General features: G+C 66.0%; 52 protein-coding genes (2 of these 52 only partly in view). 30 read left to right on the forward strand and 22 right to left on the reverse strand.

What is annotated here, in order from left to right:
• The 3 genes in view from ACT2BZ_RS20390 to ACT2BZ_RS20400 are tightly spaced (at most 43 nt apart) and all read right to left on the reverse strand, a layout consistent with a single transcriptional unit that may run on beyond the window.
• A protein-coding gene (locus tag ACT2BZ_RS20390) for a uracil-DNA glycosylase family protein (protein ID WP_457937287.1) crosses the window boundary here: on the reverse strand, positions 1-483 show its 5' portion. Its footprint begins 138 nt before the window's first position; 483 of the gene's 621 nt are visible here — the first part of the coding sequence; its start codon is at positions 481-483; its stop codon lies beyond the left edge, outside the window.
• Position 484: 1 nt separating this feature from the next.
• Entirely contained in the window at positions 485-1096 is a 612-nt protein-coding gene (locus tag ACT2BZ_RS20395) for a glutathione S-transferase (RefSeq protein WP_457937288.1), read from the reverse strand.
• A gap of 43 nt (positions 1097-1139) precedes the next feature.
• Positions 1140-1757, reverse strand: a complete 618-nt coding sequence (locus tag ACT2BZ_RS20400) for a thermonuclease family protein (RefSeq protein WP_457937289.1) — start codon at positions 1755-1757, stop codon at positions 1140-1142.
• Between the two features lie 75 nt (positions 1758-1832).
• On the opposite strand from ACT2BZ_RS20400, the gene ACT2BZ_RS20405 reads away from it, so the two are divergent.
• Positions 1833-3353, forward strand: a complete 1521-nt coding sequence (locus ACT2BZ_RS20405) for a sensor histidine kinase (protein WP_457937290.1) — start codon at positions 1833-1835, stop codon at positions 3351-3353.
• Here the strand turns inward: ACT2BZ_RS20405 and ACT2BZ_RS20410 are convergent.
• Positions 3350-4351 carry a nicotinate-nucleotide--dimethylbenzimidazole phosphoribosyltransferase gene (locus ACT2BZ_RS20410; RefSeq protein WP_457937291.1) on the reverse strand — a complete coding sequence of 334 codons (1002 nt, stop codon included), beginning with the start codon at positions 4349-4351 and terminating at the stop codon, positions 3350-3352. The two genes, ACT2BZ_RS20405 and ACT2BZ_RS20410, sit on opposite strands and share 4 nt — an antisense overlap.
• Before the next feature lie 119 nt (positions 4352-4470).
• Here ACT2BZ_RS20410 and ACT2BZ_RS20415 point away from each other — a divergent pair, with 119 nt between their 5' ends.
• Together ACT2BZ_RS20415 and ACT2BZ_RS20420 are read left to right on the forward strand one after the other, a co-directional pair.
• Positions 4471-4704, forward strand: a complete 234-nt coding sequence (locus ACT2BZ_RS20415; RefSeq protein WP_457937292.1) for a DUF1289 domain-containing protein — start codon at positions 4471-4473, stop codon at positions 4702-4704.
• Positions 4705-4709: 5 nt separating this feature from the next.
• Positions 4710-5414 carry a TIGR02281 family clan AA aspartic protease gene (locus ACT2BZ_RS20420; RefSeq protein ID WP_457937294.1) on the forward strand — a complete coding sequence of 235 codons (705 nt, stop codon included), beginning with the start codon at positions 4710-4712 and terminating at the stop codon, positions 5412-5414.
• Here ACT2BZ_RS20420 and ACT2BZ_RS20425 read toward each other — a convergent pair whose 3' ends face one another.
• From ACT2BZ_RS20425 to ACT2BZ_RS20435, 3 genes are all read right to left on the reverse strand, one after another.
• Positions 5415-6242, reverse strand: a complete 828-nt coding sequence (locus ACT2BZ_RS20425) for a sulfite exporter TauE/SafE family protein (protein WP_457937295.1) — start codon at positions 6240-6242, stop codon at positions 5415-5417.
• Positions 6243-6273: 31 nt separating this feature from the next.
• Positions 6274-7290, reverse strand: a complete 1017-nt coding sequence (dusA, locus tag ACT2BZ_RS20430) for a tRNA dihydrouridine(20/20a) synthase DusA (RefSeq protein ID WP_457937297.1) — start codon at positions 7288-7290, stop codon at positions 6274-6276.
• Between the two features lie 90 nt (positions 7291-7380).
• Entirely contained in the window at positions 7381-7674 is a 294-nt protein-coding gene (locus ACT2BZ_RS20435; RefSeq protein ID WP_457937299.1) for an ArsR/SmtB family transcription factor, read from the reverse strand.
• A gap of 216 nt (positions 7675-7890) precedes the next feature.
• Between ACT2BZ_RS20435 and ACT2BZ_RS20440 the strand changes: the two genes are divergently transcribed.
• The 4 genes from ACT2BZ_RS20440 (at position 7891) to ACT2BZ_RS20455 (ending at position 13658) form a co-directional block, all read left to right on the forward strand.
• Positions 7891-9195: an NAD(P)/FAD-dependent oxidoreductase gene (locus ACT2BZ_RS20440; protein WP_457937301.1), complete on the forward strand. Its 1305-nt coding sequence runs from the start codon at positions 7891-7893 to the stop codon at positions 9193-9195.
• 85 nt (positions 9196-9280) lie between these two features.
• Positions 9281-9490, forward strand: coding sequence for a YgaP family membrane protein (locus tag ACT2BZ_RS20445; RefSeq protein WP_457937303.1), 210 nt, complete (start codon positions 9281-9283; stop codon positions 9488-9490).
• Positions 9491-9498: 8 nt separating this feature from the next.
• Positions 9499-10461 (forward strand): efflux RND transporter periplasmic adaptor subunit, encoded by a 963-nt coding sequence (locus tag ACT2BZ_RS20450; RefSeq protein WP_457937305.1) that lies wholly within the window; start codon positions 9499-9501, stop codon positions 10459-10461.
• The gene (locus ACT2BZ_RS20455; protein ID WP_457937306.1) at positions 10458-13658 is read left to right on the forward strand and encodes an efflux RND transporter permease subunit; all 3201 of its coding nucleotides are present in this window, start codon (positions 10458-10460) and stop codon (positions 13656-13658) included. The genes ACT2BZ_RS20450 and ACT2BZ_RS20455 overlap by 4 nt, the downstream gene beginning before the upstream one ends.
• A 54-nt stretch (positions 13659-13712) precedes the next feature.
• Here ACT2BZ_RS20455 and ACT2BZ_RS20460 read toward each other — a convergent pair whose 3' ends face one another.
• Both ACT2BZ_RS20460 and ACT2BZ_RS20465 read right to left on the reverse strand, forming a co-directional pair.
• A complete protein-coding gene (locus ACT2BZ_RS20460; protein WP_457937308.1) occupies positions 13713-16439 on the reverse strand; it encodes a cation-transporting P-type ATPase in 2727 nt (908 codons plus the stop codon).
• A gap of 96 nt (positions 16440-16535) precedes the next feature.
• Positions 16536-17372: a universal stress protein gene (locus tag ACT2BZ_RS20465; RefSeq protein ID WP_457937309.1), complete on the reverse strand. Its 837-nt coding sequence runs from the start codon at positions 17370-17372 to the stop codon at positions 16536-16538.
• Positions 17373-17716: 344 nt separating this feature from the next.
• On the opposite strand from ACT2BZ_RS20465, the gene ACT2BZ_RS20470 reads away from it, so the two are divergent.
• From ACT2BZ_RS20470 to ACT2BZ_RS20520, 11 genes are all read left to right on the forward strand, one after another.
• Complete coding sequence (locus ACT2BZ_RS20470) at positions 17717-18538, forward strand: universal stress protein (protein WP_457937311.1); 822 nt, start codon at positions 17717-17719, stop codon at positions 18536-18538.
• A gap of 209 nt (positions 18539-18747) precedes the next feature.
• The gene (locus ACT2BZ_RS20475; protein ID WP_457937312.1) at positions 18748-20316 is read left to right on the forward strand and encodes a PAS domain S-box protein; all 1569 of its coding nucleotides are present in this window, start codon (positions 18748-18750) and stop codon (positions 20314-20316) included.
• The gene (gene fixJ, locus ACT2BZ_RS20480; RefSeq protein WP_457937313.1) at positions 20303-20923 is read left to right on the forward strand and encodes a response regulator FixJ; all 621 of its coding nucleotides are present in this window, start codon (positions 20303-20305) and stop codon (positions 20921-20923) included. The genes ACT2BZ_RS20475 and fixJ overlap by 14 nt, the downstream gene beginning before the upstream one ends.
• Positions 20924-21018: 95 nt before the next feature.
• Positions 21019-21369: a hypothetical protein gene (locus ACT2BZ_RS20485; protein ID WP_457937315.1), complete on the forward strand. Its 351-nt coding sequence runs from the start codon at positions 21019-21021 to the stop codon at positions 21367-21369.
• Between the two features lie 95 nt (positions 21370-21464).
• Entirely contained in the window at positions 21465-22118 is a 654-nt protein-coding gene (locus ACT2BZ_RS20490) for a helix-turn-helix domain-containing protein (protein WP_457937317.1), read from the forward strand.
• A gap of 180 nt (positions 22119-22298) precedes the next feature.
• Positions 22299-22892, forward strand: a complete 594-nt coding sequence (locus ACT2BZ_RS20495; protein WP_457937319.1) for an NAD(P)H-dependent oxidoreductase — start codon at positions 22299-22301, stop codon at positions 22890-22892.
• A gap of 147 nt (positions 22893-23039) precedes the next feature.
• Positions 23040-23468: a DUF2267 domain-containing protein gene (locus ACT2BZ_RS20500; protein WP_457937321.1), complete on the forward strand. Its 429-nt coding sequence runs from the start codon at positions 23040-23042 to the stop codon at positions 23466-23468.
• 2 nt (positions 23469-23470) lie between these two features.
• Positions 23471-24172 carry a phosphoribosyltransferase gene (locus ACT2BZ_RS20505; RefSeq protein ID WP_457937322.1) on the forward strand — a complete coding sequence of 234 codons (702 nt, stop codon included), beginning with the start codon at positions 23471-23473 and terminating at the stop codon, positions 24170-24172.
• A 110-nt stretch (positions 24173-24282) separates the two neighbouring features.
• Positions 24283-24960 (forward strand): ABC transporter ATP-binding protein, encoded by a 678-nt coding sequence (locus ACT2BZ_RS20510; RefSeq protein WP_457937324.1) that lies wholly within the window; start codon positions 24283-24285, stop codon positions 24958-24960.
• 4 nt (positions 24961-24964) lie between these two features.
• Complete coding sequence (locus tag ACT2BZ_RS20515; RefSeq protein ID WP_457937326.1) at positions 24965-27328, forward strand: ABC transporter permease; 2364 nt, start codon at positions 24965-24967, stop codon at positions 27326-27328.
• Positions 27325-28530, forward strand: a complete 1206-nt coding sequence (locus ACT2BZ_RS20520) for an efflux RND transporter periplasmic adaptor subunit (protein ID WP_457937328.1) — start codon at positions 27325-27327, stop codon at positions 28528-28530. Before ACT2BZ_RS20515 ends, ACT2BZ_RS20520 begins: the two co-directional genes overlap by 4 nt.
• Before the next feature lie 85 nt (positions 28531-28615).
• On the opposite strand, the gene ACT2BZ_RS20525 is transcribed toward ACT2BZ_RS20520, so the two are convergent.
• The 3 genes from ACT2BZ_RS20525 to ACT2BZ_RS20535 all read right to left on the reverse strand — a co-directional run bounded on the left by ACT2BZ_RS20525 (position 28616) and on the right by ACT2BZ_RS20535 (position 32157).
• Positions 28616-29452, reverse strand: a complete 837-nt coding sequence (locus tag ACT2BZ_RS20525; protein ID WP_457937330.1) for a universal stress protein — start codon at positions 29450-29452, stop codon at positions 28616-28618.
• Between the two features lie 78 nt (positions 29453-29530).
• Positions 29531-29662, reverse strand: coding sequence for a hypothetical protein (locus ACT2BZ_RS20530; RefSeq protein ID WP_457937331.1), 132 nt, complete (start codon positions 29660-29662; stop codon positions 29531-29533).
• Positions 29663-29766: 104 nt separating this feature from the next.
• Complete coding sequence (locus ACT2BZ_RS20535) at positions 29767-32157, reverse strand: phosphoketolase family protein (RefSeq protein WP_457937332.1); 2391 nt, start codon at positions 32155-32157, stop codon at positions 29767-29769.
• Positions 32158-32327: 170 nt separating this feature from the next.
• Here ACT2BZ_RS20535 and ACT2BZ_RS20540 point away from each other — a divergent pair, with 170 nt between their 5' ends.
• The gene (locus ACT2BZ_RS20540; protein ID WP_457937334.1) at positions 32328-33530 is read left to right on the forward strand and encodes an acetate/propionate family kinase; all 1203 of its coding nucleotides are present in this window, start codon (positions 32328-32330) and stop codon (positions 33528-33530) included.
• Here the strand turns inward: ACT2BZ_RS20540 and ACT2BZ_RS20545 are convergent.
• Both ACT2BZ_RS20545 and ACT2BZ_RS20550 read right to left on the reverse strand, forming a co-directional pair.
• Entirely contained in the window at positions 33457-35154 is a 1698-nt protein-coding gene (locus tag ACT2BZ_RS20545; RefSeq protein ID WP_457937336.1) for an ATP-binding cassette domain-containing protein, read from the reverse strand. The two genes, ACT2BZ_RS20540 and ACT2BZ_RS20545, sit on opposite strands and share 74 nt — an antisense overlap.
• Complete coding sequence (locus tag ACT2BZ_RS20550; protein WP_457937337.1) at positions 35151-36728, reverse strand: ATP-binding cassette domain-containing protein; 1578 nt, start codon at positions 36726-36728, stop codon at positions 35151-35153. Before ACT2BZ_RS20550 ends, ACT2BZ_RS20545 begins: the two co-directional genes overlap by 4 nt.
• A gap of 145 nt (positions 36729-36873) precedes the next feature.
• Between ACT2BZ_RS20550 and ACT2BZ_RS20555 the strand changes: the two genes are divergently transcribed.
• The 4 genes from ACT2BZ_RS20555 to ACT2BZ_RS20570 are packed head-to-tail and all read left to right on the forward strand — an operon-like array spanning position 36874 to position 40214.
• Complete coding sequence (locus ACT2BZ_RS20555) at positions 36874-38433, forward strand: cytochrome ubiquinol oxidase subunit I (protein ID WP_457937339.1); 1560 nt, start codon at positions 36874-36876, stop codon at positions 38431-38433.
• A gap of 25 nt (positions 38434-38458) precedes the next feature.
• Positions 38459-39610: a cytochrome d ubiquinol oxidase subunit II gene (gene cydB / locus ACT2BZ_RS20560; RefSeq protein ID WP_457937340.1), complete on the forward strand. Its 1152-nt coding sequence runs from the start codon at positions 38459-38461 to the stop codon at positions 39608-39610.
• 18 nt (positions 39611-39628) lie between these two features.
• Complete coding sequence (gene cydX, locus ACT2BZ_RS20565; RefSeq protein ID WP_457937342.1) at positions 39629-39760, forward strand: cytochrome bd-I oxidase subunit CydX; 132 nt, start codon at positions 39629-39631, stop codon at positions 39758-39760.
• A 49-nt stretch (positions 39761-39809) separates the two neighbouring features.
• Positions 39810-40214: a c-type cytochrome gene (locus ACT2BZ_RS20570; RefSeq protein WP_457937344.1), complete on the forward strand. Its 405-nt coding sequence runs from the start codon at positions 39810-39812 to the stop codon at positions 40212-40214.
• Here ACT2BZ_RS20570 and ACT2BZ_RS20575 read toward each other — a convergent pair.
• A complete protein-coding gene (locus ACT2BZ_RS20575; RefSeq protein WP_457937346.1) occupies positions 40211-42904 on the reverse strand; it encodes a bifunctional acetate--CoA ligase family protein/GNAT family N-acetyltransferase in 2694 nt (897 codons plus the stop codon). The genes ACT2BZ_RS20570 and ACT2BZ_RS20575 overlap by 4 nt on opposite strands.
• 206 nt (positions 42905-43110) lie before the next feature.
• Here ACT2BZ_RS20575 and ACT2BZ_RS20580 point away from each other — a divergent pair, with 206 nt between their 5' ends.
• The 6 genes from ACT2BZ_RS20580 to ACT2BZ_RS20605 all read left to right on the forward strand — a co-directional run bounded on the left by ACT2BZ_RS20580 (position 43111) and on the right by ACT2BZ_RS20605 (position 49095).
• Complete coding sequence (locus ACT2BZ_RS20580; RefSeq protein ID WP_457937348.1) at positions 43111-45018, forward strand: heavy metal translocating P-type ATPase; 1908 nt, start codon at positions 43111-43113, stop codon at positions 45016-45018.
• 63 nt (positions 45019-45081) lie between these two features.
• Complete coding sequence (gene trxC / locus ACT2BZ_RS20585; protein ID WP_457937350.1) at positions 45082-45525, forward strand: thioredoxin TrxC; 444 nt, start codon at positions 45082-45084, stop codon at positions 45523-45525.
• A gap of 11 nt (positions 45526-45536) precedes the next feature.
• Positions 45537-46802 (forward strand): MgtC/SapB family protein, encoded by a 1266-nt coding sequence (locus tag ACT2BZ_RS20590; RefSeq protein WP_457937352.1) that lies wholly within the window; start codon positions 45537-45539, stop codon positions 46800-46802.
• Positions 46803-46860: 58 nt separating this feature from the next.
• Positions 46861-47247, forward strand: coding sequence for a hypothetical protein (locus ACT2BZ_RS20595; RefSeq protein WP_457937353.1), 387 nt, complete (start codon positions 46861-46863; stop codon positions 47245-47247).
• A 148-nt stretch (positions 47248-47395) separates the two neighbouring features.
• Positions 47396-48664: an MFS transporter gene (locus ACT2BZ_RS20600; RefSeq protein ID WP_457937354.1), complete on the forward strand. Its 1269-nt coding sequence runs from the start codon at positions 47396-47398 to the stop codon at positions 48662-48664.
• Positions 48665-48783: 119 nt separating this feature from the next.
• Complete coding sequence (locus ACT2BZ_RS20605; protein WP_457937356.1) at positions 48784-49095, forward strand: hypothetical protein; 312 nt, start codon at positions 48784-48786, stop codon at positions 49093-49095.
• A gap of 45 nt (positions 49096-49140) precedes the next feature.
• On the opposite strand, the gene ACT2BZ_RS20610 is transcribed toward ACT2BZ_RS20605, so the two are convergent.
• From ACT2BZ_RS20610 to ACT2BZ_RS20640, 7 genes are all read right to left on the reverse strand, one after another.
• Positions 49141-50874, reverse strand: coding sequence for an adenylate/guanylate cyclase domain-containing protein (locus tag ACT2BZ_RS20610; RefSeq protein WP_457937358.1), 1734 nt, complete (start codon positions 50872-50874; stop codon positions 49141-49143).
• Positions 50875-50937: 63 nt separating this feature from the next.
• On the reverse strand, positions 50938-51351 hold the full coding sequence (locus tag ACT2BZ_RS20615) for a GFA family protein (RefSeq protein WP_457937359.1): 414 nt from the start codon (positions 51349-51351) through the stop codon (positions 50938-50940).
• Between the two features lie 56 nt (positions 51352-51407).
• A complete protein-coding gene (locus ACT2BZ_RS20620) occupies positions 51408-51869 on the reverse strand; it encodes an SRPBCC family protein (protein ID WP_457937361.1) in 462 nt (153 codons plus the stop codon).
• Positions 51866-52195, reverse strand: coding sequence for an ArsR/SmtB family transcription factor (locus ACT2BZ_RS20625; RefSeq protein ID WP_457937362.1), 330 nt, complete (start codon positions 52193-52195; stop codon positions 51866-51868). The genes ACT2BZ_RS20620 and ACT2BZ_RS20625 overlap by 4 nt, the downstream gene beginning before the upstream one ends.
• Positions 52196-52648: 453 nt before the next feature.
• A complete protein-coding gene (locus ACT2BZ_RS20630) occupies positions 52649-53446 on the reverse strand; it encodes an FAD binding domain-containing protein (protein ID WP_457937364.1) in 798 nt (265 codons plus the stop codon).
• Between the two features lie 12 nt (positions 53447-53458).
• A complete protein-coding gene (locus ACT2BZ_RS20635; protein WP_457937366.1) occupies positions 53459-55807 on the reverse strand; it encodes a xanthine dehydrogenase family protein molybdopterin-binding subunit in 2349 nt (782 codons plus the stop codon).
• A 108-nt stretch (positions 55808-55915) separates the two neighbouring features.
• Positions 55916-56401 carry a (2Fe-2S)-binding protein gene (locus tag ACT2BZ_RS20640; RefSeq protein WP_457937368.1) on the reverse strand — a complete coding sequence of 162 codons (486 nt, stop codon included), beginning with the start codon at positions 56399-56401 and terminating at the stop codon, positions 55916-55918.
• Positions 56402-56684: 283 nt separating this feature from the next.
• Between ACT2BZ_RS20640 and ACT2BZ_RS20645 the strand changes: the two genes are divergently transcribed.
• A protein-coding gene (locus ACT2BZ_RS20645; protein ID WP_457941395.1) for an FIST N-terminal domain-containing protein crosses the window boundary here: on the forward strand, positions 56685-56790 show its start. 1031 nt of this gene lie beyond the right edge of the window; the window shows 106 of its 1137 coding nt (coding positions 1-106); it begins with the start codon at positions 56685-56687; the stop codon falls past the right edge of the window.

The raw sequence follows: 56790 nt of genomic DNA on the forward strand, positions 1-56790 counted from the left end.
CGCCCAGAGCACGCGCCAGTCCTTCACCGTTTCGGTTAGCGACGGACTGCGCAGTGCGCCAAGGTGCCAGGCTTGCGCGTAGAGTCCGATCGTCAGGACCAGATCGACCTGGGGCATCAGCGCCATCAGCGGCGCGCGCCAGGCCGGCGCGCATTCGCGGCGCGGCGGCAGATCGCCGCCCTTGGCGTCGAGACCGGGGAAGCAGAAGCCCATCGGCAGGATGGCGAAGCGCTCTGGGTCGTAAAAAGTCTCCGCATCGACGCCGAGCCAGTCCCGCAGCCGGTCGCCCGAAGGATCGGTGAACGGAACGCCCGAGGCATACACGCGCGTTCCGGGCGCCTGGCCGGCGATCAGGATCCTGGCCGACGAGGACGGCACCAGCACCGGCCGCGGCTCATGCGGCAGCGGGCGGCCAAGCGGCGACTCGACGCAGACCCGGCAGCCGCGAACCCGCGCCGTCAGCGTCGAGAGATCGTCGTTCATCTCAAGCGGCGGCGCTCGGACGCGCCGCTAAGGCCCGGTACCAACGCAGCACGTTGGTCAGCTCTTCCGGCACGGCGATGCGCGCCGGTTTCATGAAGTCGAGCGCCACGAGCCCGGTGATGTCTGCGACCGAATAGTCGTCGCCGGCGATGAATTCCCGTTCCCTCAGTTCCTTATCGAGCAGGCGCAGGAACTCGATCGCCTTGGGTTTGTTGGCCTCGCCCCAGTCAGGGACCTGCGGCACCTCCCACTCCTTCATTGCCGGATGAATATGCCGGAAGGCCTGGGCGACAGGAAAGAGCAGGTTGAGCTCCATCCGGCGCTGCCACATCTCCACCAGCGCCTTGCCGACGGCGCCGCGCCCGAACAGGGCCGGTTCCGGCTGGATCTCCTCGAAATAACGGCAGATGGCGATCGATTCGCAAAGTACCGTACCATCATCGAGTTCGAGCACCGGCAGGCGCTGCAGCGGATTGCGCGACGAGACGTCGGGACCGCGATGTTCCATGGCGGCCATGTCTACAGGCGCGACCGGCACCTCGATGCCCTTTTCGGCCAGGAAGACGCGAACCCGGCGGGGATTGGGGGCCCTGCCCCCGTCGAACAGCTTCATGAAATCCTCCCTGCGTATCAGCACCGGTATAGGGGTGGCGCGGCTAAATGCGAAGCGCCTGGCGGAGCCAGTTGAGGATACGCCCGACGAGCAGGTGCTCGTCTTCGGCCATGCCGCCATGCTGTTTGCGCCAGCCCTGCGGCCGCTCGAAGGTTCCGGACCAGAGGCCCTTCCCCGCCTCGCGGGCCGAAGCCTCCTCGGCGGCGAAGTCGCCATAGGCAACCGCCCATCCCGACAGCACCAGCTGCCGGTTGAGTTCAACGCCGCCGGCCGAACAGGCGGCGAGCAGCCGGTCGTAGCGGTCCCGCTCCCATCCGATGCAGGTCACCGGCCTGCCTGACACCAGCGCGACCAGCGCCTCGCGCGCCTTGGTCCCGCAGGCATAGTCTGAACCGGCCTTCTCGCAGCGCTGCGCGAGTTCGGGCGCATCGATGCCGCGCAGCCGGATTCGCTCACCGTCGAGAGACAGCGAATCGCCGTCGGCGATGCGCGCCTTACCCGAGATGCGGCGCTCGGCGACACGGTCGAAACGGGCAACGACGACAAGCAGCGCGCCGAGGATCGCGGTGGCCAGCAGGATATCGAAAACGCGGCGCCGAAGGCTAGTCTTGCGAGCCCGCCGGCCACCGAGACGGCGGCTCGAAATGCCCGTTTTCAGCATATGGCAAACAATCTCTTAATCATTCGGCCATAGCCTGCGGTCTTTGGGAACCGTTGCGCGCGTAAGTTGAATTTCATGCCGTTGCTCAGATCAGATACGGCGGACAAAATCATTGTGGACCGCAGGAAACCGCATCGCAACAGCGATGTGGCGCGTGCCGTTCGCAAGACGCGGGACCGTCTTGCCCACCAGACCGGCAGCGTCAATTTCGACCGCGACCTGCTGAAGCTGCATGCCCGCGCGATGAGCCGCAGCGCCATCGCCATCCTGGTGATGGTGATCGTGATCGCGACAGCGGGCCTGTTCGCCGGCATGGGTCGATCGATCGTCATCTGGGCGCTTGTCACGCTGACCTGCTACGCGCCGCTCGCTGTAATCGCCAGGCGCACGACGCGCGCCGCTTCTTCTGAGCTCGATGTTTCGCGCACGACGCGCAACTTTCTCGTCGCGCATTTCGTCAGCGGCATCGGCTGGGCCTATTTCGCGCAGCTCTACTGCGCCGCCTGCCAGGCCGGCCAGTTTCCGCTCATCAAGGGCATCGTGCTCCTGCTGGCGATTGCCGCGACGGCGCTGGTCGGATCGTCGCTGCGAGGCGCACTGGCCGCGACATTTGCCCTGCCGCTCGCCACCTACACCCTGCTCGGCACCCGCATGCAGACGCCTGTAGAGGCGCTGATGGTCGGGCTGTTGATCGCCTCTCTGCCCTTCTTCGCCTACGTCGCCGACCAGTTGAACCGGTCCTCACTGTTGCTCCTTTCCTTCCGCTCCGAGAAGGATGCGCTGCTGGCCGAGGTCGAGACTGCCAAGGCGATGTCGGAGGAGGCCAGACGGCGCGCCGAGGACGCCAACCTCGCCAAGTCGCGTTTCCTGGCGACGATGAGCCATGAACTGAGAACGCCGCTCAATGCCATTCTCGGCTTCTCAGAGGTGATGGGCAAGGAAGTGCTCGGCCCAATGGAAAACCCGACCTACCGCGACTACGCCAAGGACATCCACGAATCCGGCCGCCACCTGCTCGACCTGATTAACGAGATTCTCGACCTGTCTCGTGTCGAGGCGGGCCGCTACCAGCTCAACGAGGAGCCGGTGGTGCTGGCAGACGTTGTGGAGGAATGCTGCCACCTGATGGAGCTGAGGGCGCGCAACAAGGGCATCAAGCTGGTGCAAAGGTTCGAGCCGTCGCTGCCGCGCCTCTTTGCCGACGAACGCGCCGTGCGCCAGATCACGCTGAACCTCCTCTCCAACGCGGTAAAGTTCGCGCCGAGTGGCAGCGAGGTCGTCGTGCGCGCCGGCTGGACGGCGGGGGGCGGACAATATGTCTCGATCAAGGACAGCGGTCCGGGTATTCCCGAGGAGGAAATCCCGGTTGCTCTGTCGGCCTTCGGCCAGGGATCGATCTCGATCAAGAGCGCCGAACAGGGCACGGGGCTCGGCCTTCCGATCGTCCAGGGCCTTCTGGCGCTGCACCAGGGCGGCTTCGAGCTGCGCTCGAAGCTGCGCGATGGCACGGAGGCGATCGCCAGCTTCCCGGCAACACGCGTCATGGAAGAGTTGCCGGCGCTGCCGACGGCGGCCGGAAGCGGAAAGCGCCGCTAGGCGTCCTGCCTGACGGCCGCGGCCATGCCTGAGCTCAGAAGCGCGGCCGCCCTGACGACGCCGGCGGCAATCGCGGCGCCCGTGGCCTCCCCATGCGACAGCTGAAGATCGAGAATCGGCTGCAGGCCGAGCGTTTCGGCAACTCGCGCATGACCTGGCTCGGTCGCGACCTGGGCAAGCATGCAATGCTCGACGGCAGTGGGGTTGGCGGCATGCAGCAGCGCTGCCGCAGCGGTCGCCGCCAGTCCGTCGAGGATGACCGGAAGCTTCTCGGCGCGCGCGGCAATGATCGCGCCGGCACAGGCGGCGAACTCGCGACCGCCGACGCGACGGAGTATCTCCAGCGGGTCCTTCTGGCGGCCGTGCAGCGCGATGGCGGCATCGACGACTTCGGCCTTGCGGCCAATCATCGCCTCGTCGGCACCGGAGCCCGGCCCGACCCAGTCCGCGCCCTTGCCGCCATACAGCATGCAGAAGATCGCCGCGGCGATGGTGGAATTGCCGACACCGACATCGCCAAGGCACAGGAGGTCCGTGCCGCCGGCGATAGCCTCCATGCCGAAGGCCATGGTCGCGACGCAGCCGAGTTCGTCGAGGGCGGCGTCGCGGGTGATGTCCTCGGTCGGCAGATGGAGCGCCAAGTCGAAGACTTTCAGACCGAGATCATGCGCCAGGCAAAGCTGGTTGATCGCGGCCCCGCCCGCCGCGGCGAGTTCCACCGCCTGCGCCGTCGCGGCGTGCGGGCGCGGCGAAACGCGCTGCGTGACGACGCCGTGATTGCCGGCAAATACGGCGACAAGCGGCCGGTTGATCTGCGGCGGCGCTCGACCCGACCATTTCGCCAGCCATGCCGCGATATCCTCCATGCGTCCGAGCGAACCTTCCGGCTTGTCGGCCCTGCCGAAAAGCATCGCCACGCGGTCGGCGGCGGCCTGATCGCCGGCCGGTAGCGATGCGAGCAGGGACCTGTAGTCGTCGAAGGGAAGCGCGCTGGTCATGTCAACCGTCCGGATTGTCTGCGCGTGCGGCATAGCCGCCGGACGGCGTCTAGACAATGGCCGCCCTTGCATTGGCCAGTCCTTTGTCCCATGTGAAAATGCTCAAACAGGGACGCCGCATGCCGTCTATAGAATCGCCCTGCATCCTCGTCTGCTCGATCGACATGAAGACCGGATACTGCTTCGGCTGCGGCCGCACGCGCGACGAGATTTCCGGCTGGCTCGACATGACGCCGCAGGAGCGCCGCGACGTCATGGCCGGGCTTCCGGCCCGCCTCGAGACCGTCGAACGCAAGCCTCGCCGCGAGACCCGCCGCACGCGCATGGCGCGCGAACGCGGCGAGTCGGCCTGAGCGCCATGGGACATCTCTTCTGGATAGCGACTGCCATTCTGGGCGGCGGACTGATCCTGCTGGTCATCAACGATTCCAGCGGCCAGGTGCTCGGCATGGGCACCGGCCAGTTCGGCAGCCTGATCTATCTTGGCGCGCTCGGAGCGCTCGTGGCGTCGGGCATCGTTGCCTCGAGCCAGCGGTTCGGCGACACGGCCCGAATGCTGGCGATCTGGCTGCTGGTGATCCTCGCTCTGATGGCCGGCTTCCAGTACCGCTATGAACTGCAGGATGTCGCAAACCGGGTCAGCGGCGGGCTGGTTCCCGGCAGCCCGCTGACCGCCTTCGACGATGAGGGCCGTGCGGTAGTAACGTTGCAAAAGCGCATGGACGGGCATTTCGAGGCCAGCCTGGCGGTCGACGGCACGCCGGTCAGCATGATTGTCGACACCGGCGCGACAAGCACCGTGCTGACCGCCGCCGACGCCGCGCGCGCCGGTTTCGACACGGCAGCCCTGAACTTCACCATTCCGGTATCGACGGCCAACGGCACGGCTAGGGCGGCGCGCGTCGTCGCCGCCACCGCCTCGGTAGGCGCCATCGAGCGACGCAACCTGCCGATCCTGGTGGCCGAGCCCGGTCAGCTCGACCAGAGCCTGCTCGGCATGAACTTCATCGGCACGCTCGCCGGCTTCGACGTGCGCGGCGACCGGCTGATCCTGCGCGACTGATTACCCTAGGCTGGCGAAGAAGCGGGCCGAGACGGTGAGGCAGAACAGGCCGAAGCCGACTTCCAGATGCCGCTTCGACAGCCAGTGCGCGATCGTGACGCCGTATGGCGCGACGATCAGCGTGACCGGGATGACCAGCGCCACCGCGAACCAGTTGATGTAGCCGGTCGAGCCGAAAGGCAGGAGCGGGTTGCCCCAGCCGGCCCAGATGTAGCCGATGGTACCGGGGATAGCGATCAGCACGCCGACGCCGGCCGACGTTGCCACCGCCTGGTGCAGCGGGCGGCCGTAGAGCGTCATGAAAGTGTTGTTCATGATGCCGCCGCCAATGCCCATCAGGGTGGAGAAGAAGCCGATCAAGAGGCCGATGAAGCTGCGCCACGGGTTGTCAGGGATTTGCGTGCCGAGACGCCAGCTCTCGCGATTGAACAGCAGGCGGGCGCCGAACAGCAGCGCCAGCACGGCGAAGATGATGCGCAGACCCTCGCTGGAAACCGACGCCGCGACCAGCGAAGCGAGTGCCACGCCGAGCGGTACGGGAATGGCGAGCGTCTTCAGCAGCTCCATGTCGACAGCGCCGCGGGTACGATGCGCCATGAAGGAGCGGATGGAAGTCGGGATGATGATGCCGAGCGAGGATCCGACAGCGAGATGCATGCGCACGCTCTCGTCGATGCCGAAGAGGCCGAAGACCTGGTAGAAGACCGGCACCAGCACTGCACCACCGCCGATGCCGAAGATGCCCGCGAGCAGGCCGGAGATCACGCCCGCGCCCATGATGGCGACCGCGAAGGGCGCGATCTCGGTCCATCCCATGTCGACAGGCATCAGGCGACTTTCCGAAGGTTGGTTGCGACTGTCAGGCGGCGGCGCGGCCGCTGTCGAGCTCGACCGCGGCAAAGGCCTGCCGCAGGATGTCGGGCCCGGCGCCGGGCCGGTTGACGTCGGTGGATAGAATCTGCCGGTAGCGCCGGGCGCCGGGCATTCCGTGGAACAGGCCGACCATGTGGCGGGTGACGTGCCCGAGCCGGCCGCCTTTGTCGATATGGCGCTGGCAATAGTCCGCCATCATCTCGATCAGGGAAGCCGGATCGAACTCTCTTGCCGGCCCACCGAAGATGCGGTGATCGACGTCGGCGAGGACTCCCGGCGTGTGGTAGGCGGCCCGGCCGAGCATGGCGCCGTCGACATGGACGAGATGCTCCAGCGCCTCGTCCAGGGTCAGAATGCCGCCATTGATGCCGATGAATTTATCCGGATATTTCCGCTTCAGCCGGAAGACGCGTCCGTAGTCGAGCGGCGGGATATCGCGGTTTTCCTTTGGCGACAGGCCCTCGAGCCAGGCCTTGCGCGCGTGAACCCACAGCGCGTCGGCACCAGCTTCGAAAACGCCTGACGCCAGCGTGTCCAGCGCTTCTTCTGGATCCTGGTCATCTATGCCGATCCGGCATTTCACGGTCACCGGGATTGAAACGGCGGCCTTCATCGCGGCGACGCCCTCGGCGACCAGCCCGGGCGTTTTCATCAGGCAGGCGCCGAAGGTGCCCGACTGCACGCGGTCGGACGGGCAACCGACATTGAGGTTGATCTCGCCATAGCCGAAGCTCTCGCCGATGCGCGCCGCCTCGGCGAGCTTTGCCGGGTCCGAGCCGCCGATCTGCAGCGCCAGCGGCTGCTCCTCGGCGTCGAATCCGAGCAGCCGGTCACGGTCGCCATGGATGACGGCGTCGGCCACTACCATCTCGGTATAGAGCAGCGCATGGCGCGTCAGCTGGCGATGGAAGTAGCGGCAATGCCGGTCAGTCCAGTCCATCATGGGGGCCACGGCGAGGACTGTGCGCCTGTCGCGGTAGGCCTTGGCAATGCTGGATGTCATCGGAGTCATGGGCGCCCTTTTACAAGGCAACGCAGCGAAATCAAAGCATGCCGCGCGCCAACGCCCAAACAGGCCAAGCGCCCTGCCCGCTCACTCGCAGTAGATGCCGTAGAGCGTTTCGAGCACGCGCTCGACGTTGGCGGAGGACAGCCGGTAGTAGATCTGCTGCGCCTCGCGCCGCGTATCGACAAGCTTCAGCGCCCTGAGCTTGGCGAGCTGCTGCGACAGCGCCGACTGGCTCATGCCAACCCGCTCGGCAAGGTCGTTGACCGCGATCTCGCCGTCGAGAAGCATGCACAGGATCATCAGCCGCTTTTCATTGGCCATGGCGTCGAGCAGTTCCGACGCCTCGCGCGCCATCGGCGCGATGTCAGCAGATTTCATATTGCGCATATTATCATCTTATCATATAAGAACACTCTAACCAGAGTCGTCGTTTCGCCTGCTTTTGTCAATCCTGCCGCTTCGCTCTTCACGCCCAGAACCGGATTGACGCACGTCAAGGAGACGCGACCGGCCCTCGACTAGGAACAGGCGACCATGCGAGCAGCCCGCAACGGGTCCGCCCTCGCAGGCGTCGAACCACGGGAGGTTCAGAAAATGGCAGATGTCGTCGTCCTCGGTGCCGGTTTGGGTGGCACCATCATGGCCTACGAGTTGCGTGAGAAGCTCGGCAGGCAGCACAGGGTTTCGGTGGTCAACAATGGCGACCGCTACTCCTTCGTCCCGTCCAATCCCTGGGTGGCGGTTGGCTGGCGCGAACGCGAGGCGATCGAGGTCGACCTGACCAAGGTCTTCGAAAAGCGCGGCATCGAGCTTCACGCGCAAGGCGCCAAGCGCGTCATGCCCAAGGAGCGCAGCATCGAGCTCAACGACGGCAAGACCATCGGCTACGACTACCTGGTCATCGCGACCGGGCCGGAACTCGCCTTCGACGAGATCGACGGTTTTGGCCCCGAGCACCACACGCATTCGGTCTGCCATGTCGACCATGCCGTCGACGCCAAGCAGGCCTTCGACAGGCTGGTTGCCAATCCGGGCCCGGTGGTGATCGGCGCCGTCCAGGGAGCTTCCTGCTTTGGCCCGGCCTATGAATTCGCCTTCATCCTCGACAAGGCACTGCGCGACGCGAAGGTTCGCGACAAGGTGCCGATGACCTTCGTCACCTCCGAGCCCTATGTCGGCCATCTCGGCCTCGACGGGGTCGGCGACACAAAGGGCCTGCTCGAGAGCGAGTTGCGCCAGCATCACATCAAGTGGATCTGCAATGCCCGCGTCGACGCCGTCGAGGCGGACAAGATGACGGTCTCCGAGATTGCGGAGGACGGCTCCGTCAAGACCGTACACGAGGTGCCGCAGGTCTTCTCGATGATGTTGCCGGCCTTCCGGGGCGTCGCCGCCGTGCACGGCATCGAGGGCTTGACCAATCCGCGCGGCTTCATCCTTGTCGACAAGCACCAGCGCAACCCGACCTTTCCGGAGGTCTTTGGCGTCGGCGTCTGCGTCGCCATTCCGCCAGTCGGCAAGACGCCGGTTCCGGTCGGGGTGCCGAAGACGGGCTTCATGATCGAATCCATGGTGACCGCCACGGCGCATAACATCGACAAGCTGATTTCCGGCGGCCAGCCGGATGCTGAAGGCACCTGGAACGCGGTCTGCCTTGCCGACTTCGGCGATTCCGGCATCGCCTTTGTGGCGCAGCCGCAGATTCCGCCGCGCAACGTCAACTGGTCGTCGTCGGGCAAATGGGTGCACGCCGCCAAGATCGGCTTCGAAAAGTATTTCCTGCACAAGATCCGTGCCGGCAAGTCGGAGCCCTTCTACGAGCGACTGGCCATGCAGGTGCTGGGCATCGACAAGCTGAAGGCCGTGCGCATCAGCGACAAGGCCGAGCCGGCGGAATGACGCTTGCGCCGGCGACTCCCGGGACTTGCGTTCATGCGTGAAGACCACTATATAAGAATATCATAATATTCAAATGGAGAGACAAATGACCCTCGACCGTTCCGTTCTCGCCTTCGCCGGCGTCATGATCCTTCTGTCAGTCGCACTGACGGCGTGGGTTTCGCCGCTGTTCGTCTGGTTCACCGTCTTCATCGGCGCGAACCTGCTGCAGTCGGCCTTCACCGGCTTCTGCCCCGCAGCTTCCGTGTTCAAGATGTTCGGCGTCAAGCCGGGCTGCGCCTTCGGGGCGCAGTGACCGGCTTCATGCGCGCACTGATCCTGGCAGCACTCGTCGGCGCTTCCTGGCCAGCCATGGCCGGGACGCTGACGCTCGAGCCGACGGCCATTACCGAGTGGAAAGCCGTCTACGGGCGCGTTGCCGCGCATGATCTCGTGCCGGCGCGTGCCCGAATCGGCGGCACGCTGGTCGAACTCAAGGTCGCCGCCGGCGACCTTGTGACGGCCGGCGAGAAGATCGGACTCGTGCGGGACGACAAGCTGGTGTTCCAGATCGCCGCTCTCAACGCGCAACTGCGCTCCCTCCAGGCGCAGCTCGATCGCGCCGAGATCGAGCTGAAGCGCGGCCAGACGCTGGTCGACAAGGGCGTCGTCACCAGCCAGCGCCTCGACCAGTTGCAGACCGACGTCGAAGTGGCGCGCAACCAGATCGGCGCCGTGGAGGCCGAGCGCGAGGTCGTCATCCAGCAGCAGTCCGAGGGCGAGGTCCTTGCCCCGGCCGACGGTCGCGTTTTGACCGTACCGCTGACGCGCGATGCCGTGATCATGCCCGGCGAGCCGGTTGCCAATATCGGCAGCGGCGGCTTTTTCCTGCGCCTTTCCATCCCGGAACGGCATGGCCAGATGCTGAAGGAAGGCGCCTCGATCCGCATCACCTCAGGCGGCAGCGAATCGACCGGCAAGCTGGTGAAGATTTATCCGCAGATCGAAAACGGCCGCGTCATCGCCGACGTAGAGGTTGTCGAACTCGACAGCGACTTCGTCGATGCGCGCATCCTGGTCGAGGTGCCGGTTGGCGAGCGCGAGGCGCTTATCGTGCCCGAGGGCGCGGTGTCGATCCGCTCGGGCATCGATTTCGTCACCGTCTCGGAGGCCGGCGCCGAAGTGCAGCGCGCAGTCGTGCTTGGAGAAGCCGTAGAGCGCGACGGCGCAACATTCGTCGAGGTTCTTACCGGGCTTTCGGCCGGCGACGTCGTGGTTACGCCGTGAAAACTGGATCCTCAGGCCTCGGCATCGCGGGCAACCTCACGCGCGCCTTCATCGCCTCGCCCCTCACCCCGCTGCTGCTGATCGCTGCTTTCGCTTTCGGGCTGATCGCGCTGATGACCCTGCCGCGCGAGGAAGAGCCGCAGATCTCGGTACCCATGGTCGACATCCGCGTCCGCGCCGACGGGCTGAAGGCCGAGGATGCCGTCAAGCTGATCACCGAACCGCTGGAAACCATCGTCAAGGGCATTGACGGCGTCGAGCACGTCTATTCGCAGACGCAGGACGACGGCGTTTTGGTCACCGCGCGTTTCCTCGTCGGCACATCGGCCGACTCAGCGGTTCTGCGCGTGCACGACAAGGTGCGCGCCAACATGGACGCGATCCCGGTCGGCGTGCCCGAGCCGATGATCGTGGCGCGCGGCATCGACGACGTCGCCATCGTCTCGTTGACGCTGTCGCCGACGCCGGAGGCAGCCAGCCGTATCAGCGCCAACGACCTTACCCGCATCGCCCGCGAACTCCGCTCGGAGATGACCAAGATCGACAATGTCGGCCTGACCTACCTGGTCGGCGAGACGACGGAGATGATCCGCATCGAGCCCGACCCGGCCAGGCTTGCGCTGTTTGGCGTGACGCTGCAGCAACTCGCCGGCAAGGTTCAGGGCGCCAACCGCGCCTTCCCGGCCGGCCGCGTCCGCGACCAGGGCGAGCAGGTCGTGCTCGTCGCCGGCGAAACGCTGCGCTCGCCGGCCGAGATCGGCAATCTCCTGCTCACCTCACGCGACGGCCGGCCGGTCTATGTGCGCGACGTCGCCACCGTAGACTTCGTGACCGACACCAGCGATGCGCTGGTCTCGAGCGTCAGGCGCGAGGGCGACACGATCGAGCGGGCACCTGCCGTGACGCTCGCCATCGCCAAGCGCGCCGGCTCCAATGCGGTCATGGTGGCGGAAGCGATCCTGCACCGCGTCGAGCAGCTCGAAGGCCCGCTGATCCCGCACGACATCACGGTCGAGGTGACGCGCGACTACGGTGAGACGGCCAACGAAAAGGCCAACGAGCTCCTCTACCACCTCGGTCTCGCCACCGTTTCCATCATCCTGCTGGTCTGGGTGGCGATCGGACGGCGCGAGGCGATGGTGGTCGCCGTGGTCATCCCGGTCACCATCCTGCTGACGCTGTTTGCCTCGCGCGTCATGGGCTACACGCTGAACCGCGTCTCGCTCTTTGCGCTGATCTTTTCCATCGGCATTCTTGTCGACGACGCCATCGTGGTGATCGAGAACATCGCCCGCCATTGGGGCATGAGCGACGGCCGCGACCGCAAGCAGGCGGCCATCGAGGCGGTGGCCGAGGTCGGCAACCCGACCATCGTCGCGACCCTGACGGTGGTGGCAGCCCTCCTGCCGATGCTCTTCGTGTCGGGCATGATGGGCCCCTACATGAGCCCGATCCCCGCCAATGCCTCGGCGGCGATGATCTTTTCCTTTTTCGTCGCCGTCATGGTGACGCCCTGGCTGATGCTGAAGATCGCCGGCAAGGCGCCGGTCCATGCGCATGACGGCCACAGCGAGGGCGGCGCGCTCGGTCGCGCCTACGCCGCCGTCGCGCGGCCGATCCTTGCGTCCAAGAAGGCGAGCTGGCTGTTCCTGATCGTCGTCGGCGTGCTGACGCTGGCCTCGCTGTCGCTGTTCTACACCAAGCATGTCACGGTGAAGCTGCTGCCCTTCGACAACAAGTCGGAGCTCTCGGTGACGATCGACCTGCCGGAAGGCTCGTCCGTCGAGGCGACGGACGCGGTGGCGCAGGACGTCGCACGCATGGTGCTCGGTCTGGAAGAGGTCCGCTCGGTGCAGACGCATGCAGGCGCGGCCGAACCCTTCAACTTCAACGGCCTGGTGCGCCACTCCTTCTACCGCACGGAGCCGCAACAGGGTGACGTCGCGATCAACCTCCTGTCGAAGGACGAGCGCGAGCGCTCGAGCCACGAGATCGCGCTGGACATTCGCGAGAAGGTCGCTGCCATCACAGTTCCGCCCGGCACCAGCCTCAAGGTCGTCGAGCCGCCGCCCGGCCCGCCGGTCATGGCGACGCTGCTCGCCGAGATCTATGGCCCCGACGGCGAGACCCGCCGCAAGGTGGCCGAGAAGGTCGAGGCGGCCTTCCGCTCGGTGCCCTTCATCGTCGACATCGACAATTCATACGGTGTGGCCGCGCGCAGGCTGCGCACGACGATCTCGACCGACGACCTGGAGTTCTTCCGCGTAGAGGAAGGCGACGTCTTCGACACCATCGCCATCCTGAGCGGCGGCACGACGGTCGGCTATTCGCACCGCGGCGAAGGCCGTCAACCGATCCCGATCCGCATCGAGCGGTCGAAGGGCCAGCGCACGCTCGACGAGCGTTTCCTGACGACGCCGATTCCCGCCAACGTGCTGCCGGGCGACCGCAGCGTCGTAGAACTTGGCGACGTGGTGAAGCTCGGCGAGGAGCAGAGTTCCTTCCCGGTGTTCCGCCACAACGGGCGCGCCGCCGAGATGGTCACCGCCGAACTCGCCGGCTCCTTCGAAGCCCCGCTTTACGGCATGCTCGCCGTTCAGGAGGCGATCGACGCGCAGGACTGGCCCGGACTGGAGAAGCCCGTCGTGTCGCTGCACGGCCAGCCGACCGACGAGAGTACGCCGACGCTGTTGTGGGACGGCGAGTGGGAAGTCACCTGGGTGACGTTCCGCGACATGGGCGCTGCCTTCATCGTCGCCCTGCTCGGCATCTACATCCTGGTTGTGGCGCAGTTTGGCTCGTTCAAGGTGCCGCTGGTCATCCTGACGCCGATCCCGCTGACCTTCATCGGCATACTGGGCGGCCACTGGCTGTTCGGCGCGCCGTTCTCGGCGACGTCGATGATCGGCTTCATCGCGCTTGCGGGCATCATCGTGCGCAACTCGATCCTGCTGGTCGACTTCATCCGCCATGCCGATTCGGAAGGCCGCACGCTGACCGAAATCCTCATCGAGGCGGGCTCGATCCGCTTCAAGCCGATCCTGCTGACGGCCCTGGCCGCGATGATCGGCGCGGCCGTCATCCTGACGGACCCGATCTTCCAGGGCTTGGCGATCTCGCTGCTCTTCGGTCTGGCGTCCTCGACGCTGCTGACCGTGCTGGTTATCCCGGCGATCTACCGGGTGCTCAGGACCTGACGCTGGCTCTCGCCGCCTCTCCCATCGCGGAGCGGCGTCCGGCGGCGCGGCAGTTCAGCTATGCTGTCGATAGCTGCCGATGGCCTTGCCGAGGCGGCGCATCAGCGACTTCTCCAGTTCCAGCACGACCATCAGGATGATGCCCGCCGCGACGATGAGCGCGCCATCCTGCAGCGAGATCGCGGCACTGCCGAACAGGCGGTGCATGAAGGGGGCATAGGTGAAGAGGACCTGTGCCGCGGCAACGATGGAAACGGTGATCAGGACGGCCCGCGTTCCCATAAGCCCGCGCAGACTGAACGACGTCATGTGCAGGTAGCGGACATTGAAGAGATAGAAGATCTCCATCACCACCAGCGTGTTGACCACGATGGTACGGGAAGCGGCCTCGCCAAGACCGCGCTGCAACGCGTATTCCAGCATGCCGAAGACCCCGATGGTAAACAGCACCGACACCAGGGCGACGCGCCAGACAAGGAAGCCCGGCAGGAGCGGCGCGACGCGGCTGCGCGGCGGCCGCTGCATGACGTTCGGCTCGGCCGGCTCGAAGGCGAGCGCCAGCCCGAGCGTCATGGCGGTAATCATGTTGATCCACAGGATCTGCACAGGCGTCATCGGCAGCGCGATGCCGAGAGCCAGGGCAACCACGATGCAGAGCGTCTCGCCGCCATTGGTCGGCATCGTCCAGCCGATTACCTTTCGGATGTTGTCGTAGACGGTACGCCCCTCGTGCACGGCCGCGACGATGGAGGCGAAATTGTCGTCGACCAGCACCATGCCGGCCGCTTCCTTGGCGGCCTCGGTTCCCTTGCGCCCCATGGCGATACCGATATCGGCCTGCTTGAGCGAGGGCGCGTCGTTGACGCCGTCGCCTGTCATGGCGACGACATGGCCGTTGGCCTGCAGTGCGCGCACGATGCGCAGCTTGTGCGCCGGGCTGGCGCGCGAAAACACGCTCGTCTTCTCGACGACGTCGCGCAATTGTGCGTCCGACAGGCCTTCCAGCTCGGCGCCGTCCATGGCATGGGGATCGTCGGCGATGGCAAGCTGCCGCGCGATCGCCACCGCCGTGCCGTTGTGGTCGCCGGTGATCATCTTGACCGCGATGCCGGCCGAGCGGCATTCAGCGATCGCCGCGACCGCCTCCTCGCGCGGCGGGTCGATGAAGCCAACGACGCCGAGGAATACCAGCCCCTCCTCCAGCGCGTCAAAGCTCAGGTCGGCAAGGTCCTCGCCGGCAGGCATTGCCGCGAAACCGAGCACGCGCTCGCCATTGGCTGCAGCCGCCGCGATGCGCTCGCGCCAATAGGTCTCGTCGACGGGCGATGCCGCCGCGGCGCCGGCCTGCGTCGAGCACATGGCCAGCACCTTCTCGGGTGCGCCCTTGACGAAGATGCGCCTTTGGTCGTCCGGGCCATGGTGGAGTGTCGCCATGAAGCGATGGAGCGCGTCGAAAGGGATCTCGTCTAGGCGCTGCCATAGCCGCCGCTCCTCTTCAGGGTCGAAACCGGCCTTCACGGCGAGCGTCACCAGCGCGCCCTCCATTGGGTCCCCTGTTGTGCGCCAGCGACCGTCATGCTCGGCAAGCTGGGCATCGTTGCAAAGCAGTGCCGCGCGGATCAGCGCCTCGCGAACCGGGTCGGGCTGTGTCGGCTCGCCCGATTCATCGCTGATGGCCCCGACCGGTTCATAGCCGCCGCCTGTGACCAAGACCGAAGCACCCGACGTCACGACCCGGCACGCCGTCATCTCGTTGCGGGTCAGCGTGCCCGTCTTGTCGGAGCAGATGACCGACGTGGCGCCGAGTGTCTCGACGGCGGGAAGCCGCCGAACCACCGCGTTGCGGGCGGCCATGCGCTGCACGCCGATCGCCAGCGTGATGGTGATGACGGCGGGCAGGCCCTCAGGAATGGCCCCGACGGCGAGAGCCACGACCACCATCAGCGCGTCGACCCAGTTATAGCCGCGCACCAGGATCGCAAAGGCGAAGAGCAGCACCGCGACCGCAAGCGCGAACCAGCTGAACATGCGGCCGAAGCGGTTGATCTGCTGCAGGAGTGGCGTCGCCATAGCCCGCACCTGCCCGATCATGGTCGAGATGGCGCCGATCTCGGTCGCGGCGCCCGTCGCAACCGCGACGCCGGCAGCCTGGCCGGTGGCGACCAACGTGCCGGAATAGAGCATACAGGCACGATCGCCGAGCAGCGAGGTCTCCAGGACGGGCTGTTCCCGCTTCTCGGCCGGCACGGATTCGCCGGTCAGGATGGCCTCGTCCACCAGCAGTCCGCGCGCCCGGATCAGCCGGATGTCGGCCGGCACCTTGTCGCCCGCCTCAAGCAGCACGATGTCGCCAGGCACGATATCGCGCGCGTTGACGACGTGTCGCCTGCCGCCGCGCATCACGGTGGCCATCGGCGCAATCATGTCGCGGATGGCGTCGAGGGCCGATTCTGCCTTGCCCTCCTGGATGAACCCGACGATCGCGTTGATGAGTACAACCGCGACGATCACTGCGCCGTCGACGAGATGCCCGAGCACTGCTGCTACGACGCCGGCCGCCAGGAGAAAATAGATCAGCGCGTTGTTGAACTGGGCGAGGAAGCGCAGCAGAGGATGGATGCGCGGGGCCGTCGGCAGGCGGTTCTGGCCGTATCGCTCGAGCCGCGACCTGACTTCCTCGTCCTTGAGGCCGCTGCCCCGCGTCGTCAGCGTGTCGCAGACCATCTCGACCGGCATTGCGTACCAGAGCGGCGCTTCGACGCTTTCCGTAGCCGGCTTCATCGAAGCATCATCCGATTTGTGCGTTGTCACTGTCCGGTCCCGATACTGGCGTTGATCCTCCCTCTCCCGAAGTCGCGTGGCAAGACAACCCGAACGTCAGTGCGACAGCATCACGGGCATCAGCAGGTCGCCCAGGATTCCCCGCGTGGCACCGCCAAGGACGAAATCGCGCATGCGGGAATGGCCGTAGCCGCCCATGACCAGCAACTTGGCGCCACGATCGATCGCGGTCTGCTGCAAGGTCTCCGCGATCGGGCTGTCCTGGCCGTGGATCGGCACGGTCAGTGCATTGAGACCGTGCCGCTTGAGCGAGGCGGCCAGCCGGTCGGCAGAGTTGTCTTCCCCGAGCGGCTTTTCATCCACCACGGTAAGGATCGATATCTCGACGGCGCGCGACAGAAACGGCCGGGCATCCGCCACGGCACGCGCCGCGACACGGCTGCCGTCCCAGGCAATGGCGACATGATCGAGCACGTCGACCTTCCAGAGTTCCGGCAGCAGCAAGGTCGGCCTGCCCGAACCAAAGACCATCGCCTCGGCAGTCATGGCGGAAGTCTCGTTTCCGGCCTCCCACCCAACCAGACCGATATCGAAATAGCGGGCGTGCATTGCAGCAGTTTCGCCAAGAAGGGCAAGCGGCGCCGCATATTCCTCCGTCGTCAGATCGACACCTGCCGCCTTCGACCATTTCGCGAGTTCCGACAACAGATGCTTGCCGCGCCGGCGGCTCTCGGCTTCCGCCTTGCGGATCATACCGGGCGTGTCCAGGAGCAGCGTTGAAAGCGCATTGGATACGTCGGGAATGTCCGCGTCGATGGCATGCGCGTGGAGATCCGCGCCGAGATGGCCGGCAACCCTGACCGCGTTTTCCGCAATGGCGTCGGAATTTGCCTGCGGGTAGGTGACGAACGGAACGAAGGCCTGGCGTTTCACAGCAATTCTCCTCTCGGGGGCGCGCGGCGCTGACCGCCGCCTCGCCACTTCGGCGAAGCCCTGTCCATCAATGGCGCGGATGCCGCCTGCCGGCCTTGATCCGCCTCAAACGGCGGGCAGAACCCGAGTCCAGCGCTCAGGGCCATAAGTTCCAGGTGCAGAGCAGTGGATTCATGCGACCCCTGCCCTGCCGGCGCGCCCGATGCAGGCGCCGGCCCTGAAAATATTCGGACGGCAACGGGACGCCGGACCGCGTCGATGCGACCCGCTTGATCCGCGTCAAGGCGCGCATGGCTGCAGGTTCTAGGGTCATTCCCAACTGACCGGCCAATGAGGGCAGACACATGAGCTACAAATCCATCATGGTGAACATCGGCATCGACGGGCCGATGGCCCCGATCGTCAAGCTGGCGCTAGACCTCGCCATCCGGCACGAAGCGCGGCTTGTCGGCCTGTGCGCCGCCGACGCTCCGCTGCCGCTGGCAGGCCCCGAGGCGGGCGCCATGGCAGTCGAGGTATGGCAGCAGATGAAGGACGCAATCGGCGAACGGCAGCGGAAGCTCCATGCCGAGTTCGACGAACTTGTGGCCGGTTCCGTGCCCTCCGGCTGGCGGGCTGTGCTCGACAATCCGACCCGGGCTCTTGCGAGGTCTGCCCGCTTGGCCGACCTCGTAGTCACTGCCGCCCCGCAGGGCGCAGCGAGCGGCAATGCCTTCCGCGTCGCCGATCCAGGCAGCGCTGTGCTGCAGGCCGGCCGGCCCATACTGGTCGCCGCCGAGGGCGTGGAGCACGTGCTCGGCAAGACGGTGGTGGTTGCCTGGAAGGACACGCGCGAGGCAAGGCGGGCCGTGGCCGACGCCATTCCGCTCATGAAACTCGCCAACGAGGTGAGCGTGGTCACCGTCGATGCGCAGCCCGATGACTGGATCCGCGCCGGCGTTGACGACGTCGCTGCCTATCTCTCGAGCCACGGCATCAAGGCCCGAAGCGAGATGATCAAGGCCAAGGACGAAGGCGAGAGCCTCACGCGCTTCGTGACGTCCTGCCGGGCCGATGTCGTGGTCTCGGGCGCCTACGGCCACAGCCGGCTGCGCGAATGGGTATTCGGCGGAGTGACCCGTTCTCTGCTCGACACGGCCGAACTGAATCGCTTCATGTCGAGCTGAGCCGAAAGAATCCCGCGATGACAAGGCTGGCTGTAGCCCCGCCAGCCACTCACCCGGCCGCGTGAGCGCGCGCTGGTGACGCATCGCCGCCGGCTTTCCTTCAACACTGCAGCGCTGTATCATCCTTGAGTCAGGGTTCTTGAATCCAGCCGCGGCGCGCATAAGGCGCGTGGCGGCTTGTGCATGTCGTGCGACAGGTCTTTCGTCGGATGAGCCGACACAACGCAGATTTGCTGGCAACGACGCCTGCGAGAGGAAATTCCGGCATCCGAGACCGCGACCTGCACACCGTCTATCCACGCCAGTTTGAGGGCTGGTCCCGCTATGCGCTGGCCGCTGTCGCCGTTGGCGCAGCTTTCGCCATCCTGTTGGCGCTGGACGGGCGGCTGCCGAACCATACGGGCATCATGCTGTTCGTGCCCGCGATCCTGCTCGTTGCCGTCGTCGGCGGCGCCGGACCCGGCCTGCTTGCGACCATTCTTGCCCTGCTCGGCGCCTACCATATCGGCGGGCTGGACGGCGACATGCCAGCGCAACTGCTGCTGCTCGCGATTGTCGGCACTGCAATTGCCTGGGTCGGCGAATTGCTGCACCGCGCCCGGGTCTCCATCGACAAGACCAAGTCGGCCCTGATGACCCGCGAAGCGCACCTGCGCTCGATTCTGGATACGGTGCTCGACGCAACCGTGGTGATCGAGCCAGACGGATCGATTGTTTCGTTCAATGCCGCAGCTGTCAGGCAGTTCGGCTATCTCGAAGCGGAAGTGATTGGCCGCAACGTCAAGATTCTCATGCCGGAGCCCTACCACACCGAACATGACGGCTATATCCACCGCTACCTGACGACCGGCGAGAAGCGCATCATCGGCATCGACCGTGTCGTCGTCGGCCGCCGCAAGGACGGCTCGACCTTTCCGATGAAGCTGGCGGTCGGCGAGATGAAATCCGGCGGGAAGACCTTTTTCACCGGCTTTATCCGCGACCTTACGGAGCGCGAGGAATCGGAAGCGCGACTACAGGAAATTCAGGGCGAACTGGCGCGCCTGGCGCGATTGAACGAACTCGGAGAGATGGCCTCGACGCTGGCGCACGAGCTCAACCAGCCGCTCGCCGCGATCGCCAACTACACGCAGGGCTGCGTTCGGCTGCTGCGTGACATGGACGAAGGGCTCGCCGGCCGCATGCGAGAGGCGCTCGAGGAGACGGCGAGCCAGTCGATTCGCGCCGGCGGCATCATCCGCCACCTTCGCGAATTCGTGACCCGCGGCGAGACCGAAAAGACACCGGTCGACATGCGCAGGCTGATCGAGGAAGCCGGCGCGCTGGCACTGGTCGGCTCGCGCGAACGCGGCGTGCGCACCGTGTTCGACTTCGCGCCGGGATCAGCCATCGTCATGGTTGACCAGGTGCAGATCCAGCAGGTGCTGATCAACCTCATCCGCAACGCCATCGAGGCCATGCGCGACAGCGAGCGGCGCGAGCTTGTCGTTCGCGCGGCGCCTGACGAGAACGCCACCGTCACGGTCGAGGTTTCCGACACCGGTCCTGGAATTCCCGAAGAAATCGGCGAGCGTCTTTTCAAGCCTTTCGTGACGACGAAATCGAGCGGCATGGGCATCGGACTGTCGATATCGCGGCGCATTGTCGAGGCGCATGGCGGCGAATTGTCCATGGTGCGCAACGGCCCCGACGGGGTAACATTCCGCTTCACTCTGCCGGCCCTCGAGCCCGGCGCACTTGCGCAACAAGCCAGCGAGGCGATGAATGCAAACCGGTGACTATGTCGTTCACATCGTCGACGACGAGGAGCCGGTGCGAAAGTCGCTGGCATTCCTGCTCACCATGGCGGGTTTTACCGCACGCGTGCACGACTCTGCGACGAGTTTCCTAGCCCTTGCGCCGGGTCTCACCCAGGGGCTGCTGGTCACCGACCTCAGGATGCCGGACATGAACGGCGTCGAACTGCTGACCAAGCTCGGAGATAACGGCGCCATGCTGCCGGCGATCGTGATTTCCGGCCATGGCGACGTGCCGATGGCGGTTGCGGCGATGAAGGCGGGAGCGCTCGACTTCATCGAAAAGCCCTTCGAGGACGAGGTGCTGATCGCCTCGATCAAGCGGGCCGCCGAATGCATCGGGGAATCGTCACCACAGACCGACGATGCCGCCAAGGTGCTGGAACGCATGGAGCACCTGTCGGAACGCGAGAAGCAGGTGCTGTCGGCGGTGGTCGCCGGCCTGCCCAACAAGACCATTGCCTACGACCTTGAGATCAGTCCGCGCACCGTCGAGGTTCACCGCGCCAACGTGATGGCAAAGATGCAAGCCAAGAGCCTCGCCGAACTGGTGCGCATGACGCTCGCCGCGGGCCGTGCGCTGAACTGAGCCGATTTGATCTGGCGCAACGCGCCGCCCGGAATTTCCTGCGCAACTGCCCGCGAAGATCCCGTTTGGGGCGGGATCGGCAGGAGGCATGTGGCTTGGCAGCCGGAAATCTCGTACTGGTCGTGGTTCCAGACGGCACATTCCGGCGCTCGCTGGAGTTTGCCCTGGAGACGGAAGGATTCGCCGTCCATTCGCACGCCACGGTTCGCCACGCCTTTTCGTCGGGAACTGCGCGCAAGGCGGTCTGCGCGGTGATCGACGACGCTGCGGTCGAGGACTGGCTTGATGCGGCCGACCAGTTCGGTGGCTTTGCCCGACCCGTCGTTCTCCTGGCCGGCCCCTTTCGGACCGTTCCGGCAATGCCGGGCGTCTCGGTCGTACCAAAGCCCTTCCTCGGGGCGCCGCTCGTCCACGCTGTCCGGATGGCCGCGGAAAACCGCGCATGACGTAAGGTTACGTATATTCCACTAGGGACATGAACGAATTTCGCCCGTCCGCGAAATGGGTGATTGCTGTGCCATCAACCGAAGAGGAGACGGTCATGGCTTTCACGGACAATTCGCCAATCGTGTTGAACACGCAGATCGCCCCGGTTCCGTCCGGTGCCCGACCGGCTACCGGCGCGGCACGCATCCCTTCGCCGACCTTCTACCCGGCCGGCTCCGAGATTTACGCCCAGGGTGAACGCTGCCAGGGCGTCTACCGGGTCGAGTTCGGCGCGGTTCGCGTCTACCGCTTGCTCGCCGATGGCCGGCGACAGATTTCCGGCTTCCATCTGGCCGGCGAGATGTTCGGCTTCGAGGTCGACGACACGCATCACTTCTTCGCCGAGGCGATTTGCGCCACTGGTGTCACCATCACCCGGACTGCGCGCACCGCGGAAATGTCGTGCCACCTGCTGCCGATGGCTCTTGAGGGCCTGGTCAGGGCCCAGGAACACCTGCTGGTGCTCGGCAGGCAGAATGCCGTCGAGCGCATCGCCGCCTTTCTCACGGACATGGCCGAGCGCCAGGGCGGCCTCAAGCAGATCGAGCTTCCGATGACCCGCAGCGACATCGGCGATTACCTCGGCCTGACCATCGAGACCGTGTCGCGCGTCTTCTCGAAGCTGAAGCAGAGCGGCGTCATCCGGCTGCCTGGCCTGCGCACGGTGGAAATCGTCAAGTGGCAGTCGCTGCACGACATGGCCGCCTGAGCGGTCGAATCCGGCAATAACTTCCCACCCATCCTTGCCGCGATCTCACCGGCCGCGCTGATCTTCCGCCGGCCGGTCCCCATTGGCGGGGCCTTAAGCCCGACAGCAGGATCATTTGATGCCGGTCAAGGAAGCGGCAGGCGTGGCCGCTAGTCTGGCGCGGTAAGAGGGAAGCAGCCCATGCCGAGCAAGATTCTCCTCATCGTCGGTCATCCCGACCCCGCGCCAAAGCGCTTCTGCCGTGCGCTGGCCGACAGCTATGCCGAGGGCGCAGAGTCGGCAGGCCACAAGATCCGACGCATCGACATCGCCGCGCTCGATTTTCCACTGCTGCGCTCGCAGGACGAGTTTCAGGAAGGCTCGGTACCGACGGGGCTGCAGGACGCGGCCAAGGCGCTGACCTGGAGCGAGCACGTCGTCTTCGTCTTCCCGCTGTGGCTCGGCACCATGCCGGCGCTGCTCAAGGGCTTCCTCGAACAGCTTATGCGGCCGGGGGTCGCCTTCGCCTATCCCGAGGCAGGCAGCGACGGATGGCCCAAGACCATCCTGAAAGGCCGTTCGGCTCGGCTGGTCGTGACGATGGGCATGCCCGGCTTCGTCTACAGGCTCTGGTTTCTCGGCCACGGCATCGCCGGCCTGCGCCGCAACATCCTCGGCTTCGTCGGCATCCGCCCGGTTCGGCAAACCTACTACGGCCTGGTCGAGGGCGTCAGCGACGCCAGACGCAAGGCTTGGCTCGACGAAATGCGCAGGCTCGGCGCCGGCGCACACTGAACCCACGCAGCGTGCTTCATTCCCACTCTTGACCCGCACTGAAAACCCGTGGCCGCGCCAGTGGCAGCTCGACTGCTTGATGCATCGCAATGCGTCCGGGATCTGGATGCCCGAAGATGCTAGACTATCTTGCATGGGAGCCGTTTGATGACACACACCGGCATCACCAAATTTACTCACGCCGCCGAGCAGGCGCAGGCTTGGGTCAATGAAATCGCCGATGATCTGGGCTGGAACGAGTCGCGCGCCTACCTGCTGCTGCGCAGCGTCTTGCATGCCCTGCGCGACTGGCTGGAACCGGAGGAGATGGCAGACCTTTCGGCGCAGCTGCCGCTGCTGGTGCGCGGCATCTACTTCGAGGGCTGGAAGGGTCTTGAGCCACCAACACCTGATCGCAGCAAGCAGGCCTTCGTCGAACGCGTGGCCGCCGACTTCGCCAACAAGCCCCCGGAAGACCCCGAGAGTGCGATTGCGGCCGTGTTCAGACTCCTCGACCGCCATCTGTCGGCCGGAGAGATCGTGCAGGTGCGCGGCTCCATGAGGATGCAGTTGCGCCACCTCTGGCCGGCCCATTGACGATGTACCGGGACCGCGCTCATGCAGGCCGCGAGCTTGCCGCCGAACTTGCTGCACTGGACCTGCCGAACCCGATCGTGCTGGCGCTGCCGCGCGGCGGGGTCCCTGTCGGCGTCGAGATTGCAAAGACGCTCGGCGCCCGGCTCGACCTGATCATGGTGCGCAAGGTCGGCGCGCCCGACAATGCCGAACTGGCGGTGGCGGCGATCGTAGACGGCGACCCGCCCGACATCGTACTCAACCGCGAGGTCGTCGAGGCCTACCGGCTCGACGAAGCGCAGATATCCGCCCTGGTGCGCAATGAACGCCCTGAACTCGAACGTCGACGGGCTGCCTATCGCGGCGGTCGCCACCCGCTTTCTGTCGAAGGCCGCACGGCGATACTTGTCGATGACGGTGCCGCGACCGGCACCACGATGAAGGTCGCGGTGCGCGCGCTGAAAAGGCGGGCGCCGCGCGAAATCATCGTGGCGCTGCCGGTTGCGCCGGCCGAGACTGTCGCCGACCTGCGGCAAGTCGCCGACCGGGTGATCTGCCTGGCGACGCCCGCCCGCTTCATGGCGCTCGGCTACCATTACCAGAGCTTTCCGCAGCTTGCCGACGACGAGGTGATTGCCGGGCTGCGCGAAGCGGCCGAATACAATCGCCAGGCAAGTCCGCTTGGCAAGCACAAGGCGGCCAAGCCGCCCAAGCCGCGCGGCTAGTGGCCGGGCACCCTACCCTTGCGCCAGGCAACCGGCCCGACGAGGACGCGCCGGGCCCCGGTGGCGCCGGCAGCGACATTCGGGCCGAGCCCGTATTCACGGCACACGGCGTGACCAAGGTCTATCGTTCCGGCGAAGTCGAGGTGCATGCGCTGCGCGGCGTCGATCTCGAACTCTACGAGGGCGAGATCGCGGTGATGCTAGGCCCGTCCGGCAGCGGCAAGTCGACCCTGCTCAACATCATGGGTGGCCTTGATCGTGCGACCGCCGGCACGGTGCGCTTCCGCGACCATGACCTGACGAACGCCTCGGAACGGCAACTGACCCGCTACCGGCGCGACCATGTCGGCTTCGTCTTCCAGTTCTACAACCTGATCCCGAGCCTGACCGCCTGGGAGAACGTTGCCCTCGTCACGGAAATCGCCAGCGACCCCATGACCCCCGACGAAGCGCTGGAGTTGGTGGGACTGAAGGACCGCATGACCCATTTTCCGGCACAGCTGTCGGGTGGCGAGCAGCAGCGCGTGGCGATTGCCCGCGCCATCGCCAAGCGGCCTGAGGTGCTGCTCTGCGACGAGCCGACCGGCGCACTCGATTCCAAGACCGGCATCCTGGTGCTCGAGGCGCTGACCCGCATCAACGAGGAACTGAAGACGACGTTGGCGATCATCACCCACAATGCCGGCATCCGGCAGATCACCCACCGCGTCTTCACCTTCCGCGACGGCCGCATAGCCGAGACGGTCACCAACGCGACACGCGCGCAGCCCTCCGAAGTGACCTGGTAGCGGCATGGCGGTGCTCGACCGAAAGCTGATGCGCGACCTCGCCCGGCTCTGGGCGCAGGTGCTGGCGGTCGCCCTGGTGATGGCGTGCGGAGTGGGGACCATCGTGATCGCCGTCGGCGCCTACCGATCGCTGGAGGAGACGCGGGCGGTCTTCTACGACCGCTACCGCTTCGCAACCGTCTTCGCGTCGGCGACGCGCGCCCCCCTGCATCTCAAGGAGCGCATCGCGGCGATCCCGGGTGTCAGCGAGGTCGAGGCCCGCATCGTGCGTCCGGTGCTGCTCGACATGCCGGGCATGGCCGAACCGGCGACCGGTTTCGCCGTATCGATACCGGATCGTGGCGAATCCGCCGTCAACCGCCTTTATTTGCGCATGGGCCGAATGCCGGAGCCGGACCGCACCGGGGAGGTGGTCGTCACCGAGCCCTTCGCAGAGGCGCACCGAATGTCGCCCGGCAGCACCTTCGGCGCGCTGATGGACGGGCGCAAGCGCACCCTCACCGTCACCGGCATCGTGCTGTCGCCCGAATATATCTATGCCATCAGCTCCGGCGACATGGTGCCCGACCCGCGCCGCTTCGGCGTCTTCTTCATGCCGCGCTCGGCGATGGCCGGGCTGTTCGACATGGACGGCGCCTTCAACGACGTGGCGCTGCGCACGCAGCGCGGCACCAGCCTGCCCGCGGTGATCGATGCGACCGACGCCATCCTCAAGCCCTATGGCGGCAGCGGCGCCTTCGACCGCACCGATCAGATCTCGCACGCCTTCCTCGACAACGAACTGGCCCAACTGCGCGCTATGGCGGCCATTATCCCGCCGATCTTCCTCTTCGTCTCGGCATTCCTGGTCAACATGATCCTGTCGCGGTTGATCGCGCTTGAACGCGAGCAGATCGGCCTTCTCAAGGCAGTAGGATATGGTCGCGCGGCGATCGCCTGGCACTACGCCAAGCTGACACTGGCGATCGCCGTGATCGGAACGGCCATCGGGGCGCTCGCAGGAAACTGGCTGGGACGTGGCATGACGCGGCTTTACGCCGAGTTCTTCTCCTTCCCCTTCCTGGTATTCCGCCAGAGCCTCGACCTTTACGTGATCGCCGCCGGTATCTGCGCGCTCGCCGCCCTCGCCGGCGCCGTGCGCGCCATCTGGACGGTGGTGGCGCTGCCGCCAGCCGTCGCCATGACGCCGCCGGCGCCGACGCGCTACCGGTCGCTCCTGTCGGGGGCCAGTCACATGGTTGGCTTCTTCTCGCAGTTGACCATCATGGCGCTGCGCCACCTGCTACGCTGGCCAGTGCGCACCTTGCTGACCGCCTTCGGCACCTCGCTGTCGGTGGCGCTTCTGATCACCGCACTGTTTTCCTTCGATTCCATCGACTACATGATCGATACGATATTCTTCCAGTCCGAGCGGCAGGACGTCACGCTGATCTTCGCCGAGGCACGCAGCCCGGGCGCGCTGCAGGCGGTGGAGGCGCTGCCTGGCGTGTTGCGCGCCGAGCCGTTCCGCTCGACGCCCGTCATCCTGCGCAACGGCCACCGCGAGCGTCGGCTGGCGATCGCCGGCGTCCCCGAGCATGCCGACCTCTCCCGCATCCTCGACGACGACCTCAACGCGCTGGATGCGCCCGTCGCCGGTCTTCTGATCTCGCGCCACGTCGCGCAACTGCTCGACCTGCGCATCGGCGACAAGGCCGAAGTTGAACTGCTGGAAAAAGACCGCCGCGTGGTTGCCGTGCCGGTGACCGCCATCGTCCAGAACTATGTCGGGCTCGCCGTCTACATGCATGCCGGTGCGCTCGACCGCCTCATCGGCGATGGGCCGCGCCTCTCGGGCGTGCACGCCTCCGTCGATCCGCTGCACATCGACGAGCTCTATGCGGCGGTCAAGCGAACGCCGGCAATCGGCTCGATCGCGCTGCAGGACATCTCGCGCGTGCGCTTTCGCGAGACGATCGGCGAGAACATCACGGTCATGACGACGGTCTACGTGATCCTGGCCGTCATCATCACTTTCGGGGTGATCTACAACTCCGCCCGCATCCAGCTTTCGGAGCGCGCCCGCGAACTGGCCAGTCTGCGCGTGCTGGGCTTTACCCGCGCCGAGGTATCGAGCGTACTGATGATCGAACTCGCCGTCATCGTAGCGCTGGCCCAGCCGCTCGGCTGGCTGCTCGGCTACCTGTTCGCCTGGTCGGTGGTGAAAGGCTTTGAAAGCGACCTGTTTCGCATACCATTCGTCGTCGACGCCGCGACCTACGCCACCGCCAGTCTCGTGGTGCTGTCCGTTGCCGTGCTGTCGGCGCTGATCGTGCGCGCCCGGATCGACCGGCTCGACCTCATCCGCGTCCTGAAGACAAGGGAATGACCATGACCGGAAACTGGATAAAGCGCGCAGCCATTGCGGCGACGGCAATTGTCGTGATCGGCGGATTTGCCTGGGCCCTGCGCGAAAAGCCCGCCCTTGTCGACGTTGCCACGGTGGTCGAGGCGCCCATGCATGTGGCTGTGCGCGAGGAAGGCGTGACGCGCGTGCGCGACATCTACACCGTGTCTGCGCCCATCGCCGGCCACCTGACACGCATCGTGCTGGAGGAAGGCGACCGGGTCGAGGCGGGCGAGACGATCGTGGCCTCGATCAAGCCGCTCGACCCGCCGTTCCTCGACCGCCGCACCGAGGCGGAGCTGCTCGCGGCGCGCGATGCCGCGCGTTCGGGCGTCGGCATCGCCCAGATCGAGCTGAAGCGCGCCGAGACCGACCTCAAGCTGGCGAATGAAGACCTGCAGCGGGCGCTGAAGCTCTACAAGCCGGGCATCATCTCCGAGAGCACGCTTCAGAAGGCGACGAACGAGGTCGACATGCGTCAGGCGGCTGTCGACGCAGCCAGGGCGACGATCGGCTACCGCCAGGCTGAACTGGCAAGCGCGGAGGCGCGGCTCCTGCAACCCGATCCGGCCAACCCGAACGGCAACAGCTGCTGCGTCAGCCTGATCGCACCGGTCGACGGCACGGTGCTGTCAGTGCTGGCGCGCAGCGAGCAGGCAGTCGCAGCCGGCATGCGCATCAGCGAGATCGGCGACACGTCCGACCTCGAGATCGTCGTCGACCTGCTGTCGGCCGACGCCGTCCGCATCCGTCCCGGAACGCAAGCCACGATCAGCGACTGGGGCGGCGACGTGACGCTCGAAGCCGTGGTTCGCCGGGTCGACCCGGCAGCCTTCACCAAGGTGTCGGCACTCGGCATCGAGGAACAGCGCGTCAACGCCGTGCTCGACCTGACGGACCCGGATCCGCGCCTCGGCCACGGCTACCGCGTGTTTGCGGAAATGGCGATCTGGGAATGCGAGAGCTGCCTGCACGTGCCGATCAGCGCGCTGTTTCGCAACGGCAACAACTGGAATGTCTTCGTGGTCGAGAACGATCGCATTCTGCAGACGGAAGTTTCAGTCGGCCGCATGAACGACGACCAGGCGCAGATTCTCGATGGGCTTGCCGCAGGCGACGTCGTCGTGGTCCATCCGGGCGATACGCTGGTCGACGGCGGACGGGTGGAAATCCGAGCCAGGTGACGGCGGCGGCTGCTTGCCGCCACGAAAAATCCCTGCCAGGCAAACTGGCGGGGACCAAAAGGCCGACCGGACGCAGAACAGGCGGTCAGCGCGCCATCAGGACCGGCAGCGGCGGGTCGGAAAGGATCGACTTCGTCACCCCGCCAAAAATCCATTCGCGCAGCCTGGAATGGCCGTAGCCACCCATGACGATCATTTCGGCCGATGTATCGATGGCATGACGGCGCAGCACTTCGACAACCGAACGGCCGCCACTCGGCAGGCGATCGACGGTGATCTTCGCGCCGTGCCGCGCGAGATAGGCCGCAGCGTCCGCCCCAGGCTCCGCGCCCTGATGGTAGGTGTCGGCGATCGGATCGACGAGCGCCAGGTGGACATCGTCGGCCGCCGCGATCAACGGGCGGGCCTCATGCACGGCGCGCGCGGCCTCTATGCGGGCATCCCAGGCGACCATGATGCGCTTCGGCTTCAGCGTCGCCTTGCTATTCGCTGGCACCAGCAGCAGCGGTTTGCCGGAAGAGAACAGGGCACCGTCGATCGTCTTTTCCTTGAGGGTTCCCGTCGCCAGAAGGTCCGGCCCGGCAAGCGTCAGGTCGGCATAGCGGGCGCGCTCTGCAACGGCAGAGGCGCCCGCCGCCATCTCGACATACTGCCCGGTGACATCGGCCGACAGTGCACGGTCGGCGACAAAGGACCTGACGGCCTCGACGCGCTTGTCGAGCTGCTCTTCGTCGGCCTGGCGTTCCTGCAGCCAGCTGTCGGAAACCACCGCGCCATAGGCGCCGACCGGCGGCGGCGCAGCCATCGCAAGCACCAGCACCGAAAGATGCGCTCCGACTTCCTCACAGAGGCCGGCGGCAAGCTTGAGATCGTTGTTGGCCGGTTCGGTTCCGGTCACCAGGAGTATAGTCTTGAAAGTCATGGAAATTCTTCCTTTCGCCGACGGTTCTGCCGTCCTGCACGAGATGTCACGCGCAGGTCGCGCGCCTTTCCGGAGAGCCTAGTTCTTGCGGTGCGGCACCTTGACCCGCGACTTCCGGTTTTCGCTGAGATCCGCATAGGCAAGCACCGTCATGAAGAAGGCGAATACGGCCACGACGAAAATGATGCCTTCCAGGGTTTCAAGCGGCATGATCGTTCTCCTGTGTCGATTACCGGCACCAGAAGACATCGCTGCGGCCCTTGACGCCTTGATTTCAATCAAGCGGCATCGAAGGCCGAGCCCCTGCTTTGTCGTTAGCGCGGCCCCTCGCCTGGCCAGCGCCAGTCGCGCACCATCGGCATGTCGATGCCGTGCTCGCGAATGTACTGCCTGTGCTCGACCAGCCGGTCGCGCATCGCCTGCTTGGCATAGGCCGCCGCCGCGCCGAGTTGTGGCACGCGGTCGATGACGTCGCAGACCAGGTGGAAGCGGTCGAGATCGTTGCGCACAACCATGTCGAAGGGCGTCGTGGTCGAGCCCTCCTCCTTGTAGCCGCGCACATGCATGTTCTCGTGATTGGCGCGCTTGTAGGCCAGCCGGTGGATCAGCCAGGGATAGCCGTGATAGGCGAAGATGACCGGCCGGTCGGTGGTGAAAAGCTCGTCGAACTCGGCGTCGGACAGGCCGTGCGGGTGCTCGGACTTCTGCTGCAGCGTCATCAGGTCGACGACATTGACCACGCGCACCTTGAGATCGGGCACGTATTGCCGCAACAGGTCGACGGCCGCCAGCGTCTCCAGCGTCGGCACGTCGCCGCAGCAGGCCATCACCACGTCGGGAATCTCGCCATGGTCGTTGCTTGCCCATTCCCAGATGCCGATGCCGGCACTGCAGTGCTTGATCGCCCGGTCCATGTCGAGCCATTGCGGCTGCGGCTGCTTGCCCGCCACAATGACGTTGACGCGGTCCCAGCTACGCAGGCAGTGGTCGGTCACATAGAGCAGCGTGTTGGTGTCCGGCGGGAAATAGACGCGAACGATCTCGGCCTTCTTGTTCACGACATGGTCGACGAAGCCCGGATCCTGGTGGCTGAAGCCGTTGTGGTCCTGACGCCAGACATGCGAGGTCAGCAGGTAGTTCAGCGAGGCAATCGGCTGGCGCCAGGCGATCTCCTTCGCGGTCTTTAGCCATTTCGCATGCTGGTTGAACATCGAATCGATGATGTGGATGAAAGCCTCGTAGCAGGAGAAGAAGCCGTGCCGGCCGGTCAGAAGATAGCCCTCCAGCCAGCCCTGGCAGGTGTGCTCGCTGAGAATCTCCATCACCCGGCCATCCGGTGACAGATGATCGTCATTGTCGACCGTCTCGGCGACCCAGGCCCGGTCAGTGACCTCGAAAAGGTCCTGCCACCGGTTCGACGCCGTCTCGTCGGGTCCGAAGACCCGGAAATTGCGTGTCGCCATGTTGTCGCGCATCACATCGCGCAGGAAGGCGCCGGACACACGCGTCGACTCGGCATCCGCGGCGCCGGGCTGAGTGACCGGGACAGCGTAGTCCCTGAAATCGGGCAGTCGGAGCGGTCGCTTCAGCGCACCGCCATTGGCGTGCTGGTTGGCGCTCATGCGGCGGTTGCCCTCAGGCGCGAGCGCCGCGATCTCGGGCTTCAGCCGGCCCTCGCCGTCGAACAGTTCCTCGGGCTCGTAGCTGCGCAGCCAAGCTTCGAGCAGGCCGAGATGCGTGGGCTTTTTCATATTGATCGGCACCTGGTGCGAGCGCCAGTTGCCCTCGGCCGGCTGGCCGTCGACGGTCTTCGGGCCGGTCCAGCCCTTGGGAGAGCGCAGGACGATCATCGGCCATACCGCGCGCTCCGCATTGCCGCCCTGGCGGGCCTTCTGCTGGATGTCGCGGATGGAAGCGAAGGCGGTGTCGAGCGCCGCCGCCATCTTCTGGTGCATGGCCGCGTGGTCCTCGCCCTCGACGAAGATCGGCGCGTAGCCGTAGCCGCGCATCAGCGCATCGAGCTCGGCGTGCGGAATGCGGGCCAGTACCGTCGGGTTGGCGATCTTGTAGCCGTTGAGGTGCAGGATCGGCAGCACGGCGCCGTCGCTTGCAGGGTTGAGGAACTTGTTGCCGTGCCAGGAGGTCGCCAGCGGACCAGTCTCGGCCTCGCCGTCGCCGACCACACAGGCGGCAATCAGGTCGGGGTTGTCGAAGACGGCGCCGAAGGCGTGCGAAAGCGAGTAGCCGAGTTCGCCGCCCTCGTGGATGGAGCCCGGCGTGTCGGGCGCGGCATGACTCGGAATACCGCCCGGGAAAGAGAACTGGCGGAACAGGCGGCACATGCCCGCCTCGTCCTGCGACACATCGGGATAGACCTCGCTGTAGGTGCCTTCGAGCCAGGTACTGGCGACGACGCCCGGCGCGCCATGGCCGGGTCCGGCGATGAAAAGCACGCTGGCATCGTCACGCTTGATGACCCGGTTGAGATGGGCGTAGATGAAATTCAGCCCCGGCGTGGTGCCCCAGTGGCCGAGCAGCCGCGGCTTGACATGCTCTATGGCCAGCGGCTCGCGCAGCATAGGATTGGCGAGCAGATAGACCTGGCCGACGGAAAGGTAGTTCGCCGCCCGCCACCATGCGTGGATCAGCCGCGTTTCCTCGGCGGACATCGGACCGGCCGGGTCGCTGTTCATGACTTCGGGCATTCCCGCACACTCCGTTTCGGTTACGCGGCCAAGCCGCTATGACGTGAAAACACCCAGGCGCGCGACGGGCGATCAAAGGCCTTGCCGTTGGTCCTCTATGGCGCAGGCCGGCCTTGCGAGCCTTGATATCCATCAAGGCGGGCCAGCCGGCGGGCGGGCATGGAAACACAATGAAGATGGCCGACACGGTCCTTACGCTGAATGCGGGCTCATCGAGCCTCAAATTCGCGCTGTTCGACGCGCACGGCGGCGACGACGCGGGTGCGTTGCTGCGTGGACTTGTCGAAGAAATTCCGACCAGGCCGCGCTTCAGCGCATCGTCGGCCGATGGCGCGCCGCTCGCGGAAGACGAATGGCCGGACGCCGCCAAGGACTTCCCGACGATCATCGAACGGCTGATCGGTTGGATCGAGGCGCATCGCGGGGACAACAGGCTGATCGCAGTCGGACACCGCGTCGTGCATGGCGGGCCGGACCACGCGAAACCCGAACGCGTGACGCCTGCGCTGCTCGGCGAACTCGACCGGCTTACCCGTCTCGCCCCGCTGCACGAGCCGCATAACATCGCCCCGATCCGGACGCTTGCCGAGTCGCGTCCAGAGCTGCCGCAGGTCGCCTGCTTCGACACGGCCTTTCACCGCACCATGCCCGCCGTCGCGACCCGCTTCGCCCTGCCGCGAAACTTCGAGACGGAAGGCGTCCGCCGCTACGGATTCCACGGCCTCTCCTACGAGTACATCGCCGGCCACCTCGCCCGGACGGCGCCCGTGCTTGCCGCCGGCCGCGTCATCGTCGCACATCTCGGCAACGGCGCCAGCGTCTGCGCGCTGAAGGCCGGCAAGAGCATCGACACCACAATGGGATTCAGCACGCTCGACGGGCTGGTAATGGGCTCCAGGCCCGGCACGCTTGATCCGGGAGTCATCCTGCACCTCCTGAAGGAGCGCGGCATGACGGCGGACGAGGTCGAGAACCTGCTCTACCGCCGCTCTGGCCTGCTCGGAATCTCGGGCGGTATTTCGAGCGACATGCGCGTGCTTCTCGGAAGCGACGATCCGCGTGCCGCCGAGGCCATCGAGCTCTTCACCTACCGGATCGCACGCGAGGTCGGCGCGCTGGCGAGCTCTCTTGGCGGGCTCGACGGATTTGTCTTCACCGCCGGCATCGGTGAGCATTCGGCCATGGTGCGTGCCCTCGTCTGCGCCAGGCTCGGCTGGCTGGGCGTGGAACTCGACAAGGATGCGAACGAGCGCGGCGACGGCATCATCAGCGCGGTTCAGAGTCCGGCAGAGGTGCGCGTCATCGCGACCGACGAGGAGCGGATGATGGCGAGCCACGTGCTGCGGACGGTGCGTGCGGGTCACCCAGCCTGACCAGCTGCACACGGCGATCGCCATGCAGCATGGCGTTGTCGTGGCTCGAGAAGATCAGGATGCGGTCGGAGAAGCTGTCGATCAGCCGGTCCATGATCCGCGCTGCCTGCCTGCGATCGAGATGCTCGGTCGGCTCGTCGAGCAGCATGACGGAGAGCGGGCTGAGCAGCGCGCGGGCGAGGTTGAGCCGCTGCGCCTCGCCGAGCGAGACCACGTCCTGCCTCAACCAGGCATCGAGCCCGCCGGCCTCGCGGACGCGACCGTCGAGTTCAACCGCCTCCAGCGCATCCCAGCACTCCCGGTCGCTCGCGTCCTGGGCGAACAGATTCTCGCGGATGGTGTCGGCCATGACGGCAGCGTCGTGCAGCCCGAGATGAAACAGCCGCCGACGCGCGGAAGGCTCGAGCGGCACGCCGTCGCCGAGCACCTGGCCGCCGCGCGGTGTCGCCAGCCAGCCGGCCACCTGCTTGAGCAGCGAGGTCTTGCCGCAGCCGCTCGGTCCGGCAAGCACCACGGGACGGCCGGCCTGAAGGTCGAGGTGCACCGTGCCGCCGAGTAGCCGGCCGTCGGGCGCAACGAGCGGCATGCGCAGGAGTTCGAGCGTCGCGACGGCGGTCGGCGCCGACGAGGGTTCGCCCGACGACAACTGCGAGCCGGCAGTCCATTCGCGAATGCCGTGGCGGGCCTCTTCTTCCTTGACCCGCGCCACAAGCATGCGCGAGACGCCCTGGACGGTGTCGCCAAGAGCCAGCCAGGCGAATGCGAGCAGACCGGCGGGCAACAGCGCCTCGCCGCGGTAGCCCAGGGCCCATGCGGTGCCCAGCACGCAGGCGGCCGCAAGCGGCCCGAAGGCGCCGGCGGCGGTGTCGAGAATGGCCATGTCGCGGCGTGACGAGAGCCGACCCGCCTCGGCCGCAGCAAGGTGGTCGAATCCTGCGTCGAGCATCTCCGTCCAGCGCCGCTCCGCCCGCAGCGGTACCGAAGAAGCGAGCGCCATGCCGAATTGCCTGGCGGCGGCGCGGCGCTCGGCGCGGACGCGACCCCAAAGGCTACGCGTGCGCGGCAAGAGCCGGCCAGCCAGGATCGCCGTGGCGGCGAGCATCAACAGGATCGGCAGCATCGCCAGCGGCGCAAGGACCAGCGTCGCGACGGCAAGAAAGCCGAGCGCCGCAAGCAGCGATTTCACGGGAAGGCCGATCCGCAGACGCGCATAGTCGACATCTTCGACATCGTCGATGAAATCGGACAGGCGGTCCTGGTCGGCAAGCTGCCAGCCGGCTCGGCGCGTCGTCGGCGACGCGGCCATTGCCGAGAACAGCGCACTCCTGCGCCGCACCTGATCGAGCAGCGCCGCCTTGTGGCCGACCACCCGCTCGCCATACTTGGCGACGGTGCGGGTCAGCGCAAAGAGGCGCACGAAGGCGGCCGGCACGTGAAAGTTGAAGCTGAAGGCCGCCGGACCGGCGCCGGCAAGCGCCACGGCGCCGAGAAACCAGGCCGAGACGCCCGTCAGCATGACGCCGGCAAACAGCGCCGTCAGCGCAAGGAAGAGCGCGAGCTTCCAGGTGCCCCTGGTTGCCGGCAGATCTTGTACGGCGAATTCGGTCTCGATTGATGGCCTCATTGTGCCGCCTCCGAAGTGGATACCCGGTCGTGCCCCAGATCGATGACGGTATCGGCGCAGCCGATCAACTCGCGGTCATGGGTGGCGACTAACACCAGCCGCTCGCGCGCGCAGTCGAACAGGGCGAGCCTTACCCGGCCGGCATTCACGGCGTCGAGCTTGGCGGTCGGTTCGTCGGCGAGGATGGTGCGTCCCGACAGCAGCGCCCGCGCGATGGCGACGCGCAGCCTCTGTCCGCCCGACAGGTTGCCGCCGCCGGCGGCGATCCGCGCCTCCAGCCCGCCAGGCAGGCTCTGCTCGTCGAGCAGGCCGATGCGGCCGGCGGCCAGCAGGAGCCTGGTGGAGCAGACACCCGGCATGTTCCAGGACAGCGCCTCCGCGAGCGAGCCGGGCAGGATGGCGACATCGGTCGAGATCCAGTCGACGCCGGTCCCTACGCCTTCGGGCAGCCGGCCATGCGGCTCCTCGAGCCCGGCCAAGCGGCGCAGCAGCGTCGATTTTCCGGCGCCGCTCGGGCCGACGACGGCGACAAGGCCCTTCAGCGGCAGGCACATCCCGGTTCCGGCGGTCAAGCGGGCAAGTCGCGGCAGAAAGGACGCAGCCGCCGGCGCCTGGTCGGCGGCGTCTAGGAATTCGTCGAGCGCTGCGGCGGCGGCTTCGCCTTCGGCCTTGGCATGATACTGCTCGGCGTAACGGCGGAACGGCGCAAAGAATTCTGGTGCGATCATCAGGATGAACAGGCTCTGCCAGAGCTGCAGGTCGTGGAAGCCGGGCAAGGTGACGAGGTTGAGGTGACCGAGGCCGAGGAAGACGGCAAGCACCGCGATCGAGAGCGACGAGAAAAAGTCGATCAGCCCGGAATTGAGGAAGGCGACGCGCAGCACCCCCATGGTGCTGGCAGCGTAGGCGCTCATGCGCGCCTGGAGCTTGTCTGTCTCGCGATCGATGCCGTGGCTGGCGAGGATGGTCGGCAGCGTGCGCACGCGGTCCTCGAACTGCGCTGCAAGCTGGCCGAGCGCCTTTTCCTGCGCGGCGGCGCGCGCCTGGATGCTTCCGCCGACGAGTACGAAGAAGATGACCATGACCGGGCTCGCGACGAGGAGCACGAGTGCGGCCTGCCACGAGACGACCGAGACGGAGGCGGCCGCGAGAAGCGTGCCGATGCCGAGCATCCTGCGCGCCGCGCCATGGCCGACGACCAGCGCCGCGAGCGATTCGGGATGCCGCTGCAGCCCGGCGATCAGCGCGCCGGCCGGGCGTTCATGAACAGCGCGGGCTTCCATGGCCTCGAGCTTGGCGCGCAAATCGTCGCGCGTGCCCTGAGCCACTGCCGATTCGGCCGACGCGAGGCACAAGTCGCCGACAAGACCGGCGGCGGCCGAAAGCGCCAGCGCAACGAGCGCGACCGCAACGGCCGGCATGGCGACGGTGCCGAACTCGATCATCCGGCCGAAGGTGATTGCCAGTGCGGCGGCGAGCGCAAGCTTGGCAACCAGGCGACCGACCTGCCAGACAAGCACTGTTCGCAGGCCGTTGCGTCCAAATACGCGGGCACGCGCCAGTGAGCGTGACACGGGCCCCGACCGACCCCTTCTGGATGCAGCAATTCGGCTCATGGCCGCCTTGTCTCACGCGGCCGCCAAAGGGGTTTTGATTTGGATCAAGGAGAGGTTGAGCGCCGCCGGTTAGATCGCCGAGGCACACTCAAAGGGGACTTCCATGACCGACCCGTTGCTCGTCGAACTGTCGCGCTTGCAGTTCGCCTTGACCGCGCTCTACCACTTCCTCTTCGTCCCTCTGACACTTGGGCTGTCCATCATGATCGCCATGATGGAGACGGTCTATGTCATGACCAAGCGCGTCATCTGGCGCGACATGACGAAGTTCTGGGGCGTGCTCTTCGGCATCAACTTCGCGCTCGGTGTCGCAACCGGCATCACCATGGAATTCCAGTTCGGCATGAACTGGGCCTACTACTCGCACTATGTCGGCGACGTCTTCGGCGCGCCGCTTGCCATCGAAGGCCTGATGGCCTTCTTCCTCGAGGCGACCTTCGTCGGCCTGTTCTTCTTCGGCTGGGACAAGCTCTCGGCCAGGGGTCACCTCGCCGTCACCTGGCTGGTAGCCATCGGCACCAACCTCTCGGCGCTGTGGATCCTGATCGCCAACGGCTGGATGCAGAACCCGGTCGGGTCGGCCTTCAATACCGACACGATGCGCATGGAGGTCACCGACTTCGCAGCCGTGCTGTTCAATCCGGTCGCCCAGGCCAAGTTCGTGCACACGGTTTCGGCCGGCTATGTCTGCGGCGCGGCCTTCGTCCTCGGCATCTCGGCCTGGTACATGCTGAAGGGCCGCCACGTCGAGCTTGCCAAGCGCTCCTTCGTCATCGCCTCGGCCTTCGGCGTCGCTTCCGCGCTTTCGGTCATCGTGCTCGGCGACGAGAGCGGCTACGAGATCACCGACAACCAGAAGATGAAGCTCGCCACCATGGAGGCGATGTGGGAGACCGAGCCGGCGCCGGCCTCCTTCACGCTTATCGGCATCCCCAACATGGCCGACCGCACGACGAGCTACGGCATCCACATTCCCTGGGTGATGGGCCTGATCGGCACGCGCTCCCTCGACCAGCAGATCCCAGGCATCTTCGATCTCGTCGAAAAGGCCGAGGAACGCATCCGCAACGGCATTCCCGCCTATGACGCGCTCGAAAAGCTGAAGGCCGACCGCACCGATGCCGAGGCTCGGGTGACCTTCGAGGCGACCAATGCCGACCTCGGCTACGCGCTGCTGCTCAAGCAGTTCGTCGCCGACCCGCGCGAGGCCACCGAGCAGAACATCAAGGACGCGGCCTGGTCGACGGTGCCGACCGTGCCGGCGATGTTCTTCACCTTCCGCATCATGGTGCTGTCGGGCTTCATCCTGCTCGGCGTTTTCCTGGTGTCGCTCTGGTACACGACCCGCGAGGTCGCAGCGCCGCGCTGGCTGTTCCGCCTCGCGCTGCTCGCCATGCCGCTGCCCTGGATCGCCGCTGAAGTCGGCTGGTTCGTCGCGGAGTTCGGCCGCCAGCCGTGGATCATCGAAGGCGTCCTTCCGACCTTCCTCGCGACCTCGGAACTCGGCGTCAGCGATCTTGTCATCACCATCCTGGGCTTCACCCTGGTCTATGGCGTGCTTGCCGTCATCGAGGTGCGCCTGATGCTGGCGGCGATCGCGCACGGGCCGACGGGAGACCATCCCGAAGCTACAGGCAGTCTGACGCTCGCGCCGGCCCAATGAACATCCGGATCAAGGAAACAGGACGATGATCGACTTTCTCTTCGACTATACGACACTGCGCCTGATCTGGTGGGTGGTACTCGGCGTGCTTCTGATCGGCTTCGCCGTGACCGACGGCTTCGACATGGGCGTCGGTGCGCTGCTGCCCTTCGTCGCCAAGACGGACATCGAGCGCCGCGTCGCCATCAACACGGTCGGCCCCGTCTGGGAGGGTAACCAGGTGTGGTTCGTGCTCGGCGGCGGCGCCATCTTCGCCGCCTGGCCGGCGCTCTACGCGGTCAGCTTCTCCGGCTTCTATCTCGCAATGTTCCTGGTGCTGTTCGCGCTGATCCTGCGCCCCGTCGCCTTCAAGTACCGCTCCAAGCACGACAGCTACCGCTGGCGCAACAACTGGGACTGGGCGCTGTTCATCGGCGGCGCGGTGCCGGCGCTGATCTTCGGCGTGGCGGTCGGCAACACGCTGCAGGGCGTGCCCTTTCACCTGACGGACGACCTTCGGCCGATCTACGAGGGCAACCTGTTCGGCCTGCTCAACCCGCTGGCGATCTATTGCGGTCTCGTCTCGGTGGCCATGCTGGTCATGCACGGCGCGGCCTGGCTTGCCTTCAAGGCCGACGGTACGGTCGGCGAGCGTGCATCGGCCATCGGGCCCAAGGCGGCGCTGGCGGCGGCGGGGCTCTTCGCCTTCGGCGGCGTGCTGATCTATGCCGGCCTGTTCGGCGGCTACGAGGTTACCAGCCCGATCGTCTGGGACGGCCCGTCCAACCCGCTCTACAAGACGGTGGTGGCCAACGACACCGCCTGGCTGCGCAACTTTCAGGCCCAGCCGCTGCTGTGGCTTGTGCCGCTGCTCGGCATCGTCGCGCCACTCTTTGCCGCGCTCGGCTTCCGGGCCCGCATGGCAGGCCTGACCTTCCTCGCCTCGCAGCTCGCGATCGTCTGCATCATCGCGACGGTCGGACTTGCGATGTTCCCGATCATCCTGCCCTCGAGCACCAACCCCGGCCATTCCCTGGCGGTATTCGACGCCTCGTCGAGCCGGCTGACGCTGCGCAACATGCTTATCGCCACGGTGATCTTCCTGCCGATCATCCTCGCCTACACGGCCTGGGTGTACCGCGTCCTGTGGGGCAAGGTCACCGAGGACGACATGCGTGGCCCCGGACACGCCTACTGAAACGAAGGAGACACGGCCATGTGGTATTTCGCCTGGGTTCTGGGCCTCGGCCTGGCAGCGACCGTCGGCATCCTCAATGCCCTCTGGTACGAGCTGCGCACCGTCCGCGAGCAGCCGGAGACGAAGACCCCGTCCCTGCCGACGCCATGACGGGAACGCTGTCCAGAAACCCGGATCAGACGAGAGGGAGAACGCGCCCATGAAGACCGCGACGATTACGGTTGCAGCCCTGCTGCTTGGCCTGGCACAGGGCCAGGCCAATGCTCAGCAGGTGACCCGCGGCGAGCTGGAATTCCTCGATTCCTGTGCCGTCTGTCACGGGCTTGACGGCAAGGGCGACGGGCCGTTGGCCGACGAGTTGCAGAAGCGACCCGCCGACCTGACGACCATTTCCCGCGAGACCGGCCGCTTCCCCTACTGGCGCGTCTTCGCCATCATCGACGGGCGCTACATCGTGCCCGGCCATGGCGCGCGCGAAATGCCGGTGTGGGGACAGCAGTTCATCGAGGGCGACGTGAAGACCTATGGTCCGAGCGGCGGCGCCATCGTGACGCAGGAACGCATCCACGAGCTGACCGGCTACATCGAGTCGCTGCAGCGCTAGGCGGCGGTGCCGCCGAGCTCCAGCCTGACCAGCGATATTCCGGGCTGGTCGGGATCGCGCTTCACCGCGAAGCCGAAGGCCCGGCAGAGCCGCAGCATGTTGAGGTTGTCGCTGAGAACGATGCCCTCGACCGCAGCGACCTTTTCGGCGCGCGCATAGTCGACGATGCGCTGCAGCAGCGCCCAGCCGATGCCGTGGCCCTGCAGGTCGGTCCTGACCAGCAGGGCGAATTCTCCCTTCTCGCCATCGGGGTCGCGCGACAGCCGGCCAACGCCGGCAAGTTCTCCGCTCTCCTCGTCGATTGCCACGAAGGCCATGTCCCTGTCGTAGTCGAGCTGGGTCATCCGCTTCATCGCGCGATCTGCAAAACTCTTGCGCGGCGCCAGGAAGCGCAACCTGATGTCGTCGGGCGAGATCCTGTCCAGGAACTCTGGATAGAGGGCGATGTCGGCCGGCTTGATCGGCCGCATCTGGTAGCGGCGCCCGCCGGCTTCCATCTGTTTTTCCCAGCCCGCCGGATAGGGCCGGATGGCCAGCGCGGGGTTCGGCCCCGGTTGTTCGACCGCTTCGGGGTCAATCTCGATGCGCGCATCGAGCGCGATGACGCCGTTCTCGTCCGCCAGCAGCGGGTTGATATCGACAGAAACGATGCAGGGGAAGTCGACGATCATCTGCGACAGCCCGTTGAGAGCGGCCGCGATTGCCGCGCGGTCGGCCGGCTTGCGGTCGCGGAACCCGGCGAGCAGCTGGCCGATGCGCGTGCGGCCGATCAGGTCGTCGGCCAGCACATCGTCGAGTGGCGGCAGGGCAATGGCCGTGTCGTCGGTCACCTCGACAGCCACGCCGCCGGCGCCGAACAGGATGGCAGGACCGAAGATCGGATCGCGGCTCATGCCGAGGATGAGTTCCTGGGAATGCCTGCGCACCACCATCGGTTGCACGGCATAGCCCTCGATGTCGGCTTCGGGCGCGCGGCTGCGTACCCTCTCGCCGATAGCGCGGGCCGCTTCCTCGACCATCGCAGCGGTTTCAAGGTTGAGGACAACGCCGCCGATGTCGGACTTGTGCGAGATCGCCTTGGACAGCAGCTTGACCACCACCTTTTCGTGCTTCCGAAGAATTCGTGCGGCGGCCTTGCCGGCCGCTGCCGCGGTCCTGGCAACGATTGTTTCGGGCACGGGGATGGCATAGGCGGAAAGCACTGCCTTGGCCTCCGGCTCGGTCAGCATCCGGCGACCTTCCGCGGCCGCAGCCCGGAATGTCGTGCGCACCGCCTCGATGTCCCCTTCGACATCCTCGCTGCGGCTCGACGGCACCTGCGTAAGCGCACGCTGCGCCCGCGACCAGTCGGACAGGTACGACACCGCGGTTGCAGCATCGCCCGGCGTCTCGAAGCTCGCCAGCCCGGCGCCCTGCAGGATGCGGCGCGCAGCCGCCGCCGTGTGCTCGCCAAGCCAGCAGGTTACCACCGGTTTGCCGGCGATCATGCCGTCCTTGGCCAGCCCCGCGACCGCACGCGCCGCGTCGGCTGGTGAAGCCAGGCCGGTCGGGCAGTTCAGTACCATCAGCACGTCGGTGCCGGGATCCCCGGCCACCGCCTCGACAGCGGCACTGTAGCGCTCAGCCGGCGCGTCGCCGATGATGTCGACCGGGTTGGCATGTGACCAGAAGGCCGGCAGCGCGTCGTCCAGCAGCGCCAGCGTCTCCGGCGCAAGCGCCGCCAGCGTTCCCTTGCAATCGATCAGCCGGTCAACGGCCAGCACGCCGGCGCCGCCTCCATTGGTCACGATACCGACGCGCGCCTGGTCGAGCGGCCGGAAGCGCGCGGTGATCTCGGCGGCGTCAAATAGCTCCGCCAGCCCGTCGACGCGCAGGATGCCCGCCCGCTGCAGCGCCGCGTCAACGACGCGGTCGGCGCCCGACAGCGCGCCGGTATGGGTCGCAGCCGCCTTGGCGGCGGCCTCGTGGCGGCCCGACTTGATGGCGATCACCGGCTTGATGCGCGACGCAGCGCGCGCCGCCGACATAAACTTTCGGGCGTTGGGGATGGTCTCGAGATACATCACCACAGCGTTGGTCGTGGCGTCGCCGGCCAGCATGTCCAGCCAGTCGCCGACGTCGACGTCGGCCATGTCGCCGAGCGAGACGATATGCGAGAAGCCGATGCCGTTGTCAGCCGCCCAGTCGACCAGCGAGGTCGCGATGGCGCCCGATTGCGACAGAAGCGCGATGTTGCCGGGGCTGGCCGCCATGTGGGCGAAGCCGGCATTCAGCTTGACCGGTGGAATCATCAGTCCGACCGTGTTGGGGCCGATGATGCGGAACAGATGCGGCTTCGCCGCGTCGAGCATGGCCTGGCGCAGGCCGTTTTCGCGGGTTAGCCCGGCGGTGATGACGACGCCGGCGCGGCAGCCCTTTTCGCCGAGCTCGGCGACGATGCCCGGTACGGTCGCCGCGGGTGTCACGATGACGGCGAGGTCCGGCACGCCGGGGAGCGCCTTAGAGTCCCGAAAGCACTTCAGGCCGGATACCTTCCGGTACTTCGGGTTGACTGGCCAGATATCGCCCTCGAAGCCGCCATCGACGATGTTGTCGATGACCACCCGGCCTACGGAACCTTCCCGCGTCGAGGCGCCAAAGACGGCGACGGACCGGGGCCTGACGGCATGTTCAAGGTTCCTGATGGTCAAGGCGCTTCCTCCGCTTCGCTCGCCAAAAAGTCGTCCCATGCCGATCCTGCCCTGCCCTTGCGCTGAATCAAAGTGGCAGGCAGCTGTCGCGGCTAGTTTCGCTCCGGAAGGACGGGCAGCACGCAAACCGCGCATGGCGTGGTCTTGGGAGGCGGCGCCGCCGAGGCCTGAAGGGTCAACGCATCGACTCTGGGACGGAGCTGACGGTGAATGAAACGACGCTGAGAAGACTGTTGCTCGGCATCGCCGTCATCGGCCTCGTGCTTGGACTTGCCCTGCGCCATGTCGCGCCAATCGCCACCGGATCGGGGGCCGTGTGGACGATCGCCACGCTGCCCGTCCTTCTCGCCCTTGCCATATCCATCCTGCGCGAGTTCTGGGCCGGCCGGGTCGGCGTCGACGCCATCGCGCTGGTGTCTATGACGGCGGCGCTCCTGCTCGGCCAGCCGCTCGCCGCCGTGGTCGTGGCCATCATGTATGCCGGCGGCACGGTGCTGGAGGATTACGCCCGCGGCCGCGCCGAGCGTGACCTGACCGCGCTGACGGACCGTTCGCCGCGCGTCGCGCACCGCCGTATCGACGGGTCTCAGGAAACCATCGACGTCGGCGCGGTGCGCGTCGGCGACGAACTGCTGGTGCGCGCCGGCGAACTGGTGCCGGTCGACGGCAAGCTACTGGAAGCCTCTGCCTCGCTCGACGAATCGGCGGTGACGGGCGAACCCCTGCCCGAGCGCCTGATGGCCGGCGACGCGCTGCGCAGTGGTACCATCAACGCCGGCGAGGCGTTCAGCATGCAGGCCACGGCGCTGGCCGAAAACAGCACCTACGCCGTGATCGTCAACATGGTCGCCGCCGCGCAGACAGCCAAGGCGCCGTTCATCCGCATGGCCGATCGCTTCGCCATGGTGATGCTGCCGGCCACGCTGCTCGTTGCGGGACTGGCCTGGTATGTGTCGGGCGACCCGATCCGAGCGCTTGCCGTCCTGGTGGTGGCGACGCCCTGCCCGCTGATCCTGGCAGCACCCGTCGCCTTCATCGGCGGCGTTGCGCGCGCCGCGCGCGGCGGCATCCTGATGAAGGGCAGCGCAGCACTCGAGGCGCTTGCCGACGCGCGCACCGCTGTCTTCGACAAGACCGGCACGCTGACCCATGGCGGCGCCGACCTGATCGACACCGACGTAGCGCCGGGCCGCGACCCGGAAGTGCTGTTGCGCCTGTTTGCCTCGCTCGAACAGGCTTCGCAGCACATTCTGGCGGAGGCGGTGACCCTAGCTGCGCGCAAACGCCACCTTGCGCTCGCACCGCCTTCCGGCGTGCACGAGCACCGCGGCGCGGGGCTGGAGGGCACGGTCGAGGGCGTCGCCGTGCAGGCCGGCTCGCGTTCGCTGGTACTCGGCGACAAGCCCTTGCCGCTCTGGGCCGAACCGGGCGAGCGGCGCTATCTCGGCCAGCCGGTGCTCAGGGTCTATCTGTCGCTCGATGGCTCCCTGGCGGCGATCTTCACGCTCGGCGATTCCCTGAGGGCGGACGCCGTGAGCGCGCTTGCCGATTTGCGGGCGGGCGGCATTTCCCGTTTCGTCATGCTGACCGGCGATGGCCGCACCGCGGCGGAGCGCATTGCCGCCGCACTCGACATCGACGAGGTCGTGGCCGAGGCCAGCCCGGCCGACAAGGTTGCTACCGTGCGCGCCGAGAACGCCGCAGCGCCCACCCTGATGGTCGGCGACGGCATCAACGACGCGCCGGCGCTGGCCACTGCTACCGTCGGCGTGGCGATGGGGGCACGTGGCGCCACCGCCTCGAGCGAAGCGGCCGACGTCATCGTGCTGGCCAACCGGCTGCAGCCGGTGGCCGACGCCGTGCGTATCGCAAGGCGTGCCAAGGCGATCGCCAACCAGAGCGTCGTGGCGGGTCTCGTCCTGTCTGGCATCGCGATGGTATTTGCCGCCTTCGGCATGATCACCCCTGTCGCGGGTGCGCTGCTGCAGGAAGTCATCGACGTGGCCGTCATCGTCAACGCATTGCGCGCGCTTGGCGACGGCACTTTCCCCGACTGGCTGTCGCCGGCCGGTCGGCGCAAGGCGAACGTGCACAACCGAAAGCAGCCGACTTGATCCGCGCCCCTGCCGGGGGTAGCCGCATGAGGCGGTCAGAATGTTCGACGTGGAGGTAGCCAGATGAGTGACAGGATGGTTGTGTGCAGTTCGTGCGGCGGCATCAACCGCCTGCCGGAAAAGCGTGACGCGAGCGCCGCCAAGTGTGGCAAATGCAGCGAAAGGCTGTTTGGCGGGCATCCGCACGATGTCGACGCAGCGACCTTCGAGCGCCATGTCAAGCGCAGCACGCTACCGGTGCTGGTCGACATCTGGGCGCCGTGGTGCGGGCCCTGCCTGTCCATGGCCCCTGCCTACAAGGCGGCAGCTGCCGAACTCGAGCCGGACGTTATGCTGCTAAAGCTCGACAGCGACAAGAACCCCGCCATCTCGGAACGGCTGGGCATCCGCGGCATCCCGACGATGATTCTCTTCCATGCCGGCCGTGAGGTCGCGCGCACCTCCGGCGCCATGTCGGCAAGCCAGATCGTCAGCTGGGTACGCGGCAAGCTGCCCTCGACGGCCTGACCGGCGCCGGCATGGACCCGCTGATTGCCCGCCTCGGCCTGGCCCTCGCCATCGGCCTGCTCGTCGGGCTGGAGCGCGGCTGGCGCGAGCGCGACGCACCCGACCGCAGCCGCACCGCCGGCATTCGCACCTATGGCATATCGGGCCTACTCGGCGGCATCGTTGCGGCGCTGTCGGAGGCTGTCGGCAGCCAGATGGTCCTGGTAGCGGGCCTCCTGGCCTTCGGCGCGATCTTCGCATGGTACAAGGCGCGCGAGGCGTCGCGCGACGACGACTTCAGCGTCACGGCCGTGGTCGCGGCACTCGCCGTCTTTGCGTTGGGCGCGCTGGCCGTCGCCGGTGATTATCGCGCGGCAGGTGCTGGCGCGGCGGCACTCGCCGGCGTTCTGGCGAGCAGAGAGGTGCTGCACAGCCTGCTCAAGCGCCTGACCTGGATCGAACTGCGCTCCGCACTGGTGCTGGCCGTCATGACGGCGGTGATCCTGCCGCTCCTACCCGACCGCAACGTCGATCCCTGGGGTGGCGTCAACCCGCAGCAGATATGGTTCTTCACCGTGCTGACGGCGGCCATCTCCTTCCTTGGCTACGTTGCTGTTCGCATGCTTGGCCGTACGCGCGGCCTGCTGGTCGCGGCAATGGCAGGCGCGGTGGTCTCTTCGACGGCGGTGACTGTCTCGCTCGGCCGTACCGCAAAGACCGGCGCCAATCCCATGCCTCTGGCCGGCGCTGGCGCGATCGCCGCGGCGGTCTCGATCCTGCGCGTATGCACGGTTGTGACGGTGGTCGCCCCCAGCGTGATCCCAGGCATGGTCCTGCCGGCCCTTGCCGCGCTTGCCTGCTTCGCGGCGGTCGGCGCCCTGCTCCTGCGGCGATCAGGCAACCTCGACAGCGGCGAAACTACGGCACGCAACCCGTTCGAACTGATTCCGCTATTCGCCTTCGCCCTGCTCTTCACGGTAGTTGCGGCGACGAGTGCGGCCCTCGCAGGCCGCCTGGGCAGCAGCGGACTGCTGGCGACCTCCACGGTCTCGGGCCTTTTCGACGTCGACGTCGCGGTACTCAGCACACTGCGCCTCGTCGGGCAGGTGATAGAGCCCGGGATGGCGTCAACGCTGGTACTGGCCGCGCTCGCCGCCAACGCGCTAGGCCGCCTTTCCCTGGCCATCCTGGTGGGTCCGCTGAGGTACAGTATGCCACTTGCGGCTGCCACGGCGGCGGCAATTGCCGCCGGCTATGCCGTGCACGCCCTCCTGCCAACTCTTGCGCCGCTGCCTTGACGCGGATCAAGGCACCGGTTGCGAGGGTCCCCTATCAACGACCCTGAATGGAGGAAACATGACAACACTTGCCGACCTTACCCCGAACTTCCGCAGCGTGCGGCTGGTGCTGGCGCGCGACAAGGATCACCCCTCCGGCGCACGCGAGGCCGGCTACGATCTTCTGGTGCCACTCGACAAGGACGGCCACCTGATCCCCGAGGAGTGGAAGAGCCATCAGGAAGTCTGCCGCGTGCGCCGCTTCGGCCCGGATGAGAACGACCGGATCGGAAAACTGCGCCGCAAGCCCGGCGGACAATGGTACTTCGATTACGCGGAAGGAACGGACGACGACGAGATCGGCTTCCGCTTTGCCGACGAGCGCTTCGTCATCGGCGAGTACGTATCGGTGAAGAACGGCGGTAGCGAGCACACCTACCAGGTGGCGCGGGTCGAAAAGCCCTAGTCGCGGCAGGCGGCAGGCTCCTCGCCTGCCAGCCGGCGGCGCAATGAATGCTGCAATAGCGAAATTGCGTCCGCAATGCGCCGCTTTCGCGAAATACATGGCTCCCCGGCCGGGGTAGTCTGGCACCAGATCATCCGGGGTGCCCGCCATGTGGAAAGAGATTCGCCCCTTCGTCGCCCTGTTTTCGGGCACGTTCCTGATGATGGTCGGCACCGGTCTCGGCAACGTGCTGATTCCGCTGCGCGCCTCCGCCGAGGGCTGGTCGTCCACGGCAATCGCCTGGATGGGCACCTGCTACGCCATCGCCTTCACGGCTGGCTGCCTGCTGACGCCGCTCTTCGTGCGCCGCGTCGGCCATATCCGCATCTTCGCCGTGCTGCAGACCATTCTTGCAGCCTCGCTGCTGCTGCACGCGTTGGTGCCCAATCCGATAGCCTGGGCGCTGTTCCGCGTCATGGGCGGCCTGACGCTGGTCGGCGGCTACATGATCATCGAGAGCTGGCTCAACGAGCGCGTCAGCAACGCAAACCGCGGCACGGTATTCGCCTCCTACATGATCGTTTCCATGTCCGGCGTGGCGGCCGGCCAGTTCATCCTGCCGCTCGGCGACATCATGTCCGACCGGCTGTTCATGGTCGGCGCGCTCGCCTTCGGCGCCGCCCTGCTGCCGGTGGCGCTATCGGTTGCGCCGGCGCCGCAGCCGCTGACCCAGGTCAAGGTCGACGCCCGCGCGCTGTTCCGCCGTTCGCCAGCCGCTGTCGTCGGCTCCTTCCTCGCCGGCATCATCTTCGGCAACTGGGTCTATTTCGGCCCGCTATACGGTCAGGCAGTCGGTCTGTCGCAGACCGGCATTGCCACGATGCTGACCGCCGCGATGATCGGCGGCATGGCCTTCCAGGTGCCGTTCGGCAGGCTGTCTGACCGCATCGACAGGCGCTACGTCATGGCGCTGGCCGGCGCAATCGGCGTCGCCGTGTCAACCGCAATGGTCGTATTCGCCCCGACCAGCACCTACGCCATCCTGCTCGGCATGTTCGCACTCGGTTCGGTGCTGTTCACCATCTACGCGCTCAACGTCGCGCACGCCAACGACCAGGCGGAAGCCCATGAATTCGTGCAGGTTTCGGGTGGTCTGCTGATCGTCTACGGCGTCGGCAACATGGTCGGCCCGCAGCTGGGCGGCCGGCTGATGGACAGTCTCGGCCCCAAGGGATTCTTCGTCGCCATGGGTCTGATCTATGCGCTCTACGGCCTCTATGCCCTGTGGCGGTCGCTCCAAAAGGCGACAATGCACCCCGACGACAAGACAGACTTCCGGGTCGTGCCGCCCCTGCCCGCATCGACACCGGAGACGCTTTCCATGGACGCCCGCACCGAGGAGGCCACGGACGACAGCAAGCTACAGGAGCCCGCCTGACCCCCTGGCTTCCTGTCACCCATCGGCATGCGGTTTCACAACAGTTGATGCCTGTTTCTCGGCAGGCGACTTGCGGATGCGCGGCGGCTTACTAGCTAAAGGGCAAAGGAACCGCTGCGATGTCCCTGCTCAGCAAGAAACCGGCGATGGCCGGGCTTCTATGCCTCGCCCTCGCCCTTGCCCTCGCCGCCACGGCGACGACGGCTCTAGCAGACCCGGCAGCGGAAAACGAGGCGGCTCTGCGAGGTCTCACGGCGGCCGAACTGCAGGCCTTGCGCGACGAACAGAGCCGCGCCGCCTTTCAACTGCAGCAGCAGAACTTGCGCGACCGGGACCGCGCCACCGTCGGCGCATCGCAGCCAAGGCTGGACGTGCCGATCCTGCAGCCGAACGGCCAGATCCGACCCTCAGGCAACAGTTACATCAAGTGAACCCTGCACGGGTCCAGCGCTGACATCGCCGGTTTGGCAGTCGGCCTAGTCGGAGAGCCCGGCAAGGCGCAGTCCGCCGACAAGCAGTTCCAGGTCGGCCGCACGCTTGTAGGGAAAATAGGTCTTCACCCACCCTGTCGAAAACCCCGGATGGATACGAAAGACGTCGTTTAGCGCGGCACGGGCCGATGCCGCATCGCCCAGAAGGCCAAGGCATGCCGCGAGAAACAGATGTGCATGCATGGCCTCGGGATTGCGGGCGGCGCTGCGCTTCAGCAAGTCGAGAGCCTCCGCGTAGCGATGCATCAGCAGCGAGGCCATTCCCTTGTAGAGCGTGTAGTAGAAGGGATAGAAGGGGTTGAGGCTGATCGCCCTGTCAATCAGGGCATTGATCTTCTCAGGTTCGCCGGAAATTGACAGCGCGCCAGCCAGGTTGGCATAGGCGTCGGCATTGCCGGGTTCTAGCTCGACCCACTGCCTGGCTTCGGCCACCGCCTCGTCCTGGCGCCCCATGAACAACAGCACATTGCCCAGCGCCTCGCAGGCCACTGGCAGAGACGGGTCAAGCGCCTTGGCGTGCTTCGCGATTTGATACGCGCTCTCCAGTTCCTTCGGCGCACCATGCAACCAGGCGTGAAGACCGCAAAGCGCCAGCCCCGCATGGGCCGCCGCATAGTCGGGGTCGACCCCTATCGCGCGCTCGAACAGCTGGCGCGCGCGCAGATTGCTCTCCTTGGAAAACAGATGACGCTGCTCGCGTCCCTGCAGGACAAGATCATAGGCGAGCGCATTGCTGGTATCGGCGCGCTGCCGTGTTGTTTCGCCGTGCGACATCTTGAGTTCGAGTGCGCGCACGATCTCGCGCGTTACCTCGTCCTGCACCGCAAAGATGTCTTCCAGCTCCCTGTCGTAGCGTTCCGCCCAGACATGCCCGCCTTTCGCGCCTTCGATCAGCTGTGCCGTGATGCGCACGTGCGATCCGGCCTTGCGCACGCTGCCTTCGAGCGCGAATTTGACCCCAAGTTCGCGGCATACCTGCCGGATATCGGGATTTTTCCACTTGTAACGGAACGACGAATTCCGGGCGATGACGAACATGCCCGGCAGCTTGGCCAGGTCGGTGATGATGTCTTCGGTGATCCCGTCGGCGAAATATTGCTGCTCCGGGTCGCCGCTCATGTTGGCAAAGGGCAGGATCGCAACTGACTGATGCACCGGATAGGCCGGAGCGTCCTCGGCTTCCGCCGGAACTGCATCTTCGCCCGGCCTGCCGGAGAGCCGATAGACCCTGACGGGTTCGGCAATGTTCTTCAGCGCCTGGTCGCCCATGTCTTCAAACGAGATGTCGACCTTGCCGCGCACCTGCCGGTAGGCGTCGGCTGAGATGCAGGTGCCGCCGGGTGCCGCCAGGCTTTCCAGCCTGGCGGCGATATTCACGCCATCGCCATGAATGTCATCACCCTCGATCAGCACGTCACCGAGGTTGATGCCGATGCGGAAGCGGATATGGGTTTCAGAGCCCTGGTTGGCGGCATGGCCTGCGGCCCCCGGATGCCAGCCCATCGCGCATTGCACGGCATCCACCAGGCTCGAAAATTCGACCAGCAGGCCGTCGCCCATCAGCTTGACGATGCGCCCCCGGTGTCTGGCGATGAGCGGCTCGATCATGCCGCGCCGCATGTCTGACATGCGGCCCAGCGTTCCGGCCTCGTCCTGACCCATCATGCGCGAGTAGCCGACAACGTCGGCGGCAAGAATGGCGGCTAGGCGACGCTGCATCCGGAATCTCCCCTGCCCGACAGTAATGGCAGGTTCGCCCGAAAGCCATCGCCGCAAGCAGCGTTAGCCAGCCGGCATCTTGTCGAATGCGGCAAGTGCCGGGTCCATCGTGTCCCATGCGTATCCGCGGACCCGATAGGTTAGCATCGCGGGTGCAAAACGTCCGGGATCGTCCAGGCTGGCGGCATGCACCGCGGCAATCTCGGGCATCGCCGCAAACGTCAGATGGAGCGGCGTTCCGCAGGTGGGGCAGAACGACCGCGTCTTCACATTGCCGCTGTCTGCCACGACACCCCATTGCGCTGTCTCGCCGGTTATCTGCATATCGGCACGCATGACGGTCAGGTAAGAGCCATGCCCCGTACCACTGATCCTCTGGCAATCCCGGCACTGGCAGTGGCTCATCACCACCGGTTCACCCGAAATCTCGTAACGGACCGCGCCACACGCACAGCCCCCCGCAAATACTGAACTCATGATAGGTCTCCTGTCTGCGATAAAGCGTTGGAAACTCGGACATATGGTGCGGTCGTTCAGTCCTCGCCGGCCATCGTGCCGAGGCGTTGAACCACCGTCTTCCAGCCCTCACTCATCTTTGCGTGCGCCGTGTCGTTGCGCGGCGTGACAAAGCCGGAATGGACAAGCCGAAGCCGGGTGCCGCCTGCGACAGGCGACAGCGTGAACGTCACCACCGTGTCCAGAAGCGAGCCATAGCCTGAATTGCCGGCATCCCCGCCCTTCCACGAAAAGGAAAAGCACTCGTTCGGTGTCACCTCCAGAACCTCACAATGGATCGTACCATCCCAGGCGCCGGCCGCCGTCGTTCGGAAAGTGAAGCGATTGCACCGCACAGGCTCGAAGCCTGTCGGCTCCATCAGCCAGCGTCCGATCAGCGTGCCATTGGTCAGCGTCAGCCAAAGTGTTTCTGCCGTGTGCGGAAATACCTCGTCGATCACGATCTGCTGTGTTTCGGACTGGAGGGCGGTCAGGTTCATGGATCGATATCCTTGAGCAGGGTTCTGAGACTTGCAAAGCGCTCGCGCCAGAAGACACCGTAATGGTCCATCCACTCGACCAGCGGTTCCAGCCCCTCCGGCTTGGCCCGATAGAAAACCTTGCGGCCATCCGGCCGGTCGGCGACCAGGCCGGCCTGTTTCAATGCCTTTAAATGTTGTGAGATGGCGCCTTGGGTAACGCCGCTGTGTCTGGTGAGTTCACCGACAGTGATCTCGTCGGCGCCGACGATCCGCTCGAACACCGCCCGGCGTGTTGGGTCGGAAAGTGTACGAAACACAGCGTTGATGTCGTAGGCTTCAAGCATGGGGGAGTAATTAGCATCGACTAATCAATTAGTCAACGCTAATTATTTGTTCGTCGGCATGAGGCTCACCGACAGATAGCCCAATTCCGACCCGTAGCGGACACCTGAACCTCCGTCAGCCGGAGAAGCCTCGAATCTATGCCGGTTGCGAGTGACCTTCAACGCGGCGTCACCAACCTGCGTCGACGTGGTCTGCGCAGTTGACGATGCAGCAATTGTCTGCACGATCGCCGTTCTAATTCGAGGCGTTTCGCGGCAGGGTGAAGCCGCAACACGACGGGCCTGATGACGAAATCCTATCGGGCAACCGAATTCAACGTAATTTACGGTATTATGCGTGCCGTTCTACGCACCTGAGCCGTCAAGCCGTACCGTCATGACTAAGCTGTGCGATATTGCGCAGGCGAAAGAAAAAGGGGCCTTTCGGCCCCTCTTTCATCGTTTGTTTGCGCCTCACCCGTTGGCTTGCGCCACCGCCCGTTTGGCCATCACCGTGATCAGGCTGGCGCGGTACTCGGCCGAAGCGTGCATGTCGCTCATCAGGTTGTCGGCCGAAACCTTCACGCCTGCCGCAGCTTCCGGCGTGAAGCTGCCGCCAAGCGCGGATTCGAGCTCGCTCGAGCGGAATACGCCTTCGTCACCGGCTCCGGTAACGGCCACCCGCACCACGTTCGGTCCCTTGGCGACGAACACGCCGACAATGGCGTAGCGCGAAGCCGGGTTGCGGAATTTTTCGTAGCCGGCCCTGTCGGGCGCCGTGAAGCTCACCGAGGTGATGATCTCGCCGTCCTCGAGTGCCGTCTCGAAAAGGCCGGTGAAGAACTCGTCCGCCGCAACCGACCGCTTGTTGGTGACGATGGTGGCGCCGAGCGCCAGAAGGGCCGCCGGATAGTCGGCGGCCGGGTCGTTGTTGGCCACCGAGCCGCCGATCGTGCCCTTGTGGCGGACGTGCGGGTCGCCGATCAGTGAGGCAAGATGCGCGACCGCGGGTGCGGCCTGCTTCAGCGCGGCATTGTTGGCGACCTCGGCATGCGTCGTGGCCGCGCCGATGGTGACCGTTTTGCCGGACACCGTGATGCCCTTGAGATCGGCGATGTGGCCGAGATCGACGAGGTCGGAAGGCGCGGCAAGCCGCGTCTTCATCGCCGGGATCAGCGTCATGCCGCCCGACAGAGCCTTGGCGTCCTCCGAAGCCAGCAGCTTGGCCGCGTCGGCGACGGAGGAGGCGCGATGGTAATTTACCGAGTACATGCTGTCTCTCCCTTAGTGCTTGGCTGCACGCGCGGCCGCCCAGACTTTCTGGGGCGTTGCCGGCATGGTCAGGTTTTCGTGGCCGAGCGCGTCGGTGATCGCATTGATCACCGCCGGCGGCGAGCCGATGGCGCCGGCCTCGCCGCAGCCCTTGATGCCCAGCGGGTTGCTCGGGCACGGGGTGTTCGAGGTCGACAGCTGGAACGATGGCAGGTCCGAGGCGCGCGGCATGGTGTAGTCCATGTAGCTCGCTGTCAGCAGCTGGCCCGACGCGTCGTAGAAGGCGCCTTCCAGCAGCGCCTGTCCGACGCCCTGAGCGATGCCGCCATGCACCTGGCCCTCCACGATCATCGGATTGATGATGTTGCCGAAATCGTCGGCCGCGACGAACTGCACGATCTCCGTCATGCCCGTATCAGGATCGACCTCGACCTCGCAGATGTAGCAGCCCGCCGGGAAGGTGAAGTTCGACGGATCGTAGAAGGCCGTTTCCTTGAGGCCCGGCTCCATGCCGCCCGGCAGGTTGTGAGCGGTGTAGGCGGCGAGCGCCATCTGGAACCACGGCACGTTCTTGTCGGTGCCCGCAACCTTCAGCGTGCCGTTCTCGATGACGATGTCACCCTCGTCGGCTTCGAGCAGGTGTGCGGCGATCTTCTTGGCCTTGGCCTCGACCTTGTCGAGCGCCTTGACGATGGCCGACATGCCGACCGCGCCCGAGCGCGAGCCGTAGGTACCCATGCCCATCTGCACCTTGTCGGTGTCGCCGTGAACGATCGACACGGAGTCGAGCGGCACGCCGAAGCGTTCGTTGACGAGCTGGGCGAAGGTCGTCTCGTGGCCCTGGCCGTGGCTGTGCGAGCCGGTCAGCACCTCGATGGTACCGACCGCGTTGACGCGGACCTCGGCCGATTCCCAGAGCCCGACGCCGGCGCCGAGCGAACCCACCGCCGCCGACGGCGCGATGCCGCAGGCCTCGATGTAGCAGGACATTCCGATGCCGCGCAGCTTGCCGGCCTTGGCGGCCTGCGCCTTGCGCTGCGGGAAGCCGGCATAGTCAGCAGCCAGCATCGCCGCGTCGAGCGAGGCGGCGTAGTCGCCGGCGTCGTAGCACATGATGACCGGCGTCTGGTGCGGGAACTGGGTGACGAAGTTCTTGCGGCGCAGTTCCGCCGGCGAGAGGCCAAACTGCCGCGCCGCGATCTCCATCATGCGCTCCATGACGAAGGTGGCTTCCGGCCGCCCTGCCCCGCGATAGGCATCGACGGGCGCGGTGTTGGTGTAGATCGCCTTCACGTTGGCGTGGATGGCCGGGATGTTGTACTGGCCCGACAACAGCGTCGCGTAGAGATAGGTCGGCGTCGCCGACGAGAACAGCGACATGTAGGCGCCGAGATTGGCCTTGGTCTCGACCTTAAGGCCGAGGATGTTGTGGTCCTTGTCGAAGGCCATTTCGGCATGCGTGTGGTGGTCGCGGCCATGCGCGTCGGTGAGGAAGCTCTCGGTACGGTCGGCGACCCATTTCACCGGCACGCCGGTCTTCTTGGAGGCCCACAGGCAGACGATCTCTTCCGGGTAGATGTAGATCTTCGAGCCGAAGCCGCCGCCGACGTCGGGCGCGATGACGCGCAGCTTGTTTTCCGGCGCGACATTGTAGAAGGCGCTCATCACCAGGCGGGCGACATGCGGGTTCTGCGACGTCGTCCAGCAGGTGTAGTGGTCCTCGGCCTTGTCGTAGTGGCCGAGAGCCGCGCGCGGCTCCATGGCGTTTGGCACAAGCCGGTTGTTGACGATGTCGAGCTTGACGACATGCGCAGCATTCTTGAAGGCGGCGGACGTCTCGTCGGCATTGCCGATGTCCCAGTCGAAGATCAGGTTGTTTTCGGCCTCGGGGTGGATCTGCGGTGCGCCCGCGTCCATCGACTTGGAGGCATCCGTGACCGCAGGCAGCTCCTTGTAGCTGATCTCGACCTTTTCGGCGGCGTCGCGCGCCTGGCCCTTGGTGTCGGCCACCACGATCACCACCGCGTCGCCGACATAGCGGACCCTGTCGACCGCGAGCGGCGACCAGGCGCCCATCTTCATCGGCGTGCCATCCTTGGAATGGATCATCCAGCCGCAGATCAGGTTGCCGATGCCGTCGGCCTTGAGTTCCCTGCCGGTCAGCACCCCGTGCACGCCGGGCATGGCCTGAGCCGCCTTGACGTCGATGCCGGCGATCTCGGCATGAGCGTGCGGGCTGCGCACGAATGCGGCATGCTTCATGCCTGGCACGATCATGTCATCGACATAGCGCCCGGCGCCGGTGATGAATCGCTTGTCTTCCTTGCGCGCAACGCGTGCGCCTACGCCTTCGATACCCATCAGAATTTCCTCCCGGAACGATTGGTGAATGGTGAACGGATCAAAGCGTCGATGGCGTCGCGGTGGGCATCCGGCCCGGCCCGTTCAGCCTCGACGATTCACCATCACCTATGCCGCCTTCGACTTGCCCGACATGGCCTGCGAAGCCGCGAGGATCGCCTTGACGATGTTGTGGTAGCCGGTGCAGCGGCAGATATTGCCCTCCAGCTCGTCGCGCACCGTGGCCTCGTCGAGGCCTTCCGGATGACGCGCGATCATGTCGGTCGCTGCCATGATCATGCCGGGCGTGCAGAAGCCGCACTGGAGGCCGTGATTCTCCTTGAAGGCGGCCTGGACCGGGTGGAGGTCGGCACCTTCGGCCAGCCCCTCGATGGTTGTTACCGTCGAGCCGGAGGCCTGCGCCGCCAGCATCGTACAGGACTTCACCGCCTTGCCGTCGACATGCACCACGCAAGCGCCGCACTGGGACGTATCGCAGCCGACATGGGTTCCCGTCAGCCCGAGATTTTCTCTCAGGAAATGGACCAGCAGCGTGCGGTCCTCTACGGCAGCGCTGACGCGCTTGCCATTCACAACCAACGAAACGTCGGACATTTTCCCTCCCTAGGTCATCCGCCTTGGTACAATTGACACCGGTTCCGTTGACGGTCCGGCAGGTCCGAAAGCCTTCAGACCAGGCACTCTTTCGCCAGTCTCCAGCTACGGTTCGGTCAGAATGCAGGCCCACCCCGAAAGCGTATATTGTACTTTCGGTCACGGGCCGCAGCCCAGCCATATTGCATTGGCTCCGCCTTCCGGACAAGTATGCAACAGCGCGGGGGGGCGCTATCGGAGGAGCAAGCAGCTGGGTTGCACACGTACGAGCTATGCCAGCGGCCTGACGGTGCTGACCACCGACACGGCCGACGCCGAAGGCTTTGCACGCTCGGTCGCAACCGAGGCGGAGGCCATCGACGCCGGCTTTGCGCTGCTGTTCTTTTCGC

The sequence above is a fragment of the Mesorhizobium sp. 10J20-29 genome (genome assembly GCF_054130485.1).

Bases quoted from the DNA above. Each gene is read 5' to 3' on its own strand.
- ACT2BZ_RS20395 (WP_457937288.1), bottom strand. From the start codon at position 1,096: ATGAAGCTGTTCGACGGGGGCAGGGCCCCCAATCCCCGCCGGGTTCGC.
- ACT2BZ_RS20400 (WP_457937289.1), bottom strand. From the start codon at position 1,757: ATGCTGAAAACGGGCATTTCGAGCCGCCGTCTCGGTGGCCGGCGGGCT.
- ACT2BZ_RS20405 (WP_457937290.1), top strand. From the start codon at position 1,833: ATGCCGTTGCTCAGATCAGATACGGCGGACAAAATCATTGTGGACCGC.
- ACT2BZ_RS20410 (WP_457937291.1), bottom strand. From the start codon at position 4,351: ATGACCAGCGCGCTTCCCTTCGACGACTACAGGTCCCTGCTCGCATCG.
- ACT2BZ_RS20415 (WP_457937292.1), top strand. From the start codon at position 4,471: ATGCCGTCTATAGAATCGCCCTGCATCCTCGTCTGCTCGATCGACATG.
- ACT2BZ_RS20420 (WP_457937294.1), top strand. From the start codon at position 4,710: ATGGGACATCTCTTCTGGATAGCGACTGCCATTCTGGGCGGCGGACTG.
- ACT2BZ_RS20425 (WP_457937295.1), bottom strand. From the start codon at position 6,242: ATGCCTGTCGACATGGGATGGACCGAGATCGCGCCCTTCGCGGTCGCC.
- dusA (WP_457937297.1), bottom strand. From the start codon at position 7,290: ATGACATCCAGCATTGCCAAGGCCTACCGCGACAGGCGCACAGTCCTC.
- ACT2BZ_RS20435 (WP_457937299.1), bottom strand. From the start codon at position 7,674: ATGAAATCTGCTGACATCGCGCCGATGGCGCGCGAGGCGTCGGAACTG.
- ACT2BZ_RS20440 (WP_457937301.1), top strand. From the start codon at position 7,891: ATGGCAGATGTCGTCGTCCTCGGTGCCGGTTTGGGTGGCACCATCATG.
- ACT2BZ_RS20445 (WP_457937303.1), top strand. From the start codon at position 9,281: ATGACCCTCGACCGTTCCGTTCTCGCCTTCGCCGGCGTCATGATCCTT.
- ACT2BZ_RS20450 (WP_457937305.1), top strand. From the start codon at position 9,499: ATGCGCGCACTGATCCTGGCAGCACTCGTCGGCGCTTCCTGGCCAGCC.
- ACT2BZ_RS20460 (WP_457937308.1), bottom strand. From the start codon at position 16,439: ATGAAGCCGGCTACGGAAAGCGTCGAAGCGCCGCTCTGGTACGCAATG.
- ACT2BZ_RS20470 (WP_457937311.1), top strand. From the start codon at position 17,717: ATGAGCTACAAATCCATCATGGTGAACATCGGCATCGACGGGCCGATG.
- ACT2BZ_RS20475 (WP_457937312.1), top strand. From the start codon at position 18,748: ATGAGCCGACACAACGCAGATTTGCTGGCAACGACGCCTGCGAGAGGA.
- fixJ (WP_457937313.1), top strand. From the start codon at position 20,303: ATGCAAACCGGTGACTATGTCGTTCACATCGTCGACGACGAGGAGCCG.
- ACT2BZ_RS20490 (WP_457937317.1), top strand. From the start codon at position 21,465: ATGGCTTTCACGGACAATTCGCCAATCGTGTTGAACACGCAGATCGCC.
- ACT2BZ_RS20495 (WP_457937319.1), top strand. From the start codon at position 22,299: ATGCCGAGCAAGATTCTCCTCATCGTCGGTCATCCCGACCCCGCGCCA.
- ACT2BZ_RS20500 (WP_457937321.1), top strand. From the start codon at position 23,040: ATGACACACACCGGCATCACCAAATTTACTCACGCCGCCGAGCAGGCG.
- ACT2BZ_RS20505 (WP_457937322.1), top strand. From the start codon at position 23,471: ATGTACCGGGACCGCGCTCATGCAGGCCGCGAGCTTGCCGCCGAACTT.
- ACT2BZ_RS20515 (WP_457937326.1), top strand. From the start codon at position 24,965: ATGGCGGTGCTCGACCGAAAGCTGATGCGCGACCTCGCCCGGCTCTGG.
- ACT2BZ_RS20520 (WP_457937328.1), top strand. From the start codon at position 27,325: ATGACCATGACCGGAAACTGGATAAAGCGCGCAGCCATTGCGGCGACG.
- ACT2BZ_RS20525 (WP_457937330.1), bottom strand. From the start codon at position 29,452: ATGACTTTCAAGACTATACTCCTGGTGACCGGAACCGAACCGGCCAAC.
- ACT2BZ_RS20530 (WP_457937331.1), bottom strand. From the start codon at position 29,662: ATGCCGCTTGAAACCCTGGAAGGCATCATTTTCGTCGTGGCCGTATTC.
- ACT2BZ_RS20535 (WP_457937332.1), bottom strand. From the start codon at position 32,157: ATGCCCGAAGTCATGAACAGCGACCCGGCCGGTCCGATGTCCGCCGAG.
- ACT2BZ_RS20540 (WP_457937334.1), top strand. From the start codon at position 32,328: ATGAAGATGGCCGACACGGTCCTTACGCTGAATGCGGGCTCATCGAGC.
- ACT2BZ_RS20545 (WP_457937336.1), bottom strand. From the start codon at position 35,154: ATGAGGCCATCAATCGAGACCGAATTCGCCGTACAAGATCTGCCGGCA.
- ACT2BZ_RS20555 (WP_457937339.1), top strand. From the start codon at position 36,874: ATGACCGACCCGTTGCTCGTCGAACTGTCGCGCTTGCAGTTCGCCTTG.
- cydB (WP_457937340.1), top strand. From the start codon at position 38,459: ATGATCGACTTTCTCTTCGACTATACGACACTGCGCCTGATCTGGTGG.
- cydX (WP_457937342.1), top strand. From the start codon at position 39,629: ATGTGGTATTTCGCCTGGGTTCTGGGCCTCGGCCTGGCAGCGACCGTC.
- ACT2BZ_RS20570 (WP_457937344.1), top strand. From the start codon at position 39,810: ATGAAGACCGCGACGATTACGGTTGCAGCCCTGCTGCTTGGCCTGGCA.
- trxC (WP_457937350.1), top strand. From the start codon at position 45,082: ATGAGTGACAGGATGGTTGTGTGCAGTTCGTGCGGCGGCATCAACCGC.
- ACT2BZ_RS20590 (WP_457937352.1), top strand. From the start codon at position 45,537: ATGGACCCGCTGATTGCCCGCCTCGGCCTGGCCCTCGCCATCGGCCTG.
- ACT2BZ_RS20595 (WP_457937353.1), top strand. From the start codon at position 46,861: ATGACAACACTTGCCGACCTTACCCCGAACTTCCGCAGCGTGCGGCTG.
- ACT2BZ_RS20600 (WP_457937354.1), top strand. From the start codon at position 47,396: ATGTGGAAAGAGATTCGCCCCTTCGTCGCCCTGTTTTCGGGCACGTTC.
- ACT2BZ_RS20605 (WP_457937356.1), top strand. From the start codon at position 48,784: ATGTCCCTGCTCAGCAAGAAACCGGCGATGGCCGGGCTTCTATGCCTC.
- ACT2BZ_RS20610 (WP_457937358.1), bottom strand. From the start codon at position 50,874: ATGCAGCGTCGCCTAGCCGCCATTCTTGCCGCCGACGTTGTCGGCTAC.
- ACT2BZ_RS20615 (WP_457937359.1), bottom strand. From the start codon at position 51,351: ATGAGTTCAGTATTTGCGGGGGGCTGTGCGTGTGGCGCGGTCCGTTAC.
- ACT2BZ_RS20620 (WP_457937361.1), bottom strand. From the start codon at position 51,869: ATGAACCTGACCGCCCTCCAGTCCGAAACACAGCAGATCGTGATCGAC.
- ACT2BZ_RS20625 (WP_457937362.1), bottom strand. From the start codon at position 52,195: ATGCTTGAAGCCTACGACATCAACGCTGTGTTTCGTACACTTTCCGAC.
- ACT2BZ_RS20630 (WP_457937364.1), bottom strand. From the start codon at position 53,446: ATGTACTCGGTAAATTACCATCGCGCCTCCTCCGTCGCCGACGCGGCC.
- ACT2BZ_RS20635 (WP_457937366.1), bottom strand. From the start codon at position 55,807: ATGGGTATCGAAGGCGTAGGCGCACGCGTTGCGCGCAAGGAAGACAAG.
- ACT2BZ_RS20640 (WP_457937368.1), bottom strand. From the start codon at position 56,401: ATGTCCGACGTTTCGTTGGTTGTGAATGGCAAGCGCGTCAGCGCTGCC.